The organism is Jannaschia faecimaris (genome assembly GCF_900107415.1).
Taxonomy (GTDB): Bacteria; Pseudomonadota; Alphaproteobacteria; order Rhodobacterales; family Rhodobacteraceae; genus Jannaschia; species Jannaschia faecimaris.
Map to the genome: position 1 here is coordinate 1 of NZ_FNPX01000018.1, position 57,671 is coordinate 57,671.

49 protein-coding genes, 2 tRNA genes and 1 pseudogene are annotated in these 57,671 nt (G+C 59.1%); 25 read left to right on the forward strand and 27 right to left on the reverse strand.

What is annotated here, in order from left to right; translation table 11 throughout:
- Nucleotides 1-232, forward strand: a 232-nt coding sequence (locus BLV27_RS19590; protein ID WP_211605528.1) for a hypothetical protein, incomplete at its 5' end; no start/stop codon positions are given.
- Nucleotides 229-1,035, forward strand: coding sequence for a M48 family metalloprotease (locus BLV27_RS15580; RefSeq protein WP_170831478.1), 807 nt, complete (start codon nt 229-231; stop codon nt 1,033-1,035). The genes BLV27_RS19590 and BLV27_RS15580, both read left to right, overlap by 4 nt.
- A gap of 598 nt (nt 1,036-1,633) precedes the next feature.
- On the opposite strand, the gene BLV27_RS15585 is transcribed toward BLV27_RS15580, so the two are convergent.
- Both BLV27_RS15585 and BLV27_RS15590 read right to left on the reverse strand, forming a co-directional pair.
- A complete protein-coding gene (locus BLV27_RS15585) occupies nt 1,634-4,087 on the reverse strand; it encodes an HYR domain-containing protein (RefSeq protein WP_092647434.1) in 2,454 nt (817 codons plus the stop codon).
- A gap of 774 nt (nt 4,088-4,861) precedes the next feature.
- A pseudogene (locus BLV27_RS15590) lies at nt 4,862-5,258 on the reverse strand (IS481 family transposase); the annotation flags it as partial.
- Between the two features lie 412 nt (nt 5,259-5,670).
- Between BLV27_RS15590 and BLV27_RS15600 the strand changes: the two are divergent.
- Complete coding sequence (locus BLV27_RS15600) at nt 5,671-6,828, forward strand: glycine cleavage T C-terminal barrel domain-containing protein (protein ID WP_092647436.1); 1,158 nt, start codon at nt 5,671-5,673, stop codon at nt 6,826-6,828.
- 31 nt (nt 6,829-6,859) lie between these two features.
- Here BLV27_RS15600 and BLV27_RS15605 read toward each other — a convergent pair whose 3' ends face one another.
- Entirely contained in the window at nt 6,860-7,621 is a 762-nt protein-coding gene (locus tag BLV27_RS15605) for an IclR family transcriptional regulator (protein ID WP_092647437.1), read from the reverse strand.
- Nucleotides 7,622-7,695: 74 nt separating this feature from the next.
- Between BLV27_RS15605 and BLV27_RS15610 the strand changes: the two genes are divergently transcribed.
- The 4 genes from BLV27_RS15610 (at nt 7,696) to BLV27_RS15625 (ending at nt 11,964) form a co-directional block, all read left to right on the forward strand.
- Entirely contained in the window at nt 7,696-9,051 is a 1,356-nt protein-coding gene (locus BLV27_RS15610) for a selenium-binding family protein (protein ID WP_092647438.1), read from the forward strand.
- The gene (locus tag BLV27_RS15615; protein WP_092647439.1) at nt 9,048-9,416 is read left to right on the forward strand and encodes a 2Fe-2S iron-sulfur cluster-binding protein; all 369 of its coding nucleotides are present in this window, start codon (nt 9,048-9,050) and stop codon (nt 9,414-9,416) included. Before BLV27_RS15610 ends, BLV27_RS15615 begins: the two co-directional genes overlap by 4 nt.
- Nucleotide 9,417: 1 nt before the next feature.
- A complete protein-coding gene (locus BLV27_RS15620) occupies nt 9,418-9,882 on the forward strand; it encodes a CoA-binding protein (protein ID WP_092647440.1) in 465 nt (154 codons plus the stop codon).
- Between the two features lie 198 nt (nt 9,883-10,080).
- A complete protein-coding gene (locus BLV27_RS15625) occupies nt 10,081-11,964 on the forward strand; it encodes an SLC13 family permease (RefSeq protein WP_092647441.1) in 1,884 nt (627 codons plus the stop codon).
- A gap of 691 nt (nt 11,965-12,655) precedes the next feature.
- Here BLV27_RS15625 and BLV27_RS15630 read toward each other — a convergent pair.
- From BLV27_RS15630 to BLV27_RS15670, 9 genes are all read right to left on the reverse strand, one after another.
- Nucleotides 12,656-13,651, reverse strand: coding sequence for a type II secretion system F family protein (locus BLV27_RS15630; protein ID WP_092647442.1), 996 nt, complete (start codon nt 13,649-13,651; stop codon nt 12,656-12,658).
- Between the two features lie 12 nt (nt 13,652-13,663).
- A complete protein-coding gene (locus tag BLV27_RS15635) occupies nt 13,664-14,641 on the reverse strand; it encodes a type II secretion system F family protein (protein WP_092647443.1) in 978 nt (325 codons plus the stop codon).
- Entirely contained in the window at nt 14,638-16,023 is a 1,386-nt protein-coding gene (locus tag BLV27_RS15640; protein WP_092647444.1) for a TadA family conjugal transfer-associated ATPase, read from the reverse strand. Before BLV27_RS15640 ends, BLV27_RS15635 begins: the two co-directional genes overlap by 4 nt.
- Nucleotides 16,024-16,034: 11 nt before the next feature.
- Nucleotides 16,035-17,231 (reverse strand): CpaE/TadZ family protein, encoded by a 1,197-nt coding sequence (locus tag BLV27_RS15645; RefSeq protein ID WP_170831480.1) that lies wholly within the window; start codon nt 17,229-17,231, stop codon nt 16,035-16,037.
- A 10-nt stretch (nt 17,232-17,241) separates the two neighbouring features.
- Complete coding sequence (locus BLV27_RS15650) at nt 17,242-17,880, reverse strand: TadE/TadG family type IV pilus assembly protein (protein WP_092647446.1); 639 nt, start codon at nt 17,878-17,880, stop codon at nt 17,242-17,244.
- A gap of 2 nt (nt 17,881-17,882) precedes the next feature.
- Nucleotides 17,883-18,404 carry a TadE/TadG family type IV pilus assembly protein gene (locus BLV27_RS15655; protein WP_139176690.1) on the reverse strand — a complete coding sequence of 174 codons (522 nt, stop codon included), beginning with the start codon at nt 18,402-18,404 and terminating at the stop codon, nt 17,883-17,885.
- A gap of 5 nt (nt 18,405-18,409) precedes the next feature.
- The gene (locus tag BLV27_RS15660) at nt 18,410-19,945 is read right to left on the reverse strand and encodes a pilus assembly protein TadG-related protein (RefSeq protein ID WP_092647448.1); all 1,536 of its coding nucleotides are present in this window, start codon (nt 19,943-19,945) and stop codon (nt 18,410-18,412) included.
- The gene (cpaB, locus tag BLV27_RS15665; protein ID WP_092647449.1) at nt 19,942-20,787 is read right to left on the reverse strand and encodes a Flp pilus assembly protein CpaB; all 846 of its coding nucleotides are present in this window, start codon (nt 20,785-20,787) and stop codon (nt 19,942-19,944) included. Before cpaB ends, BLV27_RS15660 begins: the two co-directional genes overlap by 4 nt.
- A gap of 94 nt (nt 20,788-20,881) precedes the next feature.
- Entirely contained in the window at nt 20,882-21,082 is a 201-nt protein-coding gene (locus BLV27_RS15670) for a Flp family type IVb pilin (RefSeq protein WP_092647450.1), read from the reverse strand.
- 1,271 nt (nt 21,083-22,353) lie between these two features.
- On the opposite strand from BLV27_RS15670, the gene BLV27_RS15675 reads away from it, so the two are divergent.
- Complete coding sequence (locus BLV27_RS15675; RefSeq protein ID WP_092647451.1) at nt 22,354-23,184, forward strand: helix-turn-helix transcriptional regulator; 831 nt, start codon at nt 22,354-22,356, stop codon at nt 23,182-23,184.
- Between the two features lie 1,061 nt (nt 23,185-24,245).
- Here BLV27_RS15675 and BLV27_RS15680 read toward each other — a convergent pair.
- Complete coding sequence (locus tag BLV27_RS15680; RefSeq protein ID WP_092647452.1) at nt 24,246-24,737, reverse strand: ureidoglycolate lyase; 492 nt, start codon at nt 24,735-24,737, stop codon at nt 24,246-24,248.
- A complete protein-coding gene (puuE, locus tag BLV27_RS15685; RefSeq protein ID WP_092647453.1) occupies nt 24,734-26,131 on the reverse strand; it encodes an allantoinase PuuE in 1,398 nt (465 codons plus the stop codon). The genes BLV27_RS15680 and puuE overlap by 4 nt, the downstream gene beginning before the upstream one ends.
- A 142-nt stretch (nt 26,132-26,273) precedes the next feature.
- On the opposite strand from puuE, the gene uraH reads away from it, so the two are divergent.
- The 4 genes from uraH to BLV27_RS15705 all read left to right on the forward strand — a co-directional run bounded on the left by uraH (nt 26,274) and on the right by BLV27_RS15705 (nt 31,332).
- Entirely contained in the window at nt 26,274-26,627 is a 354-nt protein-coding gene (gene uraH, locus BLV27_RS15690) for a hydroxyisourate hydrolase (RefSeq protein WP_092647454.1), read from the forward strand.
- Between the two features lie 145 nt (nt 26,628-26,772).
- Nucleotides 26,773-28,026, forward strand: coding sequence for a urate hydroxylase PuuD (locus BLV27_RS15695; RefSeq protein WP_092647455.1), 1,254 nt, complete (start codon nt 26,773-26,775; stop codon nt 28,024-28,026).
- Between the two features lie 126 nt (nt 28,027-28,152).
- Nucleotides 28,153-29,160 (forward strand): TAXI family TRAP transporter solute-binding subunit, encoded by a 1,008-nt coding sequence (locus BLV27_RS15700; RefSeq protein WP_092647456.1) that lies wholly within the window; start codon nt 28,153-28,155, stop codon nt 29,158-29,160.
- A gap of 87 nt (nt 29,161-29,247) precedes the next feature.
- On the forward strand, nt 29,248-31,332 hold the full coding sequence (locus BLV27_RS15705) for a TRAP transporter permease (RefSeq protein WP_092647457.1): 2,085 nt from the start codon (nt 29,248-29,250) through the stop codon (nt 31,330-31,332).
- 92 nt (nt 31,333-31,424) lie between these two features.
- Here BLV27_RS15705 and BLV27_RS15710 read toward each other — a convergent pair whose 3' ends face one another.
- Entirely contained in the window at nt 31,425-32,162 is a 738-nt protein-coding gene (locus BLV27_RS15710; protein ID WP_092647458.1) for an SDR family NAD(P)-dependent oxidoreductase, read from the reverse strand.
- Between the two features lie 178 nt (nt 32,163-32,340).
- Between BLV27_RS15710 and BLV27_RS15715 the strand changes: the two genes are divergently transcribed.
- The 3 genes from BLV27_RS15715 to BLV27_RS15725 are packed head-to-tail and all read left to right on the forward strand — an operon-like array spanning nt 32,341 to nt 34,698.
- Nucleotides 32,341-32,577 (forward strand): hypothetical protein, encoded by a 237-nt coding sequence (locus BLV27_RS15715; RefSeq protein ID WP_139176693.1) that lies wholly within the window; start codon nt 32,341-32,343, stop codon nt 32,575-32,577.
- A complete protein-coding gene (locus BLV27_RS15720; RefSeq protein WP_092647460.1) occupies nt 32,574-33,563 on the forward strand; it encodes a YihY/virulence factor BrkB family protein in 990 nt (329 codons plus the stop codon). Before BLV27_RS15715 ends, BLV27_RS15720 begins: the two co-directional genes overlap by 4 nt.
- Entirely contained in the window at nt 33,553-34,698 is a 1,146-nt protein-coding gene (locus BLV27_RS15725; RefSeq protein WP_211605529.1) for an AI-2E family transporter, read from the forward strand. Before BLV27_RS15720 ends, BLV27_RS15725 begins: the two co-directional genes overlap by 11 nt.
- A 30-nt stretch (nt 34,699-34,728) precedes the next feature.
- Here the strand turns inward: BLV27_RS15725 and BLV27_RS15730 are convergent, their stop codons facing one another.
- Together BLV27_RS15730 and BLV27_RS19430 are read right to left on the reverse strand one after the other, a co-directional pair.
- Nucleotides 34,729-35,217, reverse strand: a complete 489-nt coding sequence (locus BLV27_RS15730) for a hypothetical protein (protein WP_170831481.1) — start codon at nt 35,215-35,217, stop codon at nt 34,729-34,731.
- Between the two features lie 108 nt (nt 35,218-35,325).
- Nucleotides 35,326-35,409, reverse strand: a tRNA-Tyr gene (locus tag BLV27_RS19430).
- A gap of 99 nt (nt 35,410-35,508) precedes the next feature.
- On the opposite strand from BLV27_RS19430, the gene rlmB reads away from it, so the two are divergent.
- From rlmB to BLV27_RS15745, 3 genes are all read left to right on the forward strand, one after another.
- The gene (gene rlmB, locus BLV27_RS15735; RefSeq protein ID WP_244504705.1) at nt 35,509-36,309 is read left to right on the forward strand and encodes a 23S rRNA (guanosine(2251)-2'-O)-methyltransferase RlmB; all 801 of its coding nucleotides are present in this window, start codon (nt 35,509-35,511) and stop codon (nt 36,307-36,309) included.
- A gap of 97 nt (nt 36,310-36,406) precedes the next feature.
- Nucleotides 36,407-36,559, forward strand: a complete 153-nt coding sequence (locus tag BLV27_RS19840) for a hypothetical protein (protein ID WP_244504706.1) — start codon at nt 36,407-36,409, stop codon at nt 36,557-36,559.
- A 194-nt stretch (nt 36,560-36,753) separates the two neighbouring features.
- Nucleotides 36,754-37,227: a CoA-binding protein gene (locus BLV27_RS15745; protein WP_092647464.1), complete on the forward strand. Its 474-nt coding sequence runs from the start codon at nt 36,754-36,756 to the stop codon at nt 37,225-37,227.
- Nucleotides 37,228-37,535: 308 nt separating this feature from the next.
- Here BLV27_RS15745 and BLV27_RS15750 read toward each other — a convergent pair whose 3' ends face one another.
- From BLV27_RS15750 to hisA, 3 genes are all read right to left on the reverse strand, one after another.
- On the reverse strand, nt 37,536-37,853 hold the full coding sequence (locus tag BLV27_RS15750; RefSeq protein WP_092647465.1) for a phosphoribosyl-ATP diphosphatase: 318 nt from the start codon (nt 37,851-37,853) through the stop codon (nt 37,536-37,538).
- A 5-nt stretch (nt 37,854-37,858) separates the two neighbouring features.
- The gene (gene hisF, locus BLV27_RS15755) at nt 37,859-38,620 is read right to left on the reverse strand and encodes an imidazole glycerol phosphate synthase subunit HisF (RefSeq protein ID WP_092647466.1); all 762 of its coding nucleotides are present in this window, start codon (nt 38,618-38,620) and stop codon (nt 37,859-37,861) included.
- Between the two features lie 425 nt (nt 38,621-39,045).
- Complete coding sequence (gene hisA, locus BLV27_RS15760; RefSeq protein ID WP_092647467.1) at nt 39,046-39,768, reverse strand: 1-(5-phosphoribosyl)-5-[(5-phosphoribosylamino)methylideneamino]imidazole-4-carboxamide isomerase; 723 nt, start codon at nt 39,766-39,768, stop codon at nt 39,046-39,048.
- A 134-nt stretch (nt 39,769-39,902) separates the two neighbouring features.
- On the opposite strand from hisA, the gene BLV27_RS15765 reads away from it, so the two are divergent.
- Nucleotides 39,903-40,289 (forward strand): DUF2147 domain-containing protein, encoded by a 387-nt coding sequence (locus BLV27_RS15765; RefSeq protein ID WP_092647468.1) that lies wholly within the window; start codon nt 39,903-39,905, stop codon nt 40,287-40,289.
- 203 nt (nt 40,290-40,492) lie between these two features.
- Nucleotides 40,493-41,131, forward strand: a complete 639-nt coding sequence (locus BLV27_RS19595) for a hypothetical protein (RefSeq protein WP_092647469.1) — start codon at nt 40,493-40,495, stop codon at nt 41,129-41,131.
- Between the two features lie 24 nt (nt 41,132-41,155).
- Here the strand turns inward: BLV27_RS19595 and hisH are convergent, their stop codons facing one another.
- Complete coding sequence (gene hisH, locus BLV27_RS15775; protein WP_092647470.1) at nt 41,156-41,794, reverse strand: imidazole glycerol phosphate synthase subunit HisH; 639 nt, start codon at nt 41,792-41,794, stop codon at nt 41,156-41,158.
- Between the two features lie 4 nt (nt 41,795-41,798).
- Nucleotides 41,799-42,386, reverse strand: a complete 588-nt coding sequence (hisB, locus tag BLV27_RS15780) for an imidazoleglycerol-phosphate dehydratase HisB (RefSeq protein ID WP_092647471.1) — start codon at nt 42,384-42,386, stop codon at nt 41,799-41,801.
- Nucleotides 42,387-42,609: 223 nt separating this feature from the next.
- Here hisB and BLV27_RS15785 point away from each other — a divergent pair, with 223 nt between their 5' ends.
- Entirely contained in the window at nt 42,610-45,162 is a 2,553-nt protein-coding gene (locus BLV27_RS15785) for a calcium-binding protein (RefSeq protein WP_092647472.1), read from the forward strand.
- 83 nt (nt 45,163-45,245) lie between these two features.
- Nucleotides 45,246-45,815, forward strand: a complete 570-nt coding sequence (locus tag BLV27_RS15790; protein ID WP_092647473.1) for a Hint domain-containing protein — start codon at nt 45,246-45,248, stop codon at nt 45,813-45,815.
- 145 nt (nt 45,816-45,960) lie between these two features.
- On the opposite strand, the gene BLV27_RS15795 is transcribed toward BLV27_RS15790, so the two are convergent.
- From BLV27_RS15795 to BLV27_RS15810, 4 genes are all read right to left on the reverse strand, one after another.
- Nucleotides 45,961-46,035: transfer RNA gene (locus BLV27_RS15795), tRNA-Gly, on the reverse strand.
- A gap of 147 nt (nt 46,036-46,182) precedes the next feature.
- On the reverse strand, nt 46,183-46,920 hold the full coding sequence (locus tag BLV27_RS15800; RefSeq protein WP_092647474.1) for a hypothetical protein: 738 nt from the start codon (nt 46,918-46,920) through the stop codon (nt 46,183-46,185).
- A gap of 159 nt (nt 46,921-47,079) precedes the next feature.
- Complete coding sequence (locus BLV27_RS15805; RefSeq protein WP_092647475.1) at nt 47,080-50,520, reverse strand: pyruvate carboxylase; 3,441 nt, start codon at nt 50,518-50,520, stop codon at nt 47,080-47,082.
- Nucleotides 50,521-50,619: 99 nt separating this feature from the next.
- Nucleotides 50,620-51,303: a ZIP family metal transporter gene (locus BLV27_RS15810; protein WP_092647476.1), complete on the reverse strand. Its 684-nt coding sequence runs from the start codon at nt 51,301-51,303 to the stop codon at nt 50,620-50,622.
- 95 nt (nt 51,304-51,398) lie between these two features.
- On the opposite strand from BLV27_RS15810, the gene BLV27_RS15815 reads away from it, so the two are divergent.
- Nucleotides 51,399-53,828, forward strand: a complete 2,430-nt coding sequence (locus tag BLV27_RS15815; RefSeq protein ID WP_092647477.1) for an ATP-dependent helicase — start codon at nt 51,399-51,401, stop codon at nt 53,826-53,828.
- A gap of 414 nt (nt 53,829-54,242) precedes the next feature.
- Here BLV27_RS15815 and BLV27_RS15820 read toward each other — a convergent pair whose 3' ends face one another.
- Nucleotides 54,243-54,464, reverse strand: coding sequence for a DUF1127 domain-containing protein (locus BLV27_RS15820; RefSeq protein ID WP_092647499.1), 222 nt, complete (start codon nt 54,462-54,464; stop codon nt 54,243-54,245).
- A 221-nt stretch (nt 54,465-54,685) separates the two neighbouring features.
- Here BLV27_RS15820 and BLV27_RS15825 point away from each other — a divergent pair, with 221 nt between their 5' ends.
- Both BLV27_RS15825 and BLV27_RS15830 read left to right on the forward strand, forming a co-directional pair.
- On the forward strand, nt 54,686-55,876 hold the full coding sequence (locus BLV27_RS15825) for an MFS transporter (protein ID WP_092647478.1): 1,191 nt from the start codon (nt 54,686-54,688) through the stop codon (nt 55,874-55,876).
- Between the two features lie 22 nt (nt 55,877-55,898).
- Nucleotides 55,899-56,975: an Mrp/NBP35 family ATP-binding protein gene (locus BLV27_RS15830; protein ID WP_092647479.1), complete on the forward strand. Its 1,077-nt coding sequence runs from the start codon at nt 55,899-55,901 to the stop codon at nt 56,973-56,975.
- The last annotated feature ends 696 nt before the right edge of the window (nt 56,976-57,671 follow it).

Below are 57,671 nucleotides of genomic sequence, written 5' to 3' on the forward strand. Positions count from 1 at the left end.
TTGGGGGATTTTTGCGTTTGGGGGGCTTCTTTGGGTGCGCTTGCGGCCCAGAGCGGACCTTTGCGTTTGTAGCAGCGAAGGGCAGCTTCGAGCCCGTATTTACCAAACTCTGAAGATTGCACGAACGGCAGCTATCTGTTGGCTCTGCTTTTATCTTAAAAGAATTTTTGTCGCTGAAAGCGGCTTACGAGTCCAAAAATCGCCCTCTTTGCCTGTTATTGTTTTCTTATGATTGAGAAGCCCCGGCCAGCCGTTGACAGATTGTTGAGAGGTATTTCGACCGATCATGTTGAAACTGTTCGGGATGCATGGCGGGAAATGCTGAAAGAAGGTGCGACCTCAGTCAGCCAAATTCAAGGAAAACTGGCCTCATCTGCATGGGCTGAGAACCCTCGCGGACCTCTGGCCAAATACTTTGGTGTATTGCTTTCCATTCTTGATGAACTGGACTCTTCTGCTTTTGAAAAGGAAGTCGAGAGGCTACGAAAGAGCAAATTACATCCCATGCATATTAAGACGTTGGACCTTCTTTCGTTGCGCACTCTAGATGAACCTGCAACTCGTGTTGCCGGCCAAATACCTGTATTTGTTGCCTCTGATATAGTTGATCGTTCTGTGGTCGTCAGAAATATCGAAACTTGGAGCAACACAAAGGGCCTATCGCTAGACAACGTGACCCGAATAGATGTCATCGCGCGTCGCCCAGAGCTCGATTATCTGGGACTGTACAATTTGTTCTTTTCCGGGATCATTCTGACATGGCCCGCCAGCAAAGCTGGCGGTGTCAGGCTTTGGTGGTGGTGCCTAGAAGCAGAATTTACGTTCTACCATGAAGTCGGGCACCACGTATCTAGGCACATAGAGGGTGGACAAGTGGCTGAACAGGAAAAGGAAGCAGACGAATACGCCCGTTCAATGATGCGCAGTTCGAGGCCGGTCTCAACGTTGATTGGCAGAACGCTGCTATGGCCGCTCAGGCTCTTGTTAGAGCGCCTGAGCGCATCGTCCCGTCGAGCCGGAGTTGATACTACCTAGCTAAAAACGCCGAATGCAGACATTTGCAGAACAGAATTCGACGGATGCTTTGGTCCGCATGGCTGACTTTCGCAAGTCGCGTAGCTGAGGTCCGCTTTCCGCCCAAACTCGACGTTCGCCTGCCTGTCCTTTGCAATAGGCGCTTCGGGTAAGGAGGGCGGGAACCTGTCCTTAGCTTCTCCATGCCCCAAGGGCAGCACGATGGGGCTAAGCCTTCGTCGGGTGTCACCATGTTTCGGCCGTGCCCTTGGCAAGAAACTCACAGTCTGGCCTGATCAATTGAGCACCGTCATCACACTCGACATGTCGACTTTGGGGCCGAGGGCCTCCACCACTCGCGCGTTGAGGTCAGACTGTCCGCCCCCCAAAAACTGAGTTTCTCTGCCATGACCGGGAGGCGCTTAAGGGTGGTTTGTTTGAGCGAGAACTCTCTCAATCATAGATCTGCCGCTGAAGCCGGAGTCTTCTCTGAGCATTGAGGCAGCTTCCTGCAACGTCACGTACCCGCCACGGGATGCACCAATGCCGCTGATGTTATTGTCGTGGATCAACCTGAGAAACGCGACCTGACCGGAAAGGGTGGCCAGCGGCACCTTGATCAGAACTTCAGCAAGAACCCGGTGCTCAACGAGATGGCCTCGTAGTCGTTGTCACCGAGCCCGTCATACCTGAGTCCGTAATCCACCATTCCGCGATCACCGACGGCAACCGTGCCACCAAAGCCGACACGTCCTCGCAAACCGCTTTCAACTGTTGACGTGCTGGCGACTTGGCTACCGGCATTGAATGTATAGATACCATCGAATTCAACATAGGTGCTGTAGCTGCCCATTGGATCGCTCCAGGTGAAGCGCGAACCGAGTTCGACATCACCCAGTTGGGTGGTCTGGGATGCAATCTGAACTCCTAGTGAATCGATATAGGCTTCTGAGGTCTCTTCGAAGTAATTGATGGAGATATTGGGCTGAATATTCAGGTTCCCGCGATTGCTACTTCCAAAGAGGCCGATCGATGCCAGCCAGCGTTCGGTCATGAACTTGTCCGTGTAGGTCCCCAGGGGCGACACCTCATTCGTGGCTTGGCCGTAGCTGAGGCTTGTATCGAAGTAGAGGTCTTCGCCTACACGCGCAGTGTAGTAAGGGCCGACCATCCAGCCAACGCCGGTGGTTGTTGAGACAGCGCCGATGACGTCCTCATGGATTGAGTCGACCTGGACTCCGAAGCCCAGAATCGCATTCTGCCCAAGCCGATGGTCAGCGCCTGCATGCAGGATGCCGAACTGACCTTCGCCATAACCGGTTTCATAGCGGGTGAAGCTGGCTTCGAACCAAACGTCCCAGTCCGACCTGGCGGACATCGGATCTTCGCTGGCGCTGGTCGATGCAAACGACAAATCAATCCGATTCCGTGTCACTTCCAAACCGATGGGCGTTCCTCCAGGGGTGAGGGCGTTTCCGAAAAAGGACAGCTGGTTCTGGTCGCCCTCACCGTTTATCCGCCCGATGCGGCGATTTTGATCGGGCCGGTTGCCCATGATCAGCTGCGCACGCGTTTGGATGAAGTTCGCGATCTGGTCGCCCGTCTGTCCAGCGACATTGGCCGATTGCAGTGTACACGTATAGGTCTCTCCGCGGGCGAAGCTCAAAGCTAAGGACTGGGTCGCGGTATTGACGGTGCCACTAGCCGAACTGCAACTGGCCGAGGTCACCGCAAAGCCTGTCGGGAGGCCATAGGTTACCGTGTAGTTACCTGGTACGACCTGCAAAGGACCAGAACTGCCGGTCCCACCAATGACCGAGACGGCAGTGTTGAAGGCCGCCGTGGCGGAAGAGAAGGTGACCGTTCCATTATCTGGCGAGTTCACAATGAATGTGACAGTGCCCGGTGGGATCGTTGAAACCGTGACGTTAAATTGCAACGTTGTCGTCAATCCTGTCGGATCTGTTGCCGTGAACTCGACCAGCGTTGTGCCTACGGGGAAAGCACTGCCCGACGACGGCCCACGCGTTTGCGTAACATCAACCGTTCCAGAATTGTCCGAAGCGGTTGGTGTCGAGAACGTAACGACAGCACTTGTCTGGTTGAAATCAGTTTCAACATTGATATCGGCCTGAGTAGACCCAAAGACCGGCGGATCGTTATCGGAGACGGTGACGGTGAAGCTTTTGTCATCAGTGTTGCCTGCTGCATCCGTGGCACGATGGGTGACGGTGGTCTCGCCGATTGGAAAATCGCTACCCGATGCTGGGCCTGCGATCCTCGCCACGGTAACACCCGGCACGTTATCGGTGGCTGTCGGCGTGGCGTAGGTCACGTTTGCCGTCGCAAGCCCAGGATCGGTCGACGTGCTGATGTTTGCAGTCATCGCGAGGACAGGGGCCTCGTCGTCCTGCACGGTGACGAAGAAGGAGGCGATTGCGCTATTGCCCGCCCCGTCGAATGCGGTGCAGGTCACTGACGTCGCGCCTAGGTTGAAGGTCGAGCCAGACACGGGCGAACACCCCGAGGATGTTACGCCGACATTGTCGTCATAAGTCGGCTCGGTCCAGCTAACCACCGCAGTGGCGACGCCGGCGTCGGTCGATTGCGTGATGTCAGACGGCACGTTTGTGATCGTCGGCGGTGTAGTGTCAGCAGGTGCCGGCGGATCGTACGTAGACTGCACCGGTGCCGAAATAGTGGTTGGAGTGCCACTTTGACTCGTCATCTCGACCACAATTGTTGTGGCCAGAGGCGAGGTGTCGGACGCGGATGTGGTGTAAGTTCCGGAACAAGATCCTGTTGTATTAAGATTTCCGCTGGTCTGCGGGGAACACGTATAACTGGTGACGAACCCACCCGTGCCAGTCGCGGAAACCGAACCAAGGGTTTGGTTGCCCGTGCTCCAATTGGCTGTGAATGTAATGACAGTACCGGCACCACTATATGAACTGGGAGACGCACCGCTACTGGTAATGAATTGCGCCGATGCGGCACCCACCCAAAGTACCGAAAGAGTGGACATCAGCACAGCCTGAGTCCCGCGCCTCACTTTTGTTCGGATGCGCGCCATTGCAAGGTTGCTGGATCCGGCGGTTCCAACTGGTTGCGCAAGCAGGCGGGACGCACAGACAGCGGTTGCCTTCGTGGCACGAACTGTCGCGCGACCGGAGCATGTGACTAGCTGAAACACCACTGAAATCCCCCAAAAGGAAAATAGACTAATATCTTACGCCGTTCTGGGGAACTCGGAAAAACAAAAAGAAAAAGGCCGTCAACGCATAACCCCACCCCATCGCTAGCAGTCAAACCTGCCGGACCAGAAAGTTAATTCCGTTTATTACCTGCTATCCTCGACACTTGTTGCTGTCTAACCACAGGCTTGAAAACTGAGAAAAGTAATCTCCTTGCGGTCTCCGGGCTCACCGCTCCGATCATCGAAGTAGGCGAGGGGTGAAGCGGGCGAGACTATGAAGGTGCTGCTCCGCATGCGCTATTCATTGCAGCAGAGGGGATTGCTGACACCCCTCATGTAGCGGACGTTGCCGTATGTCGTAGCGAATGACCGCTTCCCGCCCATCGCAGACCTTTGAGCCATGCGCGGTGAACGTCGGTAACCAGCTTGGACCTTTGGGTTTATGGACGGTACCTCATGGCCTTGCGCCCTGTCGCCATGCGTGGTCGGGGCTTTTTGCGTTCGGTCGCAATATGGACGTAGTGAATTTCATGGCTGACGTGGAGGCGAAGGGATTGATCCGATCTGAGGATGCAAGCCTAGCGCTTGAACCTCTGGCGCTTTGGTTTGTCCGCTGCCCGGCAGTGCATTGCGCAGCAATGTGCGAGAGGGGCCTTCGATATCAGGCAAGCGGGATATGCCATGCCGCTGAAGACATCGATGCAGCGCCGACCCGTGTCAGGTGCGGGATCGACGGTTGCAAGGCATAGAGGCAGTCGTCGAGAGGCAGCAGCGTATGGCGTCGAAATGCCACGACTGCTGCCTCCTCGGCCTCGGTCAGGATCGTCGAACGCGGCTCTCTCGGGCCCGTCTTCAAGTCTTCGACCGTCGCCCGTTTCCGCCACTTAGCAACTGTCTTGGGTTTGATACCCAGCTCCTGGCTCAGCGCCGTGAGAGAAGCGCCCCTCTCGGGATCATGCCTTGCATGACCCTGCCGGGCAGTCGATCGCTGTATTGCTGCTCTGACGGCGTACGTGGTTGTGGCGCTCCCGTGACGAACTTGTCCCATAGGGCTTCCTTCCATTCCGTCGAAAGGATCGCACCATCAAACGATGGGATCAAACACCAAGTGGCACCGCAATAAACGGCAGCAAGGTCTGCACAGTAATTTCTTTGGCGCGTGGAACTGTCAGGGTATGAAAACGAGCCACATCCGACTTGACGGGTCCATGGAGCCCCAATGCGATGCGCAAGGGCGGTCACGTTTTCAGTGTTGACGTTTCCAGCGTTTTTGCTGTCGTTTTTCCTCCAGATGTTTCTCCGAGCTATGCATAACGTGGAGACGGCAGGGCATAGTCTCTTGCGTGTTGCGAAAGGCTTGCAGGAGGGCTCGACCGTATCGAGGAAGAAGGCGATGCGGGGCGACTGAGTGGAAGCGCGATGGCAGCGGTTTGTTTTTCGGCCTTGGGAGGGCCTGTGAAATGAATATGATGCAGACTTTCGGCTTTGGGACGCAAATCCGAAAGTCACCTTATTTCGACGCGACGGTCCGTTGGGGTGCCACGGGCTTTTCGGTATACAACCATATGTATATTCCCCGTGATTTCGGCGACCCGGAGCAGAATTTCTGGAATCTCGTGAACACGGCAATCCTGTGTGACGTGGCGGTCGAGCGCCAGGTAGAGATCACTGGGCCAGACGCCGCGCGATTCACCCAGATGCTGACACCGCGCGACCTGTCAAGAATGGCCGTTGGGCAATGCAAATACGTTCTGATCACCAATGCGAACGGCGGGATCCTCAACGATCCGATCGTCTTGCGCCTTGCGGAGGATCATTTCTGGCTCTCTTTGGCCGACAGTGACATCCTGCTGTGGGCACAGGGCCTTGCGGTGCATTCCGGATTCGATGTCACGATCCGTGAACCCGATGTTTCGCCGCTGCAACTTCAGGGCCCACACTCCATGATGATCATGCGCGCGCTCTTCGGCGACAGCATCATGAACCTGCGCTATTTCTGGCTGCGTGAATTGGACCTGGACGGCATCCCGTTGGTCGTGTCGCGCACGGGATGGTCCAGCGAACTGGGCTACGAGCTATACCTGCGGGACGGGTCGCGCGGTGACGAGCTTTGGGAAAAGATCATGACGGCAGGCGCGCCCTTCGGGCTTCAGCCTGGGCACACCTCGACAATCCGCCGCATCGAGGCGGGCATGCTGTCCTACCATGCTGACATGGATGCCGAGACAAACCCGTTCGAGCTTGGGCTTGGCCGCCTTGTCGATCTCGACGCCGATACAAATTTTGTCGGCAAGGCCGCCCTCACGCGGATACGGGACGAAGGGATCAGACGTAAGCAGGTTGGATTGGTGATTGACGGCGCGCCGCTGACAGGGCCGAACACCGTATTTTGGAACGTCACCAAGAACGGTCAATCTATCGGCAAGGTGACGTCTGCTGTCTATTCCATGCGGCTTGGGCAAAACATTGCCTTGTCGATGATCTCGGCAGAGCTGGCAGTGCTTGGGAACGAGGTCGAGGTGATGATTGACAATCAGCCGAGGCGCGCTTCGATTGTGGATCGCCCATTTTTCGATCCGAAAAAGTCGCTAGCGACCTCAGCTGTTGCAGTGGCGTGAACGGTATTCGGTCGGCCTCAAAGCCTTGAACCTACGCTGACCTTGGGGTGCGCGACGGCGCGCCCCAAGTCAAACCGGCAGAGAGGTCGCGGGCCATCAAGATGATTTGCTGCCCGATTCTTTCGCGGTAGGCGGGCGTGAAGACGCGAGTCGACCCTGTTGCACCAACCGACATCGTGGCCCCCGGACCGGTTTGGGCCAAGGGCGCTGCCACTGAACACATGCCGTGCTCAATCTCTTCGACGCATTCAGCGTAGCCGCGCCGCCGGATGAGGTCGAGTTCTGCTTCCAAATCCGTTATCTGGGTCAGCGTGAATTCGGTATATGCTTTCAGTCGGCCTTCGAGGTTTTGCGATTGAACAAGATCGGGCGAAAAGGCGGCGACTGCCTTGGAGCACGAGCAGGCATGTAGTGGGCGCTTGCCAAGGCCCGGGTGCAGGAAAGACACGCCGGTATCCGGTGTTTCCACATGTATGATTTCGACCGCGCGACCGCGCAACCGGGATAGAAAGAAAGCTGCGCCATTCTTGGTCGCCGCCCGTCTGAGGGTGGGTGCGATCAGATCAAGCAGGGCCCGATCCGACTGATCTCTATGCGTGATACTTTTGAGGCGGTTGCCGATCGTGAAGCGGCCCTTGGCCACCGGCTCCAGAAGGCCCGCGGCGGTGAGATCCTGAACCAGGCGATACGCAGACGGTTTAGGGAGGTCGGAATGATCGCAGATCTCGGCAACCGTGGCCTCACCTTTCTGGCCAACGATCTCAAGGATCAGCGTCAAACGTTCGAGATGCATAATTTTCTCATGTACTGATAGACGATATTTCGATATTCGATAAAAATACAGGAATCAAGGGAGGGGCTTAGGCCATGGACGGAGGATGTTGCGGACCGGGCTATGCAAGTCCCGCAGAGGCGATCAAGGCACCGCGGGAGAAGCTGCTCTACACCATCGCGATCTATACCGGCACGGGGATTCAGAAGCCGGATTACTTGGCAACGGTCGATGCCGACCCCGACAGCCCAACGTATTCCGAGGTGATCCACCGTTTGGAGATGCCTGGGATCGGTGACGAGTTGCACCACATGGGTTGGAACGCCTGTTCATCCTGCCATGACGACGGATCGATGTCGCGTAAGTACCTGTTGGTGCCGGGCGTGCGATCGAACAACATTCATGTCGTCGACACCGCGACCGACCCGCGCGCGCCGCGCCTACACAAGGTAATCGATGGTGCCGAGATCAAGGCCAAGACCAATCTGTCAGGGCCGCACACCGTGCATTGTCTCGGCTCCGAGATCATCATCTCTTTCCTTGGTGACGCCAAGGGCGAAGCGCCGGGGGGATACCTTCATCTTAACAAGGAGTTCGAGATCGTTGGTCGTTGGGAGGCGTCGATGGGCGACATCCCGTTCAGCTATGATTTCTGGTATCAGCCGCGCCACAACGTGATGGTCAGCTCGGAATGGGCGGCACCGAACACGTTCATGCCCGGGTTCGATCTTGAAGAGGTTGGCTACCTGAAATACGGACGCCGGTTGCACTTTTGGGATTTCGAGAAGCGTGCGCCGATTGAAACCATGTACTTGGGCGAGGACGGACTGATTCCGCTTGAGGTCAAATTCCTCCACGACCCGGACAGCACGCATGGTTTCTGTGGTGCGGCTCTATCCACCAATGTGATCCATTTCTGGAAATCCGAGGCCGGAAAATGGGAGTGGGAGAAGATCATCGACGTCGCAAACGAACCGCACCCCGAGTGGCCCATCCCTGTGCCGGGCGTTATGTCAGCGATCCTTGTGTCGATGGATGATAAATACCTTTACCTTAACAATTGGTTGCATGGTGACATGCGCCAGTATGACATCACCGATCCGCACAATCCGAAGTTGACCGGTCAGGTGTGGATGGGCGGGCTTCTGGGCAAGGCCCCTGAGGTCAACGGGGTCAAGGTCGCGGGAGGGCCGCAGATGTTCCAGCTGTCGCTGGATGGCAAGCGGCTGTACGTGACCACCTCCCTCTTTTCGACTTGGGACAACCAGTTCTACCCCGAGATACGCACGCAAGGCGGTGTGATGGTCATGATCGACTGCGATGTCGAAAATGGCGGGATGAAGATCAACCCCGACTTCATCGTGGATTTCGGAAAAGAGCCGAACGGACCCAGCCGCTGTCATGAAACCCGCTATCCCGGTGGCGACTGCACGAGTGATATCTGGCTGTGACCTACACGCGCACCATTACCATCGAGAACCGCAGCGGCGCGACCTATGAGGTCGCGGCGCACCGCCCGCTTCTTGATGCGCTTCGCGAACAGGGGGTCGATCTGCCGTATGGCTGCAGGTACGGCGGTTGCATCACTTGCGCTGCCAAGCTGAAGTCGGGCGAAATTGATCAACGTCGTCAGGTCGCGCTGAACAATCGCCAGATCGCGAACGGTTACGTCTTGCTATGCGTGGCAAGGCCGATGACCGACTGCACGATAGAGATCGGCGTGGAAAGCCACGACAGGCTGTACCGCAACCCGTTTCTCGACCCGCTTGCCCCCCACGAACTTAAAGCCGACATCGCCAAACCGAAGGAGTCTTGAGATGCCAGACGCCGATATTGATCGTCGCTACGACTATTCACAGGAATACCTCTCCTCCATCCTGCGGTCGGTCAAAACCATCGCCATGGTCGGTGCCAGCACGGACAAGACTAAGTTCAGTTATGGCGTGCTGCGCGTTTTGCACGAGACCGGATATGACATGCTCCCGGTCAATCCCAATCCCGCAGTAACCGAAATCCGGGGTATCCCAGTCTATCGGTCGCTGCTGGACATCGACCGCCCGGTCGACATGGTCGAAGTATTCCGGCCAAAGGAAGAGCTTTACGTCATTGCCGAGCAGGCCATCGAAATCGGAGCCAAAGTACTTTGGGGGCAGATCGGCGTCTATGACGACCGTGCTGCCAAGCTGGCCGAAGATGCGGGGCTGAAGGTCGTGATGGACCGGTGCCCCAAAATCGAGCTGTTCCGCCCCTTTTGGAAGCCTCGGCTGGATCTTGCAATCTGAGATCGAGGGGAAAACGGACTATCGTCCCTGAAGATACACGTATGACATTCAGCGAACATTCGGCGAGACGTCAGACGGTGCTTTGATGGGCTACATCTAAGCAGGATTGAACCCGAACGGATCAGCACCCGGTCACGTCAATTCCGCAGTTTGGGATTTGCCACCAATCTGATAGGATTACGGTGGGAGGCGTGCAAGGTGGACACGATCAGCCTTACGTTTGAGATGTCGGTCGTACTCGGCCTACTACTGTTCACTGTTGTGCTGTTTGTCTCCGAGGTGGTTCGAATTGATTTCGCAGCCATTCTTGTCATGGTTCTACTGGGGCTGTTGAGCCAATTTCCCGGGTTGGGATCGCTTGCCGACGTCAGCCAGCTATTTGACGGACTTGCGTCCAACGCGGTCGTTTCGATCATTGCGGTAATGATAATCGGCGCAGGGCTCGACAACACTGGATTGATGAGCAAGGTCGCTGCGCTGATCATGAAGTATGGTGGCAACACTGAGGCCCGGGTCGTCCCGATCATCTCCGGGACGGTGGGCGTCATTTCATCGTTCATGCAGAACATTGGAGCTGCTGCGTTGTTCCTCCCTGTCGTCAGCCGAATATCGGTCCGCACCGAATTGCCACTGAGCAGGTTGCTAATGCCGATGGGGTTCTGTGCCATTCTCGGCGGCACGATGACCATGGTGGGGTCTTCGCCGCTCATTTTGCTGAATGACCTGATCCTGACCGCCAACCAGTCGCTTCCAGCCTCACAGCAAATGGAGGCTTTTGGTCTTTTCTCTGTGACGCCCATCGGGATCGCTCTCATCGCCTCGGGAATACTTTACTTCATGATTTTGGGGCGCTGGGTGCTTCCGGATCGTCAGAAGGACGGCGACGCAACGAGCGGCCGGTCAATGAAGGAATATCTCAAGGAAATCTATGGGTTGAAGACCGATATCTTTGAGATTTCGATCCCGGAGGGCAACACGGTTGCCGGGCAGACGTTTGATGATGTCATCCAACAATACCATATTTATATCATCGGGAGTGCCTACCAGGGAAAGACATGGTTTGCTCCGGTCATTCAAACGGAGATAACCGCTCCGTGTCGTCTGGCCGTTCTCGGCAGGGAAAAGGAAGTTCGACACATGGTGGCGGATGCCGGGTTCATTCTCCATGAGAAACTGGATGTGTTTGCCGAGGATTATGCACCGACGCGATCCGGCGTCGCCGAAGTCGTCATTCCGCCCGGCTCATCGCTGATTGGGAAATGCGCGCATGATGTGGTCTTTCGCAAGACCTACGGCGCGAGCATGCTGGCCATTCATCGCGGCGAGCAGACCCTGAGCCTTGTCGCGACAGAAGATCATGAACCGACGCAGATCGGTGAAGTCCCGTTTCGCGCGGGCGATACGCTGGTCATCCTGAGTACATGGGAGGCGTTGACGCGATTAACTCGGGACCGCGATTTCGTCGTGGTGACCACCGACTTCCCTCAAGAAGAACTGCGACCCAAAAAGGTGGGCTGGGCGTTGCTGTTCTTCGCAATTTCCCTGTTTCTGGTCCTTTTCACAGACCTGCGCCTGTCGCTCTGCCTGCTGACAGGCGCGGTCGGAATGATCCTGACAGGGGTCCTTGATATCGATGATGCCTACGAGGCCGTCAGTTGGAGCACAGTTTTCCTTCTCGCGAGTTTGATCCCCCTCGGACAGGCGGTGCAGACGTCCGGAACAGCCGCCTGGATCGCGCAGCAGGTTCTTGTCTTGCTTGATGGTTGGCCACTTTGGTCATTGCAGGCTGGAATAGCGATCATGGCAACTATTTTCACACTGATCATGTCAAACGTGGGTGCGACGGTTCTGCTTGTACCGCTGGCGGTGTCAATCGCTGTCGCTGCGGGGGGGAATCCCGCGGTTTTTGCCCTGACCGTTGCGATATCAACCTCGAACTCATTCCTTATACCGACGCATCAGGTGAACGCCCTTATCATGGGGCCGGCGGGCTACAAGGTAACCGACTTCATCAAGAGCGGCGGTATAATGACCGTCATATTCTTGGTCGTATCCCTCGTCGTATTGAATGCAATTTTCTGAAAGTTTCGAGCGGTTTTAGCGATCGCTTCGCCAGTGCGTAAACGCCGCCAATCCATGTTGGCGCTGTCTGGTTTTTAATGACCGACGGAGGTGCCCGGTTATTGAACGTCGCAGACTGCCCGCACCAAGCGAGCGGGCCGCGTCGATGCACTGGCGCGAGTTCGGGCTCATTCCCTGCACTAACTTGCTTTGGAGCCCGGACCGCGCCAACGATGGATGACCCAGCGAGTGGCGGTTCCTGGTTCAGGCCGTGACCAATGATCGCGTGAATATCAGGCGCTGTTTCCCATCCTTAACGGTCACGCTTCCCGGTGGTCCGCTCCACGTGGACGCCCTCACCAAAACCCAGCCAAGCATGGCAGAACACCCGTGGACGGCAGAAAGACAGTAATCGTAACGCCCGTTGTATAGATTAAGACGGCGACCTGCTGATCCCCATTGCGGCAACTGCAAAATGTGCGGTGCGAGTCGATATGAACGTCTGTGCTCTATGATGCTAGCTATTACTGAGCACTTTGAAGACCGGGACCGGACCGCCGCGAACGAGAAACGCACGAAGATAAATGCGATATCTTGATGCGAAAGGGGAACGAGATGTGGTGCATCTCGTATATATTTGCGATCGGTTCAACTCGAATCTCGTCCCGTCAACGAGACCCAATCTAGCTCTTCGGAGCGCCTAAAAATTCAATTATTGGACCGTCAATACGGTGGTCCATCTGATTGCGATTGGTGTTAGCATGATCAGCAGCAGGATCGGCATCATGAAGGCAGCCAGCACACCCGACATTTTTACGGGCAGCGCGTTAGCTTTCGCTTGAGCTTTCAATTCGCGATCCTGCCGCATCTCGATGGCGTAATTCTCAAGAGCCTGCGAAATCGGCGTGCCAAATTCGGCAGATTGCTGAACAACGTTCGCGAAGGACGCCATTACATCAACACCGGTTCGCCGTTCCAATTCTGCAAACGCAAGATCGCGCGGCTTACCAGCTTGAATTTCGAGCTGGAGGATCGTGAACTCTTCGGCAATCGGGCCGCAGAAGCGTCCAAACTCTTTAGCCACACGGTTCATCGCGGCATCAAAGCCCAGGCCGGCCTCGATGGCGACCTGCATAAGGTCGAGGGCTCCGGGCAATCCACGCGTGACTGCCTTACGTCGCTTCGCGACTTTCATTTGAAGCCAGGCAGATGGACTATAAAACCCTAGAACGATTAGACCAATGGAAATAAGAAATATGTGTTGCGTCTCAAGCCGGCTCATCGGTTCCAGAACCTCGGAAATTTTTGGTGGAAGTGTATGACTGAACCAGGAGGCCAGTAAAAAACACCCCGGCAGCAGGAGTGCCAAAATGGAGCGAACAACAAAAAATGTGCGTAGCGCCTTTGCCCCATGAATTCCGGCCTGGCGCAGGCGCGCAGAGACCCTGCTGCGCTCGGTTCCGGAAAGCGGAACGAAGAGCCGGAGCGCTCCTGTGGGATCATTATCCCAAGGGCGAACAATTTGACTGTTTGACACTGGTGACGCAATCGCTTGAATGCGACGCTGTTTTGAAGAAACTGCAGGCCGAAGCGCTGCAGCAATTCCCATCACTGTAATAAAAAGACCAGCGGCTACAATGGCTTGTAGAAAAACTTGCGAACCAAATGGTGCGCCGGCATTCGTCAGAAACTCATTAACACTCTCCATTTTTAATTCCCCCTAGAAATCAAAGTCTGTCAGGAGCTTCAGAATGAAGCCCTGCAAAACAATCATCACCATGATGACAATTACGACTGGCATGAATATTGGATGATCCATGACATCCCCGAAGAAACTTGGTGTCGAAGTGTGAACAACTCCGATGATGAGAAAAGGCATCATAGTAAGTATCAATCCGCTCAGCCGTCCCTCGGACGAAATGGCGTGGATCTTCTTTTTCATGAGCCGGCGGTCTCGAATAACCCGTGACAATACCAGGAGAACACGCCCCAAGTTGCCGCCGCTGCCATGCTGGATTCCGACGCAAACGCTTAAATAATGAACATCCTCACGGTCTATGCGGTCTGCGAATTCTCTAAAAGCGGTTGGCAAGTCGATGCCATGGCGAATTCGATCTTCAATGATCCCAAATTCGCTACCGATTGGATCCGGCATATCACGGGCGACCCGTCGCAATGTGACGTTGAGCGGATGACCAACGCGGAGCCCTCGAGCCATCAAGTCAAGCGCATCGGGGAGTTGTTCGGTAAGTTTGTCCAGCCGCGCTTCGGCCAGGCGATTTAAGATAGCATAAGGCAACAAATAGCTCAGCACCAGGGTCGCCAGTGCGGCAAAAGGGAGTGGCAGCCAGCGAGACGAAAAAATAAAGATCACGACAGCCAATGCGGTAAGGATGAGCATGACTGCGCCGAAGCCAAATGGCACGTTTGCGTGTGCCAGTGCCCGTTGAAATTCTGCGACCGGCCCCTTGTTGCGCGTGTTCCCAAATGCATTGTTGCGAATTAAAGCTTCCGTAATCTTTTTCTCCCCGACGCCGTCAGCAATCATCCGCATGCGCCGGTTCTTGTGTTGAATTTCGTTTGCGCTACCACTTATAACTTGCCGAAATCCTTCGAAGATCAGCAATGCACCAAAGAAGATCATTAAATAAACGATAACTTCCTCAGGAAGCAAAGAGCGGATAAATTCAATGTTCATCCTGGCACCCCATCGTATTCGAAGATCTTTTCGGGCAATTTGACGCCCGCCGAAATAAGCCTGTCCATGAACTGTGGCCGGATACCGGTATAAAGGAGCTCACCCAGTATCTCACCATCGTCACCCTTGCCGCGCTGGCGGAAGGCGAAGATCTCTTGCATCGTAATCACATCGCCTTCCATGCCATTTACTTCAGCGATACTCATCACGCGACGCTTGCCATCGCTGTGGCGGGAAAGCTGGACGATAATGTCGATCGAGGACGCAATTTGACTGCGGATCGTGACCATCGGGATATCGGACCCCATCATTGTCACCATTTGCTCGAGCCGGCCCAGTGCGTCACGCACGGTATTGGCGTGGACAGTGGTCATCGACCCGTCGTGCCCCGTGTTCATCGCTTGCAGCATGTCAAAACATTCGGCTCCGCGCACCTCTCCCACGATGATCCTGTCCGGGCGCATACGAAGGGCATTGCGAACAAGTTCCCGCTGCGTGATCGCCCCGGTTCCCTCAATGCTTGCGGGACGGGTTTCAAGCCTGACAACGTGGTCCTGTTGAAGTTGCAATTCGGCTGCGTCCTCAATCGTCACGATCCGTTGGGAGGTGTCGATGAAGGCGGACATCGCGTTTAGCATCGTAGTTTTACCAGAACCGGTGCCACCCGAGATCAACACGTTCAGCCGCGCGTCAACGAGCCCGCGCAAAACTTCACCGGCTGCCTCGGTCAAGGCACCCGCCTCGATCAATCTGTCGAGTGAATAAGGCTTGGCTGAAAATTTACGGATCGATAAAGAGGGTCCATCCACGGCGCAGGGTCTAATGATTGCGTTGACCCGGCTTCCGTCAGCCAGGCGGGCGTCGACCCACGGCTGAGATTCGTCGACCCGACGTCCCATCGACGACACGATCTTGTCGATTATCCTGAGCAGATGCCGCTCATCGCGAAACCGGACCTGCGTTCGCTCAAGCTTGCCAAATCGCTCGACATAGACGTTTTGATGGCTATTCACCAAGATATCGTTGATTGTCGGATCAGCAAGCAACGGCTCAAGTGGACCGAGGCCGGTCACTTCAAAAATCAGCTCTTCGATAAGTAATTGCATGCGGTCTGCAGGTAGGGTGCGGCCCTGGTCCGCCAAAAGATGTCCGACAAGACCGGCGATCTGTTTTTTAAACTCAGCGGCATCCATCTTCTCGATAACGGACAAATTCAGTCGATCCAGCATCGCCTCATGTAACGTGCTTTTCAGCTCCAGCCAGTTTTGGAGTTCCAAGTCAATTCCCGGCATCGGCGAAATGTCCTTCTTCGCCTTCTCAGGCTTCAGTTGGACGACATTCGGGACGTTACTTGTTTTACGGCTAAGGTAATCGGAGAACATGTGTGAACCTTTCAAACAGGTACGTTGGAAGTAGAAATGGGAGCGGTCGAGAGCATCTTTGCGAGTTGGCGATAGGTCTTGCGACCCTTGGATCTGGTCGAGACAGTTGGGCGACCCAAATCAATGGCGCGCCGTTCTCCAACAGGATCGGCAGGCAACCACGAGACCACCTTCAGATCTAACAGCGCCTCTGCTTCCCGGACGTTTTCGGATTTGAAGAGCGGCTTCTTTTCCCGGTTCATCACCAATTCGACGGGCAAGCCGAGCCGAGATTCGCGATAAAGGTCGATGAGGCGCTTGGCTTGCCTGATACAGGGGACCGAACTATCTGACACCATGATCAATCGGTCGGTCGCTGAAATGACCGGCGTAAGCCAATCCAACGTCGCCCTGGGCAGGTCAATAATCACGTAATCGTAGACTTCACGGAAAGCGCTAATCAGATGCGATGAGAATTCCGGTGATATTGAGGTGAGCGGCACGAAGACCGCAGGCGCGGTCAGAACATCAACTCCGAATTCGCTTGTCTGAACGGCATCCAGGATGGCGCGGGTGCTGGGAAGCGTATCCTGAGCGATCAGCTCGTAGAAAGCTCCGTTGTCTTCTAAATCCAGATATGTGCCGGCATTTCCAAACTGCAGATCCAGGTCGAGAAGCAGGACACGCGACGCGGGTTTCCCCTTCTTAATCGGAGCAGCAAGCGAAGCCGCCAGGTTCACGGCGACGGTAGTTGCCCCGGCACCGCCCCGTGATTGGGAAATTGAAAATACTTTGCCAGCTGGTCCCTCTCGCGGCCGGTCGGGCTTGACGTCCTTTGGCACATTCACCGCATCTTCAAGCGCTTGGATGAGGGCTTCGGCCTTTGTCTCCAATGGCAGGATGTCCGCGGCTCCGGAAACTCTGAGCTTTCGGACCTTCGTCAATGGAAGGTACTCATCCACGAGCGCGACGAATTTCGTGCGGCCATCAGCCATTTTGACGAACTGTGCAAGCGCGGCGAGGTCAGCCTCGGAAACACCCGTTTCGAACAAGACGATCTTGTGCATTTCGATGATTGATTCAGCGGATTCGATCAGCTCGTGCAGCGTTGATTTCGGCGCAGGGACCGCAGTCAGCTGTGCAGAAATTGGTGTAAATTGGCAGGACGCGAGTAAATCCGGAGCTCCTACAACGAGAATATTGCCGGAGATCGAAAATTGATGGCTCATTTCAAATGTCCTATCCATCTGTTCCGTTTGCCAGGTCTTCACCGGGCAAAGTTATGCTGAAGTTTTTATAATCCATGTGATCAGGCAAGGTCTCTGTTGCGCCGCTGGCGAGATTGACAAGCGAATCGATTGCGAATGGAAAACTGTAGTCTTCTGGAACGGTTAGCTCGACGGTCACTTCCGGTACGTATGGTCCGCCGAGATATCCAAGTTTCGGGTCGGGGGTATATGTAAACGTGAGGTCATCGATATCGGTACCGGCGGGTAGCTGCGGCGAGATGCGAGCCCAGATTTCACTGGCCGTGGCGTTGCTGGCGCTGCCGACGCAGGTGACTTCGGCCGGCATGGCACAGGCATTGGGAACCGCCCCGCACGAGGTGCCGAAACGCGGCGCTGGTATTGCGGTTCCTACTGAGTAGCGTTCGGGTATGAATTCGGCGCAGGCAGGCGGACGGACGGTCGCGACCCGCGCGGCAATCTGTACGGATTTTTCAGCCATCAGGTTATTCGAGGCAAAAATTCCGAAATCGATGATTGAGGCAATCATCAGGAAGAACACGACGACCACCATGGCGAATTCGACCATGGCCGCGCCGCTTTCGTCGCGAATGAAGCGCCTGATGCGTGATGGATTTTCAAGCCGAGCCACGATCAGAATATCCTCGAGCTGCCTGACACCGTCGCTGAAAACGGGTCCAGTTCATTTCCAAAAATTCCGAAAAGGAAACCGAGCGGAAACTGAACGGAGATTTGCGCGGCGACGGTCGCAACGGGGGCCGGGGAAGTCCGGAAGTCTCCCGGGACGCAGGCATACGTCGCGTCTACACCTGTGACCGCGAATTGCGACGGAAGTACGCTGTTGTCCGATCGATCAGTTTCAATCCTTGTTTTCAAATCGGTTTCATAGTCGGTAAAGATGCCACCGGTGAAAGTGCCACCGGTGACGCTGCCATCGGTAGGGCAAATGTCGACGGGTGCAATTCGCCCAAGATAGCGGCTGGCATCCTGAACTCCGCTTAAAACCGCCTGGTAGCCGATAAACAGCCGTCCAAACTCAACAATGATGGCGAATATGAGTATCATCAGCGGCAGGCTGATAACGAATTCGACTACGGCGACGCCATCCTCGGATTTGAGAAACTGCTTGAGCCGGTTTTTGGGGGATAGCATCATGGCGATCACCGGTACAATTGAACGACGTCGCGAAAGACGCCACCCGTTCCAGCTGAGCTGTAGCCTGCAACCCCGGCAGAGCCGATAACCTCGACCCAAAGGTCAAAGGAAGGCGGCGATCCCACACCCTCGCCTACCGGGTTTGTCATGAAAATTTCGACAAACTCTGCAACGGGCACATTAGATGCCGAACCGTTTATCGGGTTCGCTACGCAGTCGACTGCTGCGGCAATGAGGACGCGACGCTTGGGGTTAGTCGAGACATTCGAGGTACATTGCGGCGTCCCCGCTTCGTCTCGACCATCCAGAATTGCACCGTTGGGCAGGCCAGCGGTCTTGGCATTCTCGATCTCGGCGACATAGACACCATAGCGGGTTCCGGCATAGGCGGCGGGGATATGGGGCAATAGGTGGCTATCCTCGCCGACATCCAGCACTCCGTTGGCATCGCCATGGTTGGTGTCGATGTACGTGTCATAGTCCCAGGTGCCGTCCCCGAATCGCGTACAACCACCCGTGGCAGAGAAGCAATCGTCTTGCGGCAAGCCGATCGAATTGGTCGACGCCGTTGTAGAATTCCAGCCGCAGGAACCCGACGGAATAATCCCGGAAATGGTGTTCGGGGCGGCGGTATAATTGGGGTCGTTCTTATAGGTGCTCATCACACTACTAAACTGGTCGAACCGTGTGTTGAAGACGGCGTTCATCAGACCGACCTTTTGCCCAGGTTCGGTCGTGACGCCTTTTTCCGAATAGCACCTGGTGATATTGTCCTCGGCCCCGATGAGGCAGCCGATAAGTTTTGCGCCGGAGAGCCCCTGGCAGGTCGACCCGACGGAGCCGGCCGTTACATCAAGGAAGCCGAAATCTCCGGGGCCCCACGCCGTGCCTTGACCGCCACTGCGCAGCAAAATCTGATCGCCGATCGAAGTGTTCTGGGTCGCACTCCATCCGGGTGGCTTGCAGAACATGAGCGGGGTGACGTCGCAGGCTTCCATCGTGAAACCTGCGATGGCCTGCCCCGAAACAGTCGCCTGTGTTGCGCCGCCAGTCCCCAGGATAGCCCGAGTGGCTTGCAGAAATGGGGTGGCCAAAGTTGCGGGCGTCGCGACGACTTGCGCGAATATGGCTTCAGATGAGTTTGTTGTGAGAAACGGCGAGGTGTCCGTAGGGGTCCCGTCAGGCTCGACATCCTCTGCGGGCAAGCCATCGAGGAAGGTCAGCGTATAGTCGGCCGCGCCGAACAACGTGCCGTCGCCGCCATAAGCTTGCGGATTGGATATCAGAACATCGGCTGCGTTGGTCGCGCGTGTAATGCTGTCGTCCTGGCCGTCTAGTTCTGCCGCTGCGGCCAAGGCCACGTTTTCGGCAAACCGCTTCAGGTCAGTCTGCGCTATCTGAATGCGGCCCATATCGAAGACGAGCGCCGTTATACCCAATATCGCAACAAGGGACATGATCCAGAGAACCAGAATGCTCCCGGATTCGTCGGCGGCGAAGCGGGCCAGTCGTTGGGGTGTGAAGGGCCCGCGCCGGATCATTTCAGGAAGACCTGTTCCGTTGCCAGTCCGCGACGAACGATGACGCTGGAGCGGACGGGAACTGGCGCAGGTGCAGGCTCTTCGGTCGCGACGACCTCCACGACCGGCTCCGGCTGGCGGGTGTCGAACAAGTCACCCAATTGGACCTGCTCCAGCGGCTCATGTTCAGGCGCATCCCGCTCGCGCAGGCTCAGGCTCAGTTGTCCGGCTTTTTGTGCAAGGGCCAGTTTCTGCCCATCATCGGGCAAAACTTCGACGGTGATGGTGCGGGCCACCTGTGGTGAGCCTTGTTGCGACTCAGAGGTCTGGTCAATTCCCACAACACGTACATTCTGAAGCACTGTTCCGGCGCGCAATTCACCGTCAGCAGTATAAGTCATCATGATATCCACTCGGTCGCCCGGGGCGACGAAGCCGCCAACCGCGGTCGAAGCGTTAACACTGATGGCCATGGCACGATGCCCGGGCGTCAACTTCTGAACGATCGTAACCAACTCGCCCGGAGTTGAAAGTTTGGCGACCATGAGAGGCTCGCCGGGAAACATACGGCCCAACGCCCGGCGGGGTTCACCGGCCAGGAACGGGTCCATGCTTGTGTATAGCCCCGGAACAAGAGCGTCTTTGGGCCACGATTTTGTCATCAGCATCGCCGGCTCAATCGCTTGGCCAAAAGCTATTTCGGAGCGTACTACAATCACGTCGACCATCTGTGCTTCCTGCATTGCAGTTGCAGACCCGGGGTTCACGGCAATGTTCATCACTGCGAAGGACCCCGCACCTGCCAACGCGGTGCCTACTAGAATGGTGGCAAAAGTTCTGAATTTCATAATAGCCTCCAGCATTACCTTTGAAAAAGGTATGACTTTGGGAGAAGAAGGTCCGGAAGCCGCGCCCAGCGGCTTCCGGAAGCATTTTCGATTGTGCTAGAAATTACTTCTAGCAATCGGCGTTTGATGTATCAGTTGCTACGTCATAGGTGAGAGCACCACATGCGAGTGACGCGTTGGTCCCTGCCTGGTCTCCCATGACAGTGAAAGTCCCGACCCCGATACCGGCAGCAACCAGCAGTGCGATTGCGTATTCGACCATGGCCGCACCGTCTTCGTTTGCGGCGAACGTTTTGATATAATTGAACATTGTGTAGTCCCTTGCTCTACTAATTAAAGGATGGCGTAACCGCGCCATTGAGATGTCGACACCAGATGGCAGCGATCTCCTTCACCATATGTTTCGGAAGCGGCGCTCACATCGTCCAAAGATATGAGATTTACAACCTGAAGTTGTAATTTGTCCGATTCTCTTCCAAATTAAGACATAATTAGGACACACATGAAGCGCTGATCGCGGCACCGATTCGTTGATTTGCGGGCCGGACCGAGGGGTATTGAACTGTTATTCGCACCGTGTCGTCGACGTGGCCCAATCTCACATGCTGCGGAGCTGATCTGAGCGATCTCTACTATCGCTAGAGCGGAGAGCGGAGTTCATAGCTCTAGCCATTTTTCCCAATGATATGGTGGAAAACAGAGGATATCGGCGTGTTCTGACCGGCGTCGTCATTCTCGCAAGCGTTCGCAGTGATGACGCGCTGCGCTGAGTGTATCGGGGCCCACAAACACATACGCCAGCGACTGATAGCGGTCGGGCGACATGGGCCTGCTCGTTCGAAATCGGCGCTTCCGGCTGCGGAGACCCGCGGCCACAAACCGGTCACAATTCACTTGCGCAACTCTTAGTGCGCACAGTGCGGCACGAAGCCTGAATGTACGAAGGGAGTGTGGCAAGCTGATCGGGCGGGGTTGGGGGGGCGAGGGCAGCACGCAAGCAGAGCTTTCGGACCAAAAAGGTAGAGACGATCGCCGGACCCGTTTCTTTATGGACCTCGGATCAGGTCATTGACTGCACCGGTGCCGCCGCATCGCTTCGCAATTTCCTACAACTGAATGACCACCTGCCTATAGAGGCCGCGGCACCAGGGTTGTCGTAAGCCATAATTGCAGCGCCTTGATGCCTTCGTGCCCGATCGGGAACTGCGCAACCGCGATCTCTCGGGCCTCATGCCCCGGAACAAACGGTCCTGAACTACTGAAATCTTGTTCGGCTGCCGGATCGACGTGCGACGACGCGATACGAGCGCCACCAAAAGTTCCCTGCCGCCGGTACCCTCGCTCAAACGTGACCCAATGATTATTCATCCTACCGCTTACGGCAAAGCTGCATCGGTCAAACGTGCCAAACTCCTGCCGCAAAATGGTCAAGTAAATTTACAACAGTAGACCAACGGGAGAATGATTCTGGATTTTTCAGCTCCAGCTTCTGCCGTATTGATGGGTTGGTCAGATTCTCGCCCTCCTTAGTGTGTTTGGACATGATTTTTTATGTCTGCGCTGTTTTTTGGAGCTTTATGAATGTCGGCGATTAGGAAGAGTTTCAGTGCGGAGCAAACGCGCGGGTCGGTAAAGGTCGTTGCCAAATTTGTCCATGCTGTTGACTTGGGAGGGAATTTTCAGCTCGTCTTGGCGGGACTTCAGGGACTTGTCGGTTCCGACAGCGTTAAGATCGTGCGGCAAATGCGGCATTTCGATCGAACGCGGATTATGGCTCGGCACGAAAAGGCGGTCAGGATGCCGCCTGGCAAAGCATCATGCAGCCTCGGTTCCGAGCTTCTTGGTGATTTGCTACACACGACGAATTTGGGCAGTGTCCTTTGCATCACCGAAGTTAACGCAAGCATCGACGCGAGGGACAAGCTGGATCAGTTCGGACTGCGGGAAGTTGTTACCCTCTCGCTTTGCACCGAGAGAGATTTTAGCGATTTTCTGGAGTTCCAGTTCGAGCGTCCGCTGCTCGAACACAATCGGCAACTGCTAGAAATACTCGGATCCGTACTTTCGCAAAGTTGGCTTGACCGCGCGCCAGGGGTCGCGGCCATGCTCCTGGCCAGACAGCCATGCCAAAATTCGGAAGATCGCGAACCGAAATTCGCTAACGTTCTCAGCGTTCAGAACCCCGCCGGGCTCACCCGATCAGAGTATCGCATCTGCATGCTTGTTCAGGAAGGCCGTCTGCCGGACAAACTCTCTGAAATCCTGCAGATCAGCAAATCGACCTTTCGCAGTCATATGCGCTCCATCTTTCTCAAGACCGGGGTCTCGGGACACCTCGAACTTGTTCACCTGTTGCACCAGTCGGGCAACCAGACTCGAGATGGCCTTCAAATGAAAGCTGTGCAGCGCTGACGAATTATCTCTTTGCCACGGTATTCTTAGAGATTGGGCTTCAAAGGCGTTGACGAGGAGCGACAGCAAACAGCTGCTGTGAGCATGACACCTACCAGTGGATCGTCGGGCATTAGCCATAACCGGTGTCGGTACGGCACCCTTAATTCCAGTCTCCATTTATGATTTGGATCCGTTTGCGCCGTTTGTAATGGGGGGTCTTCTAATCAAAGCGCTTATCGCCTGATCCCACCCAAGTGTTGTGCGGTTGGTCCTCATCGTAGTCACGGATCGACTGGAAACCACAGCTTCAGGACCAGCGGAGGGTCGTACCAAGGTGGCAGTGCCCGATCCCGTTCGGAACGCGCCTTGCCTATCAGATGCTGAGCCTTGATCTAGTGTCGCTGGACGTGGCCTGTCGTTGTGGCGAAGCCCGGACAGTAGTTCCTCAAGATCCCTGACTAGCACTTCTTCGGGCCCCATCGTCTGGGGAAGTGTCACAGCGCCTCCAGTAAAGTTGATCTGAACCGCGGCGGACATCAGCTAGGTCCCTGAGGCCGACCGCAGCCCGTTGGCCAACTGCGCGCCTGCTGCCATCGTGACCAGATGTCTCCAATGACCTCATACATCCATTTCGACATAGATCGGTCCGAGACCTGGGGCTGCATGCTGGCGCGCGCAACCAAGGATTGGCGCGAAAATCCGGCGGACAGGATTTGAGCCGGTGTCTGTGATTGTTGCGAGATCGCCGTCCCGCTGTCTTGTCGTCTTTGGACCCGTAACCACCCTGTCGAACCCGCCATTGGAGTCCGGTTTGTATTGGTTGGCCGTCGGTCAGGACATGACTGTCACGCCATCTATGTCGAGGAAAGCCTATCCAATCCCAAGATGGGATGGACCGGCCGCGACGACGGCTTTAGCGTCATGACAGAAGGTCGGAGTTCTGGCTGATCTGGAGCAAACGTCCTTGGAGCCGGTCCTGCACTCATTGAACGACCTAACATGGTCCGTGATTTTCGAAACGCAGATGCCATTTTTCGTTCGTTCGCGAAGCGTCCCCGCCGGGGCAGCCGAACGCGATTTCAGTGATTCTGTTCAACGCGGTACGGGCGATCCAACGTGTGTTCCTCAAGGTTCGCGCCCGGTCCAATGCGGTCGATGACGGCAAACAGACCGGGCGCATGCAGCGGTGTCAGAACACCGTGCCAGATGCCCCGGTGAATGTTGATCGCTCGTCCGCTGCCGACCAGGAACGCCAGCGGATCACCCGGCACGCCGCCTGCGTCGGTGGCCACGGTGACGAGCCATTCCTTGTCGTGCATTGGCACAAAGCATTGGCTGCCTTCGGGATGTCGCTCCATCAGGTCAAGTGTATAGGGCAGGGCGCTCGGCGTGGCATCGAAAAGGCTGATGCCCGGACGCCCGTCCGCGAAGTCGAGCTTTGCACGGTCATGGAAGCGGCCGCACAATCCGGCATTGATCAGCTTGTCCGGCGGGCCCGAGACCTCCAGAACGTCGCCGAACGGGGCGAAGGCCTCGGGCGTCAGGGCCTGGGTTCTGATCACGCGGCTCATCGCAGGTGATCCGATAGCCGCAGGCGTGCGATGCGCTCCACCTGTCGGCAGGCTTCAACGAATTCGGTGGCGCGGTCATTCCCGATGCGCCGGTCAAAGGCTGACAGGATGCCCGCCTTGTCGTGGTCGCGCACCGCGATAATGAAGGGGAATCCGTGCTTTGCCACATAGGCTGCGTTACGCGTTTGGAATTTCTTTCGCTCCTCGTCGGTTAGCATATCGAGCCCTGCGCCCGCCTGTTCCGACGCGCTGTCGGCGGTCAGACGACCGGCGGCGGCGAGTTTGCCGGCCAAGTCGGGATGCGCCTTCAATACTCCCAGACGCTCCTCCTCGGAGGCCGCGCGGAACATCCGGGCAAGAGCGTTGTGCAGGCCTGCGGCGGTGTCATGCGCGGGGCCGAGGTCGAGGTCGAAGGCGCGCTCGGCAATCCACGGGGAATGCTCGAAGATCGCGCCATAGGCGTTGATGAAGGTGGCCTTGTCCATCTCGCTGGACCGCACCCGTTTGGTCTGCGGATGAGTTGCTGTCCAGTGTTCCGCTATCTGAAGGCGGGTGGCGAACCAGACGCCGTCGTGCCCGCGTACGTAATCGATAAATCGCCTCAGCGCCTCCGCCCGACCGGGCCGCCCCGCCAGACGGCAATGCAAGCCGATGGACATCATCCGTCCCCCTTCGCGGTAAAGACAGTCAAAGCTGTCGCGAAGGTAGGTTTCCCACGACGCGCCATCGGGGTGCCCGGCCTGTATGGCGAAACGCATGTCATTCGCGTCCAGCGTGTAAGGCACGACCAGCTGGTTTCGTTCCCCCACCTCGACCCAATAGGGCAGGTCGTCGGCATAGCTGTCGGAGACATAGGCGAATTGGCCGGTCTCGGACGCCAGTCGGATCGTGTTTTCGGAGGATCGGCCGCAATAGAACCCGCGCGGGGCCGCGCCTGTCACTTCGGTATGGAGGCGGATGGCCTCTTGGATGGCGGCGCGCTCGTCTGCTTCGGCCATATCCTTGTGTTCGACCCATTTCAGGCCATGCGACGCGATCTCCCACCCTGCCTCTACCATGCACTCGACCTGTTCCGGCCCGCGTGCCAGCGCGCTCGCCACGCCGTAAACCGTCACCGGCAGGTCGTGAAGCATCCGGTGCAAACGCCAGAACCCGGCGCGGGCACCGTACTCATAGATCGATTCCATGTTGGCATGGCGCATCCCCGGCCAAGGCTGGGCACCCGTGATCTCCGACAGGAAGGCTTCGGATGCGGCGTCGCCGTGCAGGATATTATTCTCGCCGCCTTCCTCGTAATTGACGACCAGGCTGATTGCGATCCGCGCCTTGCCAGGCCAGTTGGCTTCGGGCGGGGTGGCACCGTATCCGGTCATGTCGCGGGGGTAGCGTTGCATGTGCCCTCCTTGGTCGTGGCACCGTGATAAGGGATAAGTTCGGGCGGAAATTTCAAGACCTGTTTGGGTCCGGTTTGCTCGAAAGACGGTTTCGAACGGCGAAGACTGGAGTATTAGGAACATACCCAATCGGAGATTTAAGATGGCCGGATATCTGACGACGCATGTTCTGGACACCGCGCGTGGCTGTCCTGCCGATGATTTGCACATCGAACTTTTCCGGGTCGACGGTGCCAAACGCTCCAAGCTGGCGGAGGCAAGGACCAATTCCGACGGTCGCACCGACACCCCGATCCTGCCGCAGGCCGAGTTCGCGACCGGTACGTTTGAGCTTGTATTCCACTGCGGCGGCTACCTGACCCGATCGGGGGTTGCCCCGGAAGAACCGCGTTTCCTCGATGTGATACCGCTCCGCTTCGGTATGGCTGAGGCGGCGCATTACCATGTGCCCCTGCTACTCAGCCCATTCGGCTATTCCACTTATCGAGGGTCCTGATCGGACAGGCTCGTGTGCCAGCCTCCGACGCGGCACCCAGGATAAGACACATCTTCGGACGCTCGAAGCCGCTTGCCCTGCCCAATGGATGCTGGAAAAATGCACCCGCGCGCAGATTGCGTTGGCCCCGCTAGGAGAAGACGCGATGTACGATCTGGCAATCATGTGGGACTGGCTGGCGTTCGCCGTGCGCTGGCTCCACGTCATCACCGGTATCGCCTGGATCGGGGCCAGCTTCTATTTTATCGCCCTTGACTTGGGTCTGCGCCGGGCTCCGGACATGCCGCAGGGGGCATACGGTGAGGAGTGGGAGGTCCACGGCGGTGGCTTCTACCATACCACGAAATACCTGGTGGCACCTGATCGTCTGCCCGAACATCTGATCTGGCATAAATGGCAGGCCTATTCGACCTGGCTGTCTGGGGTGGCCCTTTTGGCGATCGTTTACTGGGCCGGGGCGGAGCTTTTCCTGATTGATCCGACCAAGGCGGACCTGACCACCTGGCAGGCCATAGCGCTTTCCGCCGCGTTCATCGCCGTTGCCTGGATCGGATATGACCTTTTGTGCAAATCGCCGCTCAAGACGCAGCCAACTGCGGTCATGCTGGTTCTGTTTGCAGGGATCGTGGTGGCAAGCTGGTCGCTTGATCAGGTGTTTACCGGGCGCGCGGCGCTGCTGCACCTTGGGGCGATGACGGCAACAATCATGACGGCCAACGTCTTCTTCATCATCATGCCAAACCAACGCATCGTCGTTGCCGATCTAAAGGCGGGCCGCACGCCCGATGCGAAATACGGTCAGATCGCCAAGCTGCGATCCACGCACAACAACTACCTCACGCTGCCCGTTCTGTTCCTCATGTTGTCGAACCACTATCCGCTGTCTTTCGGCACGGAATACGCTTGGATCATCGCCTGTCTGGTATTTCTGACAGGTGTCACGATCCGGCACTACTTCAACACCTTGCATGCCACGGGCGAAGGCCCGGCGTGGACATGGGGCGTGACTGCCGTCCTTTTCGTGATCATGGCGTGGCTGTCGACCGTCTCGCCTTTCGATGGCGATTACGAGGCGGTCGAAAATGCACCGATTACGCCTGCGGCCCTGCGATTTGCGCAGGCAGAGGGGTTCCAAGAAGCAGCCAACACCATCAGGGGACGCTGCTCCATGTGCCACGCAAGGGAGCCAGTATGGGAAGGGATGCACTGGGCCCCGAAAGGTGTTCATCTGGAAACGGATGGGGATATTGCGCTGCACGCGCGGCAAATCTACCTGCAATCCGGCGTCAGCCATGCAATGCCCCCCGCCAATATTACCGACATGACCAATGAGGAGCGCGCCACCATCCGGGAATGGTTTCGCGACGCGGGTGGCGCATCGTTCGCCGGTCTTGGCTAGGTAAGAAGCTCCAAGTCAGTTTTGGCCTGATTTTTGGGCGGTTGCGCGGTTGTCAAAGGCCGCGCCATCGGCCACGTTTCCCAGACGAGAGGGACCGGGCAGGTCCCCGAAACCAGGGAGAACGTGATGTTCAATACTCTCAAAACTGCCGCATTTTCGGTGGTCGTGGCTCTTGGCCTTGGCGGAACCGCCAGCGCGCAGGACCTGACATTCTTCACCATCGGGACGGGCGGCACGTCCTTCACCTACTATCCGGTCGGTGGCGTGATCGCGAACGCCATCTCCAAACCCCCCGGCTCGCGCGAATGTGGCGAGGGTGGCTCCTGCGGGGTTGACGGCCTGATCGCGTCGGCCGTGTCGTCGCGCGGCTCGGTCGACAACATCAATGCCATCCTGTCGGGCCTGCGTGACAGTGGTTTCGCGCAATCGGACGTCGCTTATTGGGCCTATACCGGGACAGGCACCCGCGAAGGCGAAGAGCCTGCCGAGGATCTGCGCACCATCGCCGCCCTATTCGAAGAGCACATCCACCTTGTTGCACTTGCCGATAGCGGCATCGATAGCGTGGCGGACTTGGCGGGCAAACGGGTTTCGCTCGATGAGCCGGGTTCGGGCACCTATGTCGATGCGAACCTCATCCTTGAGGCCGGCGGCCTGAGCCAGGACGACATCACGGTCGAGGCGCTCAAGGGATCGGCCGCGGCAGAGGCCCTGCGCAACAGCCAGATTGATGCCTTCTTCGCTGTCGCGGGCTATCCAACCGGAGCCGTGGTCGAACTGGCTTCGGCCGCTGACATCAAGATCGTTCCGATCGACGGTGACGTTGCCGCCACGCTGACCGACAAGTATGGCTTCTTCGCCGTCTCAGATATCCCGGAGGGTACGTACGAAGGTGTAGCAGGTGCTGACACCATTTCGGTTGGTGCCCAGTGGTTCACCTCGGCCAAGGCCGACGATGAGCTGATCTACAACATCACCAAGGCGATGTGGAACGAGCAGAGCCGCGCGCTGCTGGACGTGGGTCACGCGAAGGGTAAGACGATCACAGCAGACACGGCGCTCGATGGTGTCGGCGTCCCTCTGCATGCGGGGGCCGAGCGGTACTATCGCGAAACCGGCCTTCTGGACCAATAAAATCAGATCAGGGCGGGCCAGAACGGTCCGCCCTGATTACGTCCGTGTGGCCCTAGGGGTCGCCCGCAGCCCTCCGGCGAGGCCCCCATGTCAACCACAGACACCGACCGCGACCTTACGCCCAAAGAACTTGCCGCGATCGAGCGGAAGTTCGACCCTGAGACGGCTTTCCGGACCACCGGGCCCATCATGGGGAGTGTTATCTTCGCCGCGCTGGTGGCGATGTCTGTCTATCATTTCTATGCCGCCGGATTTGGTCTGATCCGGGAACTTCTGCATTTCGGGGTCCATCTGGCCTTCGTGCTGGGCCTCGGGTTCCTGTTGTTTTCATGGCGTCGTGCGCCCGATGACGGCACCATTGCAGACAACTGGTGGTCGTTCGACGGGGTGAACATCCTCGACATCGTCTTTGCGGTGCTTGCTGTGGGGGCTGCGCTCTATCTGCCGTTGCTTCCGCCGGAGTTCGTGTCGCAACGTGTCGGCGACCCGACGTCCGTGGAAATCTTCATGGGGTCCGCGCTGCTGCTGATCACGCTGGAGGTTGCGCGCAGGTCCATCGGGCCGACCCTGCCGATCATCGCGCTGATCTTCATCCTGTTCGCACTTTTTGGCCAATACGCGCCCGGTGCCCTTAAGCACGGGGGGACCAGCTGGCTCGGCTTCATCAACCACATCTACATGACAAACCAGGGCATCTACGGCGTCGCCATTGGCGCGATGGCAAAGTACGTCTTTCTGTTCATCGTCTTCGGTGCGCTGGCAACGCGGATCGGGCTTGGCCAGCTCTTCATTGACTTGGCGTCTGTCATCGCGGGGCGTTATTCCGGCGGGCCGGCGAAAGTGGCGATATGTGCGTCGGCCTTCATGGGGTCGATCTCGGGCTCGTCCATTGGCAACACGGTTACGACGGGTGCGCTGACTATTCCGGCGATGAAGCGTGTGGGCTACCCCAAGGAGTTCGCTGCCGCGACAGAAGCAACGGCCTCGACCGGTGGTCAGATCACTCCGCCCGTTATGGGGGCAGCGGCCTTCATCATGGTCGACTACCTGAATATCCCTCTACGCGACATTCTGGCGGCGGCGCTGTTCCCGGCACTTCTGCACTATTTCGGCATCTTCGTCATGGTGCACTTGGAGGCGAAGAAGCTGGGCCTGCGCGGATTGACTGCAGAAGAAATGCCGAACCTATTTCGCGTCTTGCGCAACGGCTGGCTGACGATCGCACCGCTGGTCGTCCTGATCTATATGATCTTGGACGGGCGCACCCCCAGCTATGCCGCTGTCTACGCCATTATCGCCTGCGTCGTCGTGGGCTTCATGCAGAACGGGATCATCCGCGCCCAGTGCAAGGCGCGGGGTGAGCCGCTTCCGTCGGATTTGTTCGGCCCGAAAGCGCTGCTGGATGCGCTTGCCAACGGCGCGCGCGCCACCATCGCGATCGGTGCGGCCGCAGCCTGTGTGGGCATTATCGTGGGGGTCGTGACGCTAACCGGTTCGGGCTTCCGGGTCGGATCTATCGTGATCACCACGGCGAACGATATCGCAGCCTTTGTGTCGATCCTGCCGCTCTTTGACATTTTCGATCTTCAGCAATGGTCGCTCTTCTTCTCACTTGTGCTGGTGGCGATGGCTTGCATCGTTATGGGGGCAGGGGTGCCGACGACAGCGACCTATATCATCCTCGTATCGGTCACGGCGGGAGCGTTCCAGATCCTTGGAGTTGAGCCGATTGTGGCCCACTTCTTCGTCTTCTACTATGGCGTTCTGGCGGACATCACACCGCCCGTCGCGCTTGCCGCCTATGCCGCCGCCGGCATCGCCGGGTCGAACCCGTTCAAGACCGGCAACACGGCATTCCGGCTGGGCATAGCCAAAGCGCTCGTGCCCTTCGTCTTCGTCTATTCCCCCGCGCTCCTGCTGGTTGCCGAAGGTTTCAGCTGGCCCGCCTTCACCGTAACGCTGGCCGGCGCGGCCATGGGCATTGGCGCGCTGGGCATCGCCTTCACCGGCTACCTGTTCGCCAAGATGCCGATGTGGCAGCGGGTTTACACCGGCCTTGCATCACTCTTCTTCATTGCGCCCGGTCTCACGACTTTCCTGATTGGCGCGGCATTGCTGGCCCCGGTACTGCTTATTCAAGTGCGTGCGGGGCACCGGGCGCAAATGGTATGACTTCTCGCAGGAGCACCCCAAAGCAATTTCATGTGTTTGGCGGTGCTTGGGCAGGCGTCCTTCTCCTTTGATGGCTCCACCTGACCGCGCGTTCAATACGTCGCGCGACCGCCCGAAAGATCGAACACCGCGCCCGTGGTAAAGCTGTTGGCGGCGGAGACGGCCCAGGCGATCATCTCGGCGGCTTCCTCGACCTCCAGGAACCGACCGCGCGGGATCTTGGAGAGCATATAGGCGATATGCTCCTCGCTCATCTGGTCGAATATCGGCGTGCGGGCGGCGGCGGGTGTGACGCAGTTCACCGCGATGTCCATGTCCGCCAGCTCTTTGCCCAAAGACTTGGTAAAGCCGATTACGCCCGCCTTGGATGCGGAATAGGCGCAGGCATTGGGGTTGCCCTCCTTGCCCGCGATGGAGGCAATGTTCAGTATGCGACCATAACGGGCGGCCTTCATGCCGGGCACCAAGGCGCGGTTTACGTTGAAGGTGCCGGTCAGGTTGATGGCTATGATCCTGGCCCAGTCTTCCAGGCCATAGTCCACGACCGGAACGTTCGGCCCGGCAATGCCGGCGGAGTTCACCAGCACAACTGGCTTGCCCAGGGTCTTGGTCGTTTGTGCTAGTGCGGCCTCGACCGAGGCATAGTCGGACACGTCGCACGTTACCGCCAATGTGCCCAAGGTTTCGGCCGTTGCCGCATTGAGTTCGGCGTTGGCATCCCAACTGGCGACCCGCGCGCCGCCGGCGATCAACTTGCGCATCACGGCCAGGCCAATGCCCTGTGCGCCACCGGTGACGACGGCCACCTGATCCTTGAATGTTTCGTCCATGATATCCCCCTAATCCCTTTGGAAAAACCGTAGCGTCAGTGGACGGGGCTGGGAACCGGAAAGGGGGGCTGCGCGTCTGGTTCCCATGGCAAACCGACGCACACACGATATCCTGACCGCGCGCCCGGAGCTGGAGGATAGGTTTGCCCTCCATCCGGACAGCTGTTTGCGTCTCCCAATGGCGGGTATTCATTTCGATTGCGAAAACTTCGTGGGAGTGGTGCCGGGCATTGGTGATATCGCTGCCACGACTCCGCTTTGCCACATGCAGTTCCGGGGGCAGGCCATGTGTGGGCTTTTCCAGAACAAAGCGGGTAACGTTGCCAAAGCTCCGAAGGCCAGCCGAAGGGTCGTGACCGTCTTGCGTCACCATTTACAGATGGCCGACGACCTGTTCGAAGAGGTGTCCACATGAAGCGTGACAGGCCGGCCACGACCAACGAGGCCATAGCAGCAGAACCGGGTCGGGGCCGGGACGCGGTCGGCCCGACCGAAATTCCCAGAAAAGGTTGGCTGGATATCACGAAGCGATTGAAAGCCGAAATCGCGAAGGACAACCTGTCCCTTATTGCGGCAGGCGTCGCGTTCTACAGCCTGCTGGCGATTTTTCCGGCGATTACGGCGCTGATGTCGATCGCCGGATTGATGTATCGTCCCGAAGAACTCGTCTTCGTTCTCGAAGGCGCGGCGGGTATCGTACCGCCAGACGTTAGCCGCATCTTGCTGGAGCAGGCGCAATCGGTCGCTGGCAGTGGCGGCGGAGGCCTGACCCTCGGACTCGCGCTGGGCTTGGGCCTTGCACTCTGGTCGGGGTCCAACGGTGTCGGCAGCCTGATCCAAGGGTTGAACGTTGCCTATGGCGAACGTGAGACCCGTGGATTTGTTGGCCTGAAGCTGCGGACCATAGGGATGACGGTGGTCATGATGCTGGGCCTGCTTCTGGCGACATCTCTGATCGTCGTCGTTCCCATCGGTCTGGCCGTCGCCGTCCTGCCCCCGCAGGTCGAGAGGGTCGTTCAACTCGTGGCCTATGTGCCGCTTGCGCTCATCTTCGTGGCCGGTGTGTCCGGCCTTTACCGTTGGGGGCCTGATCGGGCACGTGCCAAATGGCGCTGGCTGACGCCGGGGGCTGTTGCCGCATCCGCGCTATGGCTTGCCGCGTCGGTTGGTTTCTCAGTCTACGTGCAGACCTTCGGCAGCTACAACGAGACATTCGGATCCATCGCCGGCGTCATCGTTCTGTTGATGTGGCTTTGGCTGTCGGCCCTCGTCGTTCTGCTGGGCGCAAAGCTCAACGCCGAGATGGAGGCGCAGACAGCACGCGACAGCACGAAAGGCCCAAGGGAGCCTATGGGCCATCGCAAAGCCGTCAAGGCAGATGAGCTGGGCCATGCAAGTTGATCCGCAAGGTCCACGCAAGCGGGACCCTCTGCTTGTTCCAGTCACTGGCATTTTTATTCTGCTGCTTATCCACGCGCTGGTCTTTGCTTCGGAATTCTTGATTCCGGTGACAACCGCCATCCTTGGGTACTTCATCCTCAACGCCCCGCGCCGCGCATTGGCGCGTATCGGAATTCCCGCTCCGGTCGCGGCGGGCGTGTTCACGATTTCTATCGCGACGGTCCTGACCCTCGGGGGCATCGCGCTGAGCGAACCGCTGACGGAATTCGTGGCTGATATTCCCCGACTGATCGACCGGTTCCTGTTGACCTTGACCGGTCCCGCCGGGCCATTCGAACTGTTCAGTCGCGCGGCGGAAGCAACCGACAAGGTGATGGAGGAGTCGGGAACCACATCCCCGATGAAGGTGCAGGTCGTGGGTGGTGGCGGGTTGGCTGCCTCGGTCGCCACGGTCGCGCCGGGTCTGATGGGGCAGACAATTTTCGCGATCTGCCTGCTGTTCTTCCTGGTCGCGTCGGGCGACCTGTTCATCCAGAAGGCGGTTCAGGTCGCCGACCGGTTCGAGGACAAGAAGGCCACCGTTATGACGATCCGCATGATCGAAGCGCGTCTGGGCAACTACCTCGGGGCGATCACGCTGATCAATATCGGGCTGGGCTTGGCGATTGGTATTGCCATGTGGGTGTGGGACATTCCATCACCTTGGCTGGTGGGCGTGATGGCGACAGTGCTCAACTTCGTGCCGTTCGTGGGTGCGGTCGTGGGTGCGTTAATCGCGGGCATCATTTCATTCGTGGCTTTCGAGGATGCTTGGGCGGCGTTTGGTGTTCTGGGCACTTATTATGCCCTGACGGCTGCCGAGGGGCAGTTGATCACACCGGCGCTTGTCGGTCAGCGACTGCGCCTGAATGTGACGATGGTTTTTCTGTCCGTCGCGTTTTTCGCATGGATATGGTCGGTAATGGGCATGGTTGTCGCGGTTCCAGTGCTGATCGTGATCAAGGTCGTCTGCGACGCGATCCCTCGCATGCGGAAAGTCGGTGTGTTCCTTGGCGATGCCGAGGGGTTTGTCCCGGCTGGGTCGGCGACCACAGCACGTGCCGAACCGACGCGGGTTGACGGTCCTGGCACGTGACCGGCACGCCCGCTTGCCGGCCCGGTGGTGTCAGAACGTCTCCAGGCGCAACTGAGCATCGCAGTATTCGCCGTTTGCCGTTCCGACCCAGATGTCCAGAATGCCGGAAGACGGAGAGCTGAGTTCGATGCGTGCATCCAGATTTCCGTTGTCATCGTCGTCGTAATACCAATTCCCGGCAGGCGTATTGATCAAGAGCGCGGAGTCGCACTCCGACACGACCGAGATGACCAGCGTGAAGCCCCCCAATCCCGGCGTTTCAAGGGTGAAATCAGGACGCACCGGGAAAAACCCCTCGCCCCTGTCGGACCGCAATTGATTGTATATCCCACGGCATCCGCGTTGCAGGCTGTGGTCGCCCCCGGCGGTCACACTGAAGAATTTCGGTTCATAGAGTTGCTGACCGTTGTAGTGGCCCGTCGCCCCGTTCTGCCGCACGTCGGGGCAGGCGGCGGCTGCACCCGCCAGAATGGTGGTGGCGAACGCAAAGACGCTTGCAGATAAGATTGTCCGGATCATCGATGTTCCTCCCTTTGGTAAGGGAACGGTAACATAAGTCAAAAAGCCAAGTCAGATAATTTCGGACTTGCCCCGATTGGGGTAAATATCAGAACATTTTGGAAAGAATGGTGGGCGACCCTGGAATCGAACCAGGCGTGAGTCGCCTCGAGGGAGTTACAGTCCCCTGCCACACCTTGCGGCCTGTCGCCCACTGGCGGCGGGGATAGCCGGGGCACCCGCTGGGGTCAAGCGGTGTTGTGGCGACTTTCGATGCGGGCGATAAGGGCAGCGTCTGACAGGGGAAGCATCATGGCGCAAAAGCCCAAGTGGGTTGTCCAGAAGGAGCAGGATCGGCGTGCCGCGGCGAACCAGACGGTTTGGCTATTTGGCCTTCATGCGGTGCGCGATGCGCTGCAGAACCCGATGCGCGAACGCCTGCGGCTGGTCCTGACTAGGAACGCCGCCGACCGGTTGGGCGACGTCGTTCCCGCGTCGGGGATGGAGCCGGAGATCGCAGATCCGCGCAAGTTTCCCGTCCCCCTTGACCCCGGCTCCGTGCACCAGGGAGCCGCGCTCGAGGTCAAGCCGCTCGACTGGGGGCGGATCGAGGATCTGGCAAGGCCGGGGCAGGGTAACGCCCCGCTTCTGGTGCTGCTCGACCGCGTGACCGATCCGCACAATATTGGCGCGATCTTGCGTTCGTCCGAGGTGTTCGGTGCCCGCGCCGTCGTTGCCCCGTCGCGCCATTCGGCACCTGAAACCGGCGCGCTGGCCAAAACGGCCTCAGGCGCGCTGGAGCGGCAGCCATATTTGCGGGTCGGCAACCTCGGCGATGCGATGGAGCGATTGAAGGATTTGGGCTACGTCCTCATCGGGATGGACGGTGAAGCGGAAGAGACGCTGGCCCAGGCCGCGCCTGATGTGATTGATCGGCCGACCGCCATTGTGCTGGGGGCCGAGGGGCCGGGCTTGCGCGAGCGGACGAAGTCGCTCTGCGACCGGATGGTGCGTGTCGATCCGGCGGGGGCTTTCGGGTCGCTGAACGTGTCGAACGCCGCCGCCGTCAGTCTTTTCGCGCTCAGCGCCGGGCGGGCCACGCCGAATGACTGAGAAACTTGCAACCTGTTGCTATTGCGGTCGTCGTTCGGCGCTTTGCGTGCGCAATCATGCGCTGGCCTGCAGGTCCTGCGGCGCGCCTCTGCGTGACATGAAGCCATTGCGTCCGGCACAGGCCCGCGCCGTCGCCAGCCACACGTCCAAGCCGCAGAAACCGCACAAGATGCGCAAGCCCAAACGGGTTAAGAAGCGCAAGAGCATCTGGGAGAAGGTTTTCGATGAGATCGAGGACATTTTCGACTGACGGATGCTAGAGTGTATGCTCACGCCCGCTCACGCGGAAAGGAATTCCCGTGATCGGAACTTATCCTTGGGAGAGATGTTTCCTATGTATGAAAGGAACGCGGGGTTGGAACTCCCGCCTTCCGTTTACTGTCCCTCGTTCCACGCCTCGGGCCCACGCTTGCCGTGGGCCCTTTTTTCATGTCAGGTCCGGGCATGACTACAACCCCATCAGACTCCCTGCTGCGCAGCATTTTGACTCGTTCGAAGACCTTTGCCTGTGTCGGCGTTTCGCCCCATCCGATCCGACCCAGCCATTTCGTAGGGCGGTATCTGTCGATGCGCGGATTTCACGTTGTGCCAGTCAATCCAGGCCATGTTGGAACCGTGTTGTTTGGCGAGCCTGTCGTCGGGGAGTTGAGCGATATCGACATTCCAGTCGACGTTTTGGACATCTTTCGCCGCCCCGAAGCCGTGCCCGCAATCGTCGAGGAAGGTCTTTCCTGCCTGACTGGCCTGCACTGCGTCTGGTTGCAGATCGGGATCATCAGCCCAGAGGCCGAAGCCATGTGCAATGCCGCTGGTGTCCCGATCATTCAGAATCGGTGCCCCAAGATCGAGTATCAGCGCCTGTTCGGCGAACTGCGTATGGGCGGGTTCAACACCGGAGTCATCAGCTCGAAATTATAGCGAAGGCAATCTCCGCTTTGCGCTACTGATCTCAACATTCGACAATTTGGCCTCGGCATCGACCTTCCAGAAGTGCGGTGATGATGGTGGACGTAGGAAGAATTTTCATTCTAGTCTTTGGAGTGTTGTGAAGTTGACCTGTTTGCAGGTTGGTCATCCTCAAAACACGCAAGGCGATGCGACGGTTGCATAACGGTCGCATCGCCTTGTTTCGTTTCAGGTGCGCGCCGTGCCACCACGCGGTCAGGTGACACGAAATCACCCACGTTCGTCAAAAGGTGTGGCGAACCGCGTGTTCACTTCCGTCGTCAGCCGTCGCGACTGGCCTTTTCCACGAGCCCGGAGGTGCCATGTCTTCGGTCCAGCTCCGCGAGGACATCGGCCAATGCAACGTCACGCGACGCAAGCATGATGCAGAAGTGGTAGAGAACGTCCGCCCCTTCGCGCGTCAGGGCGTCGCGGTCGCCTTTCACTGCTTCGATCAGGGCCTCCACGGCTTCTTCGCCGAACTTCTCGGCGCATTTTTCGGGTCCTTTGGAGAGGAGCTTGGCCGTCCAACTGCTGTCGGGGTCGGCGGTACGGCGGTCTTCCACGGTTTGCCAAAGGCGGTCGAGGGGGTGGGTCATATCGTTTACTCCAACCGCATGGGAATACCGGCAGCAGCCATATGCGCCTTGGCCTCGGCGATGGTGAAGGTGCCGAAGTGGAAGATCGAGGCGGCCAAAACCGCCGAGGCATGCCCTTCGGTCACGCCGTCGACGAGGTGATCCAGCGTACCGACGCCTCCGCTCGCTATGACCGGGATCGTCACAGCGTCAGACACGGCGCGGGTCAGCGGGAGGTTGAAGCCGGCCTTGGTCCCGTCACGGTCCATCGACGTCAGCAGGATCTCGCCCGCGCCTTTCTCCATTGCGGTGCGGGCGAACTCCACTGCGTCGATGCCCGTGGGCTTGCGCCCGCCGTGGGTGAAGATTTCCCATTTTCCGGGGGCCACTGTCTTCGCGTCGATCGCGCAGACAATGCACTGACTGCCGAACTTGTCGGCGGCGCGGGCCAGCGCGTCGGGGTCGGCCACGGCGGCGGAGTTAAACGAAACCTTGTCCGCCCCGGCCAAGAGAAGGTTGCGTACGTCGTCTACGGTACGCACACCGCCGCCGATGGTCAGGGGCATGAAACAGGCCTCGGCCGTGCGCGTGGCCAAATCATACATCGTGCCGCGATTTTCGTGCGTCGCGTGGATATCTAGAAAGCAAAGCTCGTCAGCGCCTGCTGCGTCATAAGTGCGGGCGGATTCCACGGGGTCACCTGCGTCGATCAGGTCGACAAAGTTGACACCCTTCACAACGCGACCGTCGGCCACGTCCAGGCAAGGGATGATGCGTGTCTTTAACATGTGTGCGGTTTGGCCGGGTTTGGCGCGCGTGGCAACAGGCGAGGGGCCAGCCCCTCCCACTCACCGGGATATTTCCGGAAAGAGGAAGGCTCAAGTTTTCCGTAAAATGGCCGGTTGCTGGAATGAGACCCGCGGGCGCGGTACGTATATTCGGTCTTGGGATCTGCGCACCGATCCCGATAGCAACCGGGAGTGTGCGCCGTTTTCGATGGACACATGCATGTTAGTCGAGGCGAGGGCTGCAGACTCTGCTACAAAACAGATACGCCCATGCGTGCGCTTGCTTTGCACGATTTCAGAACACCATTGAAAGAAGGATTGGCGACGTTGCGACCACGCAATTGTGTGTGATCACCGGCACTAACTCTCGGTCAGGCGCGCGAGATTTCCGATACGAGTGCCCGAACGGCGAGGCGTCTCATGCGTCAATCGTTGCGCAACACGGCCAGCGCTTCGCCCAGATTAATCGCCCCATCGTAGAGCGCGCGTCCCGAAATCGCCCCCGCAATCGTGCCCTTCGCCTTAAGTACCCGCAAATCCGTCAGCGACGATACGCCGCCAGACGCGATGACCGGGATGCTGACCGCGCGGGCCAAAGCGTCTGTTGCCGCTACGTTCGGGCCGCCCATGGCACCATCGCGGTCGATATCGGTGTAGATGATGGCCGCCACGCCCGCGTCCTCGAACCGGCGGGCAAGATCGGTCGCCATAATGTCTGTCTCCTCGGCCCAGCCACGGGTTGCGACCCGGCCCTTGCGGGCGTCGATGCCTACGGCAACCTTGCCGGGGAAGGCCCGGGCCGCTTCCCGTACTAAGTCCGGGTTCTCCACCGCAACGGTGCCAAGGATCACGCGGGCAAGACCTTTTGACAACCACGCCTCGATGGTTGCCATGTCGCGGATCCCGCCGCCAAGTTGGCAGGGGACGGTGACGCGGCTCAGGATGGCTTCGACGGCCGCGCCGTTGACCGGCTCTCCGGCGAAGGCCCCGTTTAGATCGACCAGATGCACCCAGTCGCAACCCGCGTCCTGAAACGCACGCGCCTGCGCCGCGGGGTCATCGTTGAAGACGGTGGCCGAATCCATCTCACCGTGCAGCAGGCGGACGGCCTCGCCGTCCTTCAGATCGATGGCAGGATAAAGGATCATGATGCGGCTCCGAAACTGGTTTGAGGGCGTTTTGGCGCAATCCGCCCAGATGGGAAAGCCCGTGCCGAAGCGTCACGCTTGATTTTGACCGCGCCGCATCGACAGGTTCAGTCCAGTCTTTGGGAGGACATCACATGAAACGCTTTTTCTTCACCCTCGTTGCCAGCCTTGGCTTGGCGACCATGGCATCCGCCGACCCGATCGAGGGTATCTGGCAGACCGAAGTCGACGACGGCGCGTATGCGCACGTCACCATCGCGCCCTGCGGCAGCAACTATTGCGGCACCATCAGCAAGACTTTCAACGCGACGGGCGAATACCAGTCGCCGAATCTCGGCAAGCAGATTGTGCGCAACATGGCCCTGCAGGGGGGCGGCGGCTACGAAGGGCAGGTCTGGCGACCGTCGAACGACAAAATCTACTTGGGCAAGGTCGCCTTGACCGGAGACCAGATGGCGTTGCGCGGCTGCATCGTTGGTGGGCTGATCTGCGCGCGCCAGACATGGGTCAAGATTCGGTGACGATCCGATCGGGTCGGGGTGCATGGTATGTCGTTGCGATATCACCAGCGCATCCCGAACGATCCCTGTCAGAAACATGGCCAAAAATGCCCCGATATTGCCGCGCCACGCCCCGGTTTGGTCTGACCTCCACCATCTGACACTGACATGGTCATAATTCAGAGCAATTACTCAAATTCCATTTTTGTCCGTCAGAGGATCAAATGCCAGATAGCTTTCCGTTCTCGCCCGTCGCCCGCATTTCGACCACTATTAAGAACTTCGCCACCGACGAATGTGGGGCCGTAACGGTCGATATGATGCCGATCATGATGTTCGCGGTCAGCCTTGGTGTGGTCGTCACCGGTGAAATCGCGGATGGAGTGAAAGGGCAGAGCGAGGGCATCGCCATGACGCTGGCGTACGGGTTCAATACGGATTCCGGCGGCCGAGAAATTTTCGGGGCGCTGGAAGGTTGGGGCTATTCCGGCGAGCAGGTGGCGTCAGCCGACCAAACGGGCACGACGGGTGATGCGGACTCGGGCGAGGCGACAAGCTCTGCCCCCGGCAACCCCGGAAATGGCAAAGATGTTGGAAACGCAGGTGAAAACCCGAACGGCTCCGGCGGCTGGGGCAGTGGCTCCAATGGTCGCAGCGACGGTGACGCCGGTAGCGGATCCGGCTCTAACGGTGGGTCGTCGGGGAGTGGTGGCTCGGGTGGGTCGGGCAGCTCGGACGGTTCCTCACCCGGGAATCCCGGAAACGGCGAAGCCGTCGGAAATGCCGGTGAAAACCCGAACGGCTCCGGCGGCTGGGGTGGCGGCTCCAAGGGCCGCAGCGATGGCGACACAGGCCAAGGATAACGCGGGAACGCCTGCCTGACCGCGTTAGGGCTTCCATCTCAGGAAGTTGGCGATCAGGCCTAGGCCCGTGGCCTGGCTTTTTTCAGGATGAAACTGCGTTCCTACAACGTTATCGCGCGCCACGATCGCCGTGACATCGCCGCCATAATCGACATGCGCCAGCCGGTCAGCCGGGTCGTCCATAACCATCTGGTAGGAATGCACGAAGTAGGCGTGATCTCCCGTCTTTAATCCGCCAAGAACGGGGTGCGCGCCGGTAAGGACCAAGTCATTCCAGCCCATGTGTGGCACTTTCAATCCGGGGTCCGAGGGGACGATCCGCTCGATCGCTCCGCCGATAAGTCCGAAGCCGGGAACGTCTTCGTATTCGCGGCCAACCGTGGCCAGCATTTGCATGCCGACGCAGATACCTAGGAATGGCAGGCCGCGCGGGCCCACCGCTTCCAACACGGCGTCCTCCAACCCGTCAAACCCCTGCAACCCGCGGCGACAGGCCGGGAAGGCCCCATCGCCGGGCAGCACCACGCGATCGGCGCGGGCCACGTCGTCCGGCCGCTGGGAGACGAGTATTTCGCCGGAGTCGGTCTCGCGCGCCATCCGCTCGAACGCCTTGGCAGCGGAGTGGAGATTGCCGCTATCGTAGTCGACCAATACTGTAAGCATGGGCTTACAGTGATCCCTTGGTCGACGGAATTTCGTCGGCCTTGCGCGGGTCGGTCTCCAACGCATCGCGCAGGGCGCGGGCGAAGGCCTTGAACGCCGCTTCCGTGATGTGGTGCGAATTGATCCCGCGTAGCCCGTCCATGTGCAGTGTAATTCCCCCATGTGTCGAAATCGCCTGGAAGAATTCGCGCACCAGTTCTGTGTCGAACGTCTTGACCTGGGGGGCGGTCATCGGGACCTCCCAAGCCAGATACGGGCGTCCGGAAAGATCCAGTGCGGCTCGAACCAGCGCATCGTCCATCGCCAGGTGGCATGAGCCATACCGCCGGATGCCGCGCTTGTCGCCCATGGCATCGGTCAGGGCCTGGCCCAGCGCGATACCCACGTCTTCGACAGTGTGGTGGTCATCGACGTGCAGGTCACCATCACAGCGCACGTTCAGGTCGATCAGCGCGTGACGAGCCAATTGATCCAGCATGTGATCAAAGAACCCGACCCCTGTATGGTTGTCGTAGGTGCCGGTCCCGTCGAGGGCTAGCTTTACCGTGACATTGGTCTCGGCGGTCTTGCGGGTGATGGTGGCTTTGCGCATCGATGCTGGTCCCGGGGTCTGACGTGTTCCGCCCCCCCTTAGCCCGAAGCGTCGCACCGGGGAAGGGCATCGGAATACGTGACGCAAAGGGATGGCATCGCAGCAGGTGCTTTCCAGTCGTGATGGAATTGTCACGTCGGGTCACAATCGGGCCAAGTCGGCTGTCAAACTAAAGTTAAGCAGTACGTGGGAGAAACCCGCGACAGCTGCGGCGAGTAGTTAAATGGCAGTTTATAACGTATCTTTATACGCGACAGATCCGCGTGACGTCCTGTCACGCAGAGATGGGGATTTTTCGGAGTGGACCGGTGCGGGTGCCACGTCCGGCAGTGCCACAATCACCGACAACGGAGCGTCCAACGAGAATCTTTTCCTGACGGATGGAAATCGCGACGAAACAGCGACGGCAGACGTTTCAGTCGGCGGCTACAGCGCGACCGGTGTCTCGGTTGAGGCCGAGCAATACTGGCTTCTTCGCGATATCATTAGCGGTGAGACGATCACGGTCGTTCGTTTCAATGTCGACGGCGGCGCACAGCAATACACCTTGGGGTCCCAACCGCTGGTTCAGGGCCGAACCTACGAGACTCTTGACCACGACAACTCCCCGCAGACGTCGCAGGGCACCGGTTTCGACTACGCCGATTTCAACGATGGTACTGTTCTGGGTACTGGCGGCGATGACGTTATCGACAGGGACTACACGGGCGATCCGAATGGTGACAAGGTCGACAACAACGACCTGATGACCAGCCAGTCCAGCCAGCAGACGTTCTCATGGTCGAATTACGCCGACAATCAAAACCTCGCAGCCGACGCGAGCCACACCGCCGGAGGCGTGCAGGTCACCGTGTCGTCCAGTCTTCCGGCTGGATCGACGTTCACGGCTGATACCAACGGTGATTTCTATGCTCCTCCGGACAGTGGCATCTCGGAGACGTCCGCCGGCCGGTTCTTCGCAAATGGAAACGCCACCGACACGACGCTGACCATTGACTTCGACTCCACCTCGCCGACGGCCTCCACGGAGGTGCACAACGTTCGGTTTATGATCAACGACATCCACGGCGTCGTTAATGCAGGGAACAACTTCCAAGACATCATCACGATCAGGGCCTACGACATCGATGGCAATGAGATAGACGTTCAGATCGATGTCCTTGGCAACGATACGGTTTCAGGGAACACTGTCACCGGCGCGTTGAACGGTGACCATCCGTCAGAGGTCGACGGTGCGGTTCTGGTCATGATCGCTGGCCCGGTCGAGCGGGTGGTCATCAACTATGACAACGGTGGAAATACGCAGCAGGCGGTTTTCATCTCGGATATCGATTACGACGCGATCACGAGTCAGGGCAACGCTGACATCATTGATGCGGGCGCGGGCAACGACAGCGTATTTGCGGGGTCCGACAACGACACGGTGCTCGGTGGCAGCGGTAATGACACCATTGACGGCGGCTCGGGGGCCGACTGGTTGCGCGGGGAAGCCGGAGCAGACAGCCTGCTTGGCGGCAGCGGCAACGACAGCCTGATCGGTGAAACCGGCGCGGATACGCTGGACGGTGGAGTCGGCAACGACCTCCTCAGCGGGGGCGCTGGCAACGACATCCTGATCGGCGCAATTGGTAACGATACACTTTTGGGCGATGACGGGGCAGACAGCCTGACCTTCACCGGCTCTGACGGCGTGCTGGACGGGGGCACCGGCGACGACACTATCCGGGCGGAAGGGGCATCCAACCTCGTCACGGGGGGCGATGGGGCCGATCTCATTTCAGGTGGCGCGGGCACCGAAACGGTGGATGGCGGTGCGGGCAATGACACGATCCTGTCGTCCGGCAACGCCGATTTCCTGTCGGGTGGAGATGGGGCCGACCTGTTCGACATGGTCGACGGTTTGGGCTCCGACACGCTAGAGGGTGGCGAGGGTGGAACCGATTTCGATGTCGTGGATTTCGCGGACCTGTCGAACGCGGTCAACGCCACCTTCTCGGGGCCTGAAGCGGGCAGTGCGACCGGCGGCGCTGACACCTTGTCGTTCGATCAGATCGAGCAGTTCATACTGACGGATTTCGATGATTCCGTGATCGGCGGCGCAGGATCCGAGAACATCCTCGCCGGTGCTGGAAACGACAGCGTGTTTGGCGGGGCCGGGAGCGACTCGGTTGATGGTGGGGCTGGCGATGACACGATTGACGGCGGAGACGGTGCCGATCAACTTTCGGGCGGAGCCGACGCCGATACTTTTGTCGTTACGAGCACTTGGGGTAATGATACCATTAACGGTGGCGAAGGCGGAAACGATGTCGATGTCATCGACCTGTCGGGCCTCAGCGGGCCGGTTACCGTCACCTACTCCGGCGACGAAGCCGGGACGATTACCGACGGCACCAGCACGATTACTTTCTCGAATGTCGAACGCCTGATTCTGACCGAATTTGACGATGTTGTGGATGCGACCCTGGATGGGGTTGGAACCAACATCCAAGGCGGCGGCGGAGCTGACAGCGTCCTTGGCGGATCGGGCAGCGATACATTCGACGGCGGTGCCGGCAACGACACTCTGACCGGCGGGAGCGGGTCAGATATCATGGTTGGCGGAGCGGGTGATGACTCCCTGCTTGTAGCGAGCGGTGACACCGCGACCGGCAATGAGGGGGCGACGACACATTCGTCGTGGACCCGACCAACACAGCAGGCGGTACCATTACCCTCATCGGAGGTGAGGGCGATGAGACGGCGGGGAACAGCGTCGACTTCAATGGCAACCTGAGCCCCGGAAACATTTCTTTCACCGACCCTGGCCAAGATGGTGAAGCCACGCTGGACGATGGAACGGCAGTCACATTCTCGGAGATGGAGGCTGTCATCTATTTCGCGGGCGGAACGCATATCGCCACGCCGCACGGCCCGCGCATTATTGAGGATCTGTCTGCCGGCGATCTTGTTCTGACCCGGGATGCCGGGCCTCAACTTCTGGAGTGGATCGGGATGCGTCAAGGCCTGGTTGGCCGCAGCATGGCCCCCGTGCTGTTTCAGGCCGGGGCCATCGGGAACAACGCGCCCTTGCGAGTCTCGCCGAACCACCGGATGCTGATACGTGGATGGCGCGCCCAGCTTATGTTCGGCGAGGAGGAGGTACTTGTGCCTGCTAAGGCCTTGGTCAACGGATCGACGATCCGTACCGAACGACCAGGACTGGTGAGCTATTTCCATCTGCTCACTCCAAAGCATGAAGTCTTCTTCGCCGAAGGTGCGGAGGCGGAAACCTTTTTGCCCGGCACCGAGGGCCTTGACGGTATCGACGTCCACGCGCGTACCCGACTGTTCCAGGCAAGACCTGGACTTCGGGCCGATTTGACGGCCTATGGACGATGCGCCCGACCGACGGTGCGCCCCCGCGTGGGGCACCTGCTGGCTGGCTGATGGCCAGCAAGGCCGGGTGCAATCGTGTTTAGTCAGCATTGGATCGACGGGAAGGCCATCAGTCCTGACATGATCTGCAGCCATGCGTCAGTCACACAAAAAAGCCCCCGTTCCCAAGGGAGCGAAGGCTTTTTCTGAACCGAATTGGAGCGGGCGAGGCGATTCGAACGCCCGACCCTAACCTTGGCAAGGTTATGCTCTACCCCTGAGCTACGCCCGCGCCGTTTCGGTAGCGGTGATTTAGGAAAACCACCCGAGGGGCGCAAGCGGAAAAATCATGGAAAGGAAGAAAAGACCCACAACAGTCCCCCTGTGCTTCGAATCAACGTCACGGTCACCAGGACATGTTCGCCCCCGACCGATCAATTTAACCGGTCGTCGTCGGGGCGGTCGTCGTCGGGGCGGTCTTGGTCGTGACGGTGAAGTTGTCGATTGAGATGGATTCGTCGCTTGTGCTCTGGTTAGCGGTCGATCCAAATCCAACATTCACGTTCGTGTTCGGATTGCGCACCGTAATCGCAATGTTGGAGTGGTGGTCGCGCCACTCACTCGATCCGCCAAGGTGGACGTCGTCATCAATCGTCGTCTGGCGGATGATGTAGGCATCCGGGTCAATTCCATCGGCGACTTGGAACGTGGCTTTCCCGAGATTACTGGTGATCCGGCCGATCTCCTGCCCATCAACAAAGATAATACCACTCTCGTTATCGAGGCTATCCATCGCGTAGAGATCGAACTCGAACGTGGCGCTTTCAGTCCCTTCCTCGAACGCGAAGTCGCGTGAGACGGTTGGGGCACCATTCGAGCCACCGATCGGCCCCAGGACGTTGCCGATGCCAGAGACGTTTGCGCTGCTAGTGCCACTCCAGCCTTGCGATCCGTTGTCGAACCCGTCGGAATACGTCATCGCATGGCCGCTGCCGGGGGCCTCGCCCTTCAGTTCGGAATCGACGGTGCCAGCAAGCGACCGCATCCCATTCTGAATGACATCGGTCGAGGCCAGGGTGACGGCGGTCACCGCGGCTGCGAGAATGACGTAATCTACAGTGACAGCGCCATGGCTATCACGAAGAAACTGGCGAAGGTATTCGGCTTTAAGACGCATGACAGGGACTCGGTAAGAAAAAGATGGAACTTTTCTAACGTGTCACTGCGGCCCCCTTGCGCAGATTTCGGGGCGCAAATTGGGCGGTCGGGTCAGCTATTGAGGACAATTCGCCAGACTTCCCAATTACTGTGTCCGCAAAGCCGGTTTTTATACAACTCAGGATAGTACTATCAGCAGGTCTTTCGCGTCGATTTGCGCCCCAGGATTGACATGAACTGCCGCAATCGTCGCATCATGGTCCGCGTGCAACCCGGTTTCCATCTTCATCGCTTCGATGGTCAGCAGCAGGTCGCCTTTCTTCACCTTGGCACCAACCGTGGCGACGACGCTGGCGACAACGCCGGGCATTGGCGCACCGACATGATCGGCATTCCCCATCTCTGCCTTTGGCCGCTTGGCGGTCGCACCCGCGACGCGCCGGTCTGGGACACGGATGTTCCGTGGTTGGCCGTTAAGCTCGAAGAATATACGGACTTCGCCGTCGTCGTTTGTCTCGCCGCGGGCGACCATGCGGATTTCGAGGGTCTTGCCCGGATCGATCTCGGCGTGGGTCTCGTCCCCCGGCTCCATCCCGTAGAAGAACACCGGCGTCGTCAGGGCACGTACAGGGCCATAGGTGGCGTGGCGTTCGGCGTAGTCCGTGAAGACCTTGGGATACATGAGGTAGCCGTTCAGATCCTCGCCGTCGATCTCCTCGTCCAGCTTGGCGGCAAGTTCCTTGCGCACGGCTTCCATGTCTACGGGGGGCAGGTGTTTGCCGGGGCGGTCCGTGAAGGGTTTCTCGCCCATCAGGGCCTTCTTTTGCAGCGCCTTGGGCCAGCCGGCCGGCGGCTGACCAAGGTTGCCCTTGAGCATGTCGATCACCGAGTCCGGAAAACTGACGTCGATTTGCGGGTCTTCGACCTGTGCCGTCGTCAGGCCCTGGGCGACCATCATCAACGCCATGTCGCCCACCACCTTTGACGATGGGGTGACCTTTACGATGTCGCCGAACATCTGGTTCACGTCCGAATACATCTGCGCGACCTCGTGCCAGCGCTCCTCCAGGCCCATGGATCGGGCCTGTGCCTTGAGATTGGTGAACTGACCACCGGGCATTTCGTGCAGGTAAACCTCAGAGGAGGGGGCCTGCATCCCGCTTTCGAACGCCAGATATTGCGCGCGCACGGCTTCCCAGTAGTCGGACATGTGCCGCACGGCGGTCGCATCAAGACCCGGATCGCGCGCGTCCCCCTTGAGCGCGGCAAGGATCGTGCCGAAAGTCGCCTGTGAGGTGTTGCCCGAGAAAGAGTCCATCGCAACGTCTGCGGCATCGACGCCCGCTTCGGTCGCAGCCAGGATCGTCGCGCAGGCAATGCCGGCGGTGTCGTGGGTGTGGAAGTGGACGGGAATGCCGACATCTTCCTTCAGGGCCTTGATCAGGACGCGGGCGGCTGCGGGTTTCAACAGGCCAGCCATGTCTTTCAGGCCCAGCACATGCGCGCCTGCGGCCTCCAACTGCTTGGCCATGTCGACGTAGTACTTCAGGTCGTACTTGGCGCGGTCCGGGTCCAGAATGTCCCCGGTGTAGCACACCGTACCCTCGCAAACGCGCCCGGTGTCGATCACGGCGTCCATCGCCACGCGCATGTTTTCAACCCAGTTAAGGCTGTCGAAGACACGGAAGATGTCCACGCCCGTCTCGGCCGCCTGGGCGACGAAACTCTGCACCACGTTGTCAGGATAGTTGGTGTAGCCCACCCCGTTCGACGCTCGCAGCAGCATCTGGGTGCAGATGTTGGGCATCGCGGCCCGCAACTCCCGCAGGCGCTGCCATGGGCATTCCTGAAGGAAGCGATAGGCCACGTCGAAGGTCGCGCCGCCCCAGCACTCCACACTGAGCAATTCGGGCAAGTTGGTGGAATAGGCCGGAGCAGCACGCACCATGTCGATAGACCGCATCCGCGTTGCAAGCAACGACTGGTGCCCGTCGCGCATCGTCGTGTCGGTCAGCAGAAGGCGGTCGCGCGACAGCATCCAGTCCGCCAAGCCCTTGGGGCCGTCGCGATCCAAGATCTGTTTCGTGCCCTCGGGGGCCTTTTCCAGAAGTGGCGCGGGCCGTTTGGGCAGGCGGATGTCGTCGGCAGGACGGGGGCGCCCCTCGGTCTCGGGGTGCCCGTTGACCGAGATGTCGGCGATGTAAGTCAGGATCTTCGTCGCCCGGTCCCGGCGGGGCTTGAAGTCGAACAGCGCTGGCGTGTCGTCGATGAACTTGGTTGTGTATTCGTTTGACAGGAAGATGGGGTGCTTGAGCAGGTTTTCGACGAAAGCGATGTTGGTGGATACCCCGCGAATACGGAATTCGCGCAGGGCGCGGTCCATACGCTTTATTGCGGCTTCGGGCGTCGGGGCCCAGGTCGTCACTTTGGTCAAAAGGCTGTCGTAGTAGCGCGTTATGACGGCCCCGGAGTAGGCCGTGCCCTCGTCGAGGCGCACACCCATGCCGGTCGCGGCGCGGTAGGTGGTTATGCGGCCGTAGTCGGGGATGAAGTTGTTGGTCGGGTCCTCGGTCGTCACGCGCGTTTGCAGCGCATGACCGTCCAGCTTTACGTCGTACTGGGATGCAACGCCCGTCGCTTCCACCAGCGACTTGCCCTCAGCGATCAGGATCTGTGCGCGCACGATGTCGATGCCGGTAACTTCCTCGGTCACGGTATGCTCGACCTGAACGCGGGGGTTCACCTCGATGAAGTAGAATTCGCCAGAATCCATGTCCATCAGGAACTCGACCGTGCCTGCGCATTCGTAGTTCACATATTCGCAGATCTTCTTGCCGAGTGCGCAGATCTGTTCGCGCTGCGTGCCCGAAAGGTAAGGGGCGGGCGCGCGCTCCACCACTTTCTGATTGCGGCGCTGCACGGAGCAATCGCGTTCATAGAGGTGATAGGTATTGCCTTGGCTGTCGCCCAGGATCTGTACCTCCACGTGGCGTGCGCGCTGGATCATCTTCTCCAGGTAACCTTCGCCGTTGCCAAAGGCGGCCTCTGCCTCACGCCGGCCTTCCAGCACCTTTTCCTCAAGCTCCTTCTCGGAGTAGATCGGCCGCATCCCGCGCCCGCCGCCACCCCAGCTGGCCTTGAGCATCAGCGGATAGCCAACCTCCGCCGCCTGCTTGCGGACAAGCTTCATATCGTCGCCCAGCACCTCTGTCGCCGGAATTACCGGGACACCCGCCTTGATGGCGACTTGGCGGGCGCTGGCCTTATCGCCCAGTTGCCGCATCGTCTCCGCTCTGGGGCCGATAAATTTGATCCCGGCCGCCTCGCAGGCATCTACGAATTCCGGATTTTCAGACAGCAGGCCATAACCGGGGTGGATCGCATCGGCCCCACTGGCCTTGGCCACCCGGATGATTTCATCGATCGACAGATAGGCCGCGACCGGGCCCAGACCTTCACCAATGCGGTAAGCTTCGTCCGCCTTGAACCGGTGCAGGCCCAGCTTGTCCTCCTCGGCATAGACGGCGACTGTTTTCTTTCCCATCTCGTTGGCGGCGCGCATCACGCGGATGGCGATTTCGCCACGGTTGGCGATCAGGATTTTCTGGAAGTCGGCCATGTGGTCCCCCGAAGGCTGTCTGTGACGGTTTGGTAACGCCTTCGCCGCGGCGCGGCAACAGTGGGGAATGGGTATTGTTAGCGTTAACAGTCCGACCGCTCACGTGAGCATCAGGTGCCCTGCCAGCCCCAGGGCAAATCCGGCAACCGCGCCCAACGGCGGCGTCGGGTCGCTTTCCATTCTGTCGGCGGGTGCCACATCCTCGAACACGAGGTACAGCACGCCCCCTGCCGCAAAAACCATCAGCCCGCCGAGCGCCCCGTCAGATTGCGACAGGAAAACATTCCCGGCCATCGCCGCAGCCGGTCCAAGTAGGGCAAGCGCGCAATACAGCGCCATCGTCCGGCGCGGAGCATTTGGCGGGTTTTCGCGCCATGCGTTAAAGCCTTCGGGCAGATTTTGAAGGCCGATCAGAGCCGCAAGAAGGAATGCGCTGTTCTCGCCAGTTGCCAGCAGGGCACCAAGTGCTGCGGCCTCGGGTATGAAATCAGTCAGCATCGCCAACATCTGACCGTGCTGGCCGCTGATGCGCTTCACCGAGGCATCGATCCAACGGAACACCGCACCGCCGGCCAGGAAGAGGACGACGGCCAGCGCGTCCGGTATGCGTGCCGCGCCATCTGGCACCAGAACCAGCGCAACCGCCGACACGAGTGTGCCACCCCCGAAAGCGACCACCGCGTGGGGAACGCGTTCGTCGAATTGGTCCCGTCGCCAGGCAATCCACGCGCCCAGCGGGATCATCGCCCCGGCGAGCAGCGAAAGGAGAAGCGCCTGTTGCATGAAACCGGCATAGCGGGGCCGGTCGTTTGCGCCAATGGGGAACGCAACGTGAACGCGGGCTTCCCCTTTTGGTAAGGGGGCTCTATCTGTCTCGCATGAACGATTTCGACGACTCAGACGCCTTCGAGGCGGCATCCCTGTCCTCGCGCGCGATGGCCGCACGGCCCGCGCCGTACCTCGACGGGTTGAACGCGGCGCAAATGCAGGCGGTTAACACCTTGGATGGCCCCGTTTTGATGCTGGCGGGTGCGGGAACGGGCAAGACCCGCGCACTCACTGCGCGGATCGCGCACCTGATGGCGCAGGGTAAGGCGCGCCCCAACGAGATTCTGGCCGTGACCTTCACTAACAAGGCCGCCCGCGAGATGCGCAACCGTGTCGGTTCCATGATGGGTGAGGTTGCGGAGGGAATGCCCTGGCTGGGCACCTTTCACTCGGTCTGCGTAAAGCTATTGCGGCGCCACGCCGAATTGGTGGGGCGTACGGTGTCCGATCCGTTACTGGAGTCGGGCACGCGCGATCTGCACCTGAAATCGAATTTCACCATTCTCGATACGGACGATCAGATTCGCCTGCTCAAGCAACTGATTGTCGCCGCCGAAATCGACGAGAAGAAATGGCCGCCGCGGATGCTGGCCGGGATCATCGATCATTGGAAGAATCGCGCGTGGACGCCCGAAAAGGTGCCCGCTTCCGAAGCGCAGGCTTTCAACGGCAAGGGCGTGGCCCTCTACCGCGAATACCAGGACCGCTTGCTGACGCTGAACGCGGTCGATTTCGGCGACCTGTTGCTGCACGTCATCGGAATATTTCAGACGCATGATGACGTACTGGAAAAGTATCGCCGCTGGTTCCGGTATATCCTGGTGGATGAGTATCAGGACACCAACGTCGCGCAGTACATGTGGTTGCGCCTGCTGGCGGGAGGTCACCGCAACATCTGCTGCGTAGGTGACGACGATCAATCGATCTACGGTTGGCGCGGGGCCGAGGTTGGGAACATCCTGCGCTTCGAGAAGGACTTCGAGGGGGCCGAGATCATCCGGTTGGAGCAGAATTACCGCTCCACTCCCCACATCCTCGCCGCGGCCTCTGCTGTCATTGCAGGCAACAAGGGCCGGCTGGGCAAGACGCTCTGGACGCAGGAGGAAGAGGGCGAGAAAGTCCGTCTGATTGGCCATTGGGACGGCGACGAGGAAGCGCGCTGGATCGGGGAAGAGGCCGAAAGCCTGCAACGTGGGACGCGCGGTCTGGACCCGTTCTCACTGGATGACATGGCAATTCTGCTGCGCGCGTCGCACCAGATGCGCGCCTTCGAGGACCGTTTCCTGACCATCGGTCTGCCCTATCGGGTCATCGGTGGACCGCGCTTCTACGAGCGTCTCGAAATCCGTGATGCAATGGCCTATTTCCGGATGACCGTCAGCCCGGATGACGATCTGGCATTCGAGCGGATCGTGAACACGCCCAAGCGGGGCCTAGGCGAAAAGGCGCAGCAGACCATCCAGCGCATGGCCCGTTCCAACGGCGTGTCCCTGCTGGAGGGGGCGAAGCTTTGCGTGCGGACCAAAACCATCGGCGGCAAGGGGGGCGCGGCCCTGAAGGAGCTGTGCGACGGCTTCGACCGCTGGCGTGAGCAATTGCTGGACGGGCGCGATCACATCCACCTGGCCGAGGAAATCCTGGACGAGTCGGGCTACACAACATTTTGGCAGAACGAAAAGACGCCGGAAGCGCCGGGTCGGCTGGAAAACCTAAAGGAATTGGTCAAGGCGCTGGAAGGGTTCGAGAACCTTCAGGGCTTTCTCGAACACGTCTCGCTCATCATGGATAACGAGACGACTCAGGATGAACCCATGATCACCCTGATGACCCTGCATGGGGCCAAGGGGCTGGAGTTTCCGGTCGTGTTCCTGCCGGGATGGGAAGACGGGCTCTTTCCCTCGCAGCGCTCAATGGACGAGTCGGGCCTCAAGGGGTTGGAGGAAGAACGTCGCTTGGCCTACGTCGGCATCACGCGTGCGGAGCGGATTTGCACCATAAGCTTCGCCGCCAACCGCCGCGTCTATGGCCAATGGCAATCGGCGCTGCCCAGCCGATTCATCGACGAATTGCCCGAAGCGCACGTTGAGATTCTGACGCCGCCCGGCTTGTACGGTGGTGGTTTCGGCGCGACTGGCATGGCCGCCGCGCAAAACGATGCGATGTCGGGCGGAGTGGAAAGCAACCTGCAGGAGAAGGCGGCCAAGGCCGACGTTTATAATTCCCCCGGTTGGCGGCGCCTGCAATCCAGAAACGCGCGCCCCATGATGCAGCCATCGGAAAGCCGGAACCTGACCATAGACGCCACGGCCGTTTCGGCCTTTGCCGTGGGCGACCGCGTGTTTCACAACAAATTCGGTTACGGACATGTTCAGGCAATCGAAGGCGACAAGCTGGACGTCGCTTTCGAAAAGGCGGGCACGAAGAAGATAGTCGGAAGGTTTCTTGTGCCGGCGGCACAGGCTGGCGACGTCCCGTTCTGACCCAACACGTACAAGATCCACGGAAATGAAAAAGCCGCGATGCCCAAGGGAGGAGGGGCATCGCGGCTTCTTGCTGTTGGTGCGGTCCGAGGGAGGTCGGATCGCACCGGTTCGACGTCCGGGCCTAAAGGGAGGAGGTGGCCCGTGGTCGAATTCTGTTACCGAACATGCGCGGGGCACAGTTGGTTCCCAAATTTCTTATGAAGGTTCCGACGGTGCCCTAAAGGGAGGAGGAGAGCACCGTCGGTTCCTTCGAAACGCCTGTTCCCCAAGGGAGGAGGAGAGGTCCAGGCGCGGTCCCGACCCAAGGGAGGAAGGGTCGGTAGAGTTGCGACAGCGGATCAAGGGAGGAGGAGATCGCCGTCGCGCATCCCACTGCCGCCTAAAGGGAGGAGGCGGCGACAGAGGGTGTTCTTATTTGCCGTAAGCCGCTTCGTACGCGACGCTGTGGATCATCGAACGGCTCAGGCCCAGATCGGCCAGGTCGCGGTTGGAAAGGGCGGCCAATTCGTTCATCGTGCGGCGATACACGCGCCACTTGGCGTAATCCGCTCGCGCCGCGTCGATGCGGGCGACCAGACGGTCACGAAGAGTGCTGGTGAAGGTGGCCGAATTGCCGTAAAAAGTGCTAGCCATGATCGTTTCCTCTTGGATGAGGCGCTTTTTGCCTCGATTGCGTCCCGGCCCCATTGCCGGTCAGCCTGTGTTTCGTTGATTAGAAGATGGCGCTAACGCTGCATATGCACAATCCCCGGATGGCTCAATGCCGCTATGCAGCATTTGCATGGCGGACGTAGCGTCTCGTGGCTTGTTTTTTTTCAGGTCACTCCAAGTGGCTCTCCGGGAGGTGCCCTGACATGAGCGCGTTGAGCCACACGGGTTTCCGGGCCTATTTCTTTGCCGCCGTGCCTTTGGTTCAGGCGCTCTGGGCGCAGCGGGTCACGATCGGCTGGCTGGCCTGGGATGTATCGGGGTCGCCGGCCTTTGTGGGGCTGGTGGCAGCACTCGGCCTTGCGCCCTCGATCCTGGCGGGTCCGGTATTCGGGGTTCTGGTTGACCGGGCCGATATTCGGACCGCGTTGCGCCTTACCTCGGGTTCGATGTGTCTTCTGCTGGTGATTGCGGCACTCGTTGCCGGCGGGCCGGGTCTTGGCAAGACAGGGTTGGTGATCCTGGCGCTGGCCATCGGGCTGATCACCGCGGCGCACCACCCTGTGCGCATGTCACTTGGTCCGCGCCTCGTGCCGCGCCAAGACGTCCGAAACGTGGTTGCACTGTCGGCCCTCAATTTCAACCTGGGGCGGATGATAGGTCCGGTTCTAACCGGGATAGCGATTGCGGCGTTCGGGGTTGTTGCTACGCTTTGGCTCTCGGCGGCACTTTATGTGCCGATGCTGATTGCTGTTCGCTGGATGGACCCGCGCGACCTGCCGCAAGGAAGGCGGGTTTCCATCTTGAACGGGATCGGAGAGGGGCTGGCCTACATCGCTCGCACCCCGGTCGCGCGGCAGGCCTTGGTCCTGACGTTTGCGATTGCCGTCCTGGTGCGCGGATATCTGGAGCTTTTGCCCGTCATGGCCGAAGGCGTCCACGGCCGTGGCGCGGAGGGATTGGGTCTGTTGACGGCAGCCGCCGGTGCGGGCGCATTGTTGGCCGCGGTGGCCAAGACTGCGGGCGCGGGGCAGGGCGGTATCCCCCCGATCACCCGTGTCGTTCTGGTCTGCGGTGTGCTGACGCTGACGGGTCTGGGTATGTCGCAGGGGTGGTGGGCCGCGCTGGTCTGGACGGCAATTGCCGGTTTTGCGTCGACCTTCTGCGGCGTGGGCCTGCAAGCCGCCGTGCAGGAGGACTTGCCGGATGCATTGCGCGGGCGCGTGATGTCGCTGTGGGTGGTTGTCGGGATCGGGGCCGTTGCACTGGGGTCAGGGGCGCTGGGCTGGCTGGCGGCACTCTTTGGATTGATGCCGGTTCTGATCTGGTCAGGCGCGCTTGGTGGCATCGTCGCACTCGTGATGGTCTTGCCTTCGCGAGACTGGGGGGCCACCTAGCGCATAACCGAAAGGACCCGACATGAGCCTCAGCCATGATGAAGTGACCCGCGCCCTGACCACGATTCAGGTGCCCGGCGGCGGCAACCTCGTTTCGGAAGACATGATCCGTGCTCTGATCGTGGATGGGGATGCGGTTCGTTTCGTGATTGAGGTGCCGTCGGTCGAGATCGCCAAGGTCTCTGAGCCGCTGCGCGCCGCCTCAGAAGCCGCCGTTGCCGCGATTCCCGGCGCGGCTCGGGTTCAGGCGGTGCTGACGGCCCCCACTGCCGAGAAGGCACCCCCATCGCTCAAGGTCGGCGGACATCCCAAGCCACAGGACGGACCAATGCGCATTCCCGGCGTGAAGCAGGTGATCGCCATCGCGTCGGGCAAGGGCGGCGTCGGCAAATCTACGGTCAGCTCCAACCTTGCGGTGGCGCTGATGCGGCAGGGTAAGAAGGTGGGCCTGCTGGATGCCGATATTCACGGCCCCAGCCAACCGCGCATGATGGGCGCATCGCAGCGTCCGGCCTCGCCCGATGGCAAGTCGATCATCCCTCTTCGGGCGCACGGAATCACGCTTATGTCGATCGGCCTGATGCTGGCCGAGGACAAGGCCGTCATCTGGCGTGGGCCGATGCTGATGGGCGCGCTGCAACAGATGATGGGGCAGGTGCAGTGGGATCATCACGACGGCGAATTGGATTTCCTGATCGTCGATCTGCCGCCGGGCACGGGTGATGTGCAGCTTACGCTTTGCACAAAGGCGGTCGTGGCCGGGGCAATCGTCGTCTCAACGCCACAGGATGTTGCCCTGCTGGATGCGCGCAAGGCGCTCGACATGTTCGCGACGATGAAGACACCGGTCTTGGGCCTGATCGAGAATATGTCGATGTTCCATTGCCCCGATTGCGGGCACGAGGCACATATTTTCGGTCACGGCGGAGTGGCGCAGGAGGCAAAGCGCCTCGGCTTGCCGTTCCTCGGGGCCTTGCCCATCGACCTGGAGACGCGCCTGGCGGGTGATGGTGGAGTACCGGTTGCATTGGGGGACGGGGCGATGGCCAACGCGTTCGCCGATCTGGCCGGAAAACTTGTCGCAATGTCGCCGGCGTGATTGCCTGAACGGGATTTCATGCCACCGGCGGGACCGCGTGCCACGTGTAGGGTTTATCACCCCGCGCGATTGGCCTTATCGGGGAGCGAATCTTTGGCCGAAAGCGGGGACGTAAAGCTGCGAACCCGATTCGAATAACAAGATATCCGCTGATTCCGTTTGTTTGCTGGTTTCTCCGGTCATTTGGCGCGTCAGATTCGGGCCTGGGGGAAGTTGGTCCCACTCCTCTCCAGGACGTAATGGCTACTTTCTGTGCGGAATCTGCAACGGAAATCTCGGAGAGATGCAATCTCATTTGAAGTGACTTCAGGGCAAAACCTGCCACGTATGGGGATATAGGGCACCATATATTGTGCCAGTATTCGTTATTCACAGGTTTGCCCACAGGCTGTGGATAACATTTATGGGATGAAGTGGCATAAAGGGGCTTCCCTGACCGTTCTTCGCGTGGCATCAACATTACACAGAGCACGGGGAGGAAAGAGACATAGATCTCAGACCCCTAAGAAAATGAGGCAGGTCGAAAACAGGCACCCCCCAAATCGTCTCTGGACGACAGAAGATCCGAAGCGCGCATCGACCAGACATCCCCCCAGGTGACTGCGCGCCGACGACGCCCGACTTGTGTCCGAGCAGGCACAGAATGGGAGCATAGGGCGGATCGGGTTTTGGCAGACACCCGGTCCGTCCTTTTCC

Excerpts from the sequence above, each read along its gene's own strand:
- BLV27_RS15640 (WP_092647444.1), bottom strand. The coding sequence starts at position 16,023 with ATGTTCTCCGATTACCTTAGCCGTAAAACAAGTAACGTCCCGAATGTC.
- cpaB (WP_092647449.1), bottom strand. The coding sequence starts at position 20,787 with ATGCTGGAGGCTATTATGAAATTCAGAACTTTTGCCACCATTCTAGTA.
- uraH (WP_092647454.1), top strand. The coding sequence starts at position 26,274 with ATGGCCGGATATCTGACGACGCATGTTCTGGACACCGCGCGTGGCTGT.
- BLV27_RS15815 (WP_092647477.1), top strand. The coding sequence starts at position 51,399 with ATGAACGATTTCGACGACTCAGACGCCTTCGAGGCGGCATCCCTGTCC.
- BLV27_RS15585 (WP_092647434.1), bottom strand. The coding sequence starts at position 4,087 with ATGGCGCGCATCCGAACAAAAGTGAGGCGCGGGACTCAGGCTGTGCTG.
- puuE (WP_092647453.1), bottom strand. The coding sequence starts at position 26,131 with ATGCAACGCTACCCCCGCGACATGACCGGATACGGTGCCACCCCGCCC.
- BLV27_RS15645 (WP_170831480.1), bottom strand. The coding sequence starts at position 17,231 with ATGAGCCATCAATTTTCGATCTCCGGCAATATTCTCGTTGTAGGAGCT.
- BLV27_RS15805 (WP_092647475.1), bottom strand. The coding sequence starts at position 50,520 with ATGGCCGACTTCCAGAAAATCCTGATCGCCAACCGTGGCGAAATCGCC.
- hisA (WP_092647467.1), bottom strand. The coding sequence starts at position 39,768 with ATGATCCTTTATCCTGCCATCGATCTGAAGGACGGCGAGGCCGTCCGC.
- BLV27_RS15660 (WP_092647448.1), bottom strand. The coding sequence starts at position 19,945 with ATGATCCGGCGCGGGCCCTTCACACCCCAACGACTGGCCCGCTTCGCC.
- BLV27_RS15635 (WP_092647443.1), bottom strand. The coding sequence starts at position 14,641 with ATGAACATTGAATTTATCCGCTCTTTGCTTCCTGAGGAAGTTATCGTT.
- BLV27_RS15580 (WP_170831478.1), top strand. The coding sequence starts at position 229 with ATGATTGAGAAGCCCCGGCCAGCCGTTGACAGATTGTTGAGAGGTATT.
- BLV27_RS15800 (WP_092647474.1), bottom strand. The coding sequence starts at position 46,920 with ATGCGTCTTAAAGCCGAATACCTTCGCCAGTTTCTTCGTGATAGCCAT.
- BLV27_RS15725 (WP_211605529.1), top strand. The coding sequence starts at position 33,553 with ATGCAAGTTGATCCGCAAGGTCCACGCAAGCGGGACCCTCTGCTTGTT.
- BLV27_RS15705 (WP_092647457.1), top strand. The coding sequence starts at position 29,248 with ATGTCAACCACAGACACCGACCGCGACCTTACGCCCAAAGAACTTGCC.
- hisB (WP_092647471.1), bottom strand. The coding sequence starts at position 42,386 with ATGCGCAAAGCCACCATCACCCGCAAGACCGCCGAGACCAATGTCACG.
- BLV27_RS15720 (WP_092647460.1), top strand. The coding sequence starts at position 32,574 with ATGAAGCGTGACAGGCCGGCCACGACCAACGAGGCCATAGCAGCAGAA.
- BLV27_RS15790 (WP_092647473.1), top strand. The coding sequence starts at position 45,246 with ATGGAGGCTGTCATCTATTTCGCGGGCGGAACGCATATCGCCACGCCG.
- BLV27_RS19595 (WP_092647469.1), top strand. The coding sequence starts at position 40,493 with ATGCCAGATAGCTTTCCGTTCTCGCCCGTCGCCCGCATTTCGACCACT.
- BLV27_RS15695 (WP_092647455.1), top strand. The coding sequence starts at position 26,773 with ATGTACGATCTGGCAATCATGTGGGACTGGCTGGCGTTCGCCGTGCGC.
- BLV27_RS19840 (WP_244504706.1), top strand. The coding sequence starts at position 36,407 with ATGAAGCCATTGCGTCCGGCACAGGCCCGCGCCGTCGCCAGCCACACG.
- BLV27_RS15820 (WP_092647499.1), bottom strand. The coding sequence starts at position 54,464 with ATGGCTAGCACTTTTTACGGCAATTCGGCCACCTTCACCAGCACTCTT.
- BLV27_RS15680 (WP_092647452.1), bottom strand. The coding sequence starts at position 24,737 with ATGAGCCGCGTGATCAGAACCCAGGCCCTGACGCCCGAGGCCTTCGCC.
- BLV27_RS15810 (WP_092647476.1), bottom strand. The coding sequence starts at position 51,303 with ATGCAACAGGCGCTTCTCCTTTCGCTGCTCGCCGGGGCGATGATCCCG.
- hisH (WP_092647470.1), bottom strand. The coding sequence starts at position 41,794 with ATGCTTACAGTATTGGTCGACTACGATAGCGGCAATCTCCACTCCGCT.
- BLV27_RS15670 (WP_092647450.1), bottom strand. The coding sequence starts at position 21,082 with ATGTTCAATTATATCAAAACGTTCGCCGCAAACGAAGACGGTGCGGCC.
- BLV27_RS15750 (WP_092647465.1), bottom strand. The coding sequence starts at position 37,853 with ATGACCCACCCCCTCGACCGCCTTTGGCAAACCGTGGAAGACCGCCGT.
- BLV27_RS15610 (WP_092647438.1), top strand. The coding sequence starts at position 7,696 with ATGGACGGAGGATGTTGCGGACCGGGCTATGCAAGTCCCGCAGAGGCG.
- hisF (WP_092647466.1), bottom strand. The coding sequence starts at position 38,620 with ATGTTAAAGACACGCATCATCCCTTGCCTGGACGTGGCCGACGGTCGC.
- BLV27_RS15715 (WP_139176693.1), top strand. The coding sequence starts at position 32,341 with ATGGCGGGTATTCATTTCGATTGCGAAAACTTCGTGGGAGTGGTGCCG.
- BLV27_RS15830 (WP_092647479.1), top strand. The coding sequence starts at position 55,899 with ATGAGCCTCAGCCATGATGAAGTGACCCGCGCCCTGACCACGATTCAG.
- BLV27_RS15675 (WP_092647451.1), top strand. The coding sequence starts at position 22,354 with ATGTCGGCGATTAGGAAGAGTTTCAGTGCGGAGCAAACGCGCGGGTCG.
- BLV27_RS15620 (WP_092647440.1), top strand. The coding sequence starts at position 9,418 with ATGCCAGACGCCGATATTGATCGTCGCTACGACTATTCACAGGAATAC.
- BLV27_RS15825 (WP_092647478.1), top strand. The coding sequence starts at position 54,686 with ATGAGCGCGTTGAGCCACACGGGTTTCCGGGCCTATTTCTTTGCCGCC.
- BLV27_RS15630 (WP_092647442.1), bottom strand. The coding sequence starts at position 13,651 with ATGGAGAGTGTTAATGAGTTTCTGACGAATGCCGGCGCACCATTTGGT.
- BLV27_RS15730 (WP_170831481.1), bottom strand. The coding sequence starts at position 35,217 with ATGATCCGGACAATCTTATCTGCAAGCGTCTTTGCGTTCGCCACCACC.
- BLV27_RS15745 (WP_092647464.1), top strand. The coding sequence starts at position 36,754 with ATGACTACAACCCCATCAGACTCCCTGCTGCGCAGCATTTTGACTCGT.
- BLV27_RS15700 (WP_092647456.1), top strand. The coding sequence starts at position 28,153 with ATGTTCAATACTCTCAAAACTGCCGCATTTTCGGTGGTCGTGGCTCTT.
- BLV27_RS15710 (WP_092647458.1), bottom strand. The coding sequence starts at position 32,162 with ATGGACGAAACATTCAAGGATCAGGTGGCCGTCGTCACCGGTGGCGCA.
- BLV27_RS15600 (WP_092647436.1), top strand. The coding sequence starts at position 5,671 with ATGAATATGATGCAGACTTTCGGCTTTGGGACGCAAATCCGAAAGTCA.
- BLV27_RS15605 (WP_092647437.1), bottom strand. The coding sequence starts at position 7,621 with ATGCATCTCGAACGTTTGACGCTGATCCTTGAGATCGTTGGCCAGAAA.
- rlmB (WP_244504705.1), top strand. The coding sequence starts at position 35,509 with ATGGCGCAAAAGCCCAAGTGGGTTGTCCAGAAGGAGCAGGATCGGCGT.
- BLV27_RS15655 (WP_139176690.1), bottom strand. The coding sequence starts at position 18,404 with ATGATGCTATCCCCCAAAAACCGGCTCAAGCAGTTTCTCAAATCCGAG.
- BLV27_RS15765 (WP_092647468.1), top strand. The coding sequence starts at position 39,903 with ATGAAACGCTTTTTCTTCACCCTCGTTGCCAGCCTTGGCTTGGCGACC.
- BLV27_RS15785 (WP_092647472.1), top strand. The coding sequence starts at position 42,610 with ATGGCAGTTTATAACGTATCTTTATACGCGACAGATCCGCGTGACGTC.